This window comes from Bacteroides bouchesdurhonensis (assembly GCF_900155865.1).
GTDB lineage: Bacteria > Bacteroidota > Bacteroidia > Bacteroidales > Bacteroidaceae > Bacteroides > Bacteroides bouchesdurhonensis.
In genome coordinates, this window is sequence record NZ_LT707006.1 from 4,343,143 (window position 1) to 4,400,813 (window position 57,671).

At 38.9% G+C, this 57,671-nt stretch carries 47 protein-coding genes (2 of these 47 only partly in view); 35 read left to right on the plus strand and 12 right to left on the minus strand.

Translation table 11 applies throughout. From position 1 onward, the window contains the following. Both CZ225_RS19040 and dnaA read left to right on the plus strand, forming a co-directional pair. On the plus strand, positions 1-814 hold the 3' portion of the coding sequence (locus tag CZ225_RS19040) for an MlaD family protein (RefSeq protein WP_077155894.1). 80 nt of this gene lie to the left of the window's left edge; the window shows 814 of its 894 coding nt (coding positions 81-894); its start codon lies off the left edge, out of view; it ends in the stop codon at positions 812-814. A gap of 351 nt (positions 815-1,165) precedes the next feature. Continuing rightward, on the plus strand, positions 1,166-2,584 hold the full coding sequence (dnaA, locus tag CZ225_RS19045) for a chromosomal replication initiator protein DnaA (protein ID WP_077155051.1): 1,419 nt from the start codon (positions 1,166-1,168) through the stop codon (positions 2,582-2,584). An 81-nt stretch (positions 2,585-2,665) separates the two neighbouring features. Here dnaA and CZ225_RS19050 read toward each other — a convergent pair whose 3' ends face one another. Further along, positions 2,666-3,409 (minus strand): NADPH-dependent oxidoreductase, encoded by a 744-nt coding sequence (locus CZ225_RS19050; RefSeq protein WP_077155052.1) that lies wholly within the window; start codon positions 3,407-3,409, stop codon positions 2,666-2,668. Between the two features lie 284 nt (positions 3,410-3,693). Here CZ225_RS19050 and CZ225_RS19055 point away from each other — a divergent pair, with 284 nt between their 5' ends. The 3 genes from CZ225_RS19055 to CZ225_RS19065 all read left to right on the plus strand — a co-directional run bounded on the left by CZ225_RS19055 (position 3,694) and on the right by CZ225_RS19065 (position 10,430). Then, positions 3,694-6,237 (plus strand): adenosylcobalamin-dependent ribonucleoside-diphosphate reductase, encoded by a 2,544-nt coding sequence (locus CZ225_RS19055; RefSeq protein WP_077155895.1) that lies wholly within the window; start codon positions 3,694-3,696, stop codon positions 6,235-6,237. Positions 6,238-6,368: 131 nt separating this feature from the next. Continuing rightward, entirely contained in the window at positions 6,369-9,050 is a 2,682-nt protein-coding gene (locus tag CZ225_RS19060; protein WP_077155053.1) for a 4-alpha-glucanotransferase, read from the plus strand. A 345-nt stretch (positions 9,051-9,395) separates the two neighbouring features. Next, entirely contained in the window at positions 9,396-10,430 is a 1,035-nt protein-coding gene (locus tag CZ225_RS19065) for an acyltransferase family protein (RefSeq protein WP_077155054.1), read from the plus strand. Here the strand turns inward: CZ225_RS19065 and CZ225_RS19070 are convergent. Beyond that, positions 10,395-11,378: an O-fucosyltransferase family protein gene (locus tag CZ225_RS19070; RefSeq protein ID WP_077155055.1), complete on the minus strand. Its 984-nt coding sequence runs from the start codon at positions 11,376-11,378 to the stop codon at positions 10,395-10,397. The genes CZ225_RS19065 and CZ225_RS19070 overlap by 36 nt on opposite strands. An 87-nt stretch (positions 11,379-11,465) precedes the next feature. Between CZ225_RS19070 and folB the strand changes: the two genes are divergently transcribed. Then, positions 11,466-11,834 (plus strand): dihydroneopterin aldolase, encoded by a 369-nt coding sequence (folB, locus tag CZ225_RS19075; RefSeq protein WP_077155056.1) that lies wholly within the window; start codon positions 11,466-11,468, stop codon positions 11,832-11,834. A 509-nt stretch (positions 11,835-12,343) separates the two neighbouring features. Here the strand turns inward: folB and trxB are convergent. From trxB to CZ225_RS19090, 3 genes are read right to left on the minus strand one after another with little or no spacing between them, the layout of a single operon-like run. After that, entirely contained in the window at positions 12,344-13,291 is a 948-nt protein-coding gene (gene trxB / locus CZ225_RS19080) for a thioredoxin-disulfide reductase (protein WP_077155057.1), read from the minus strand. A 13-nt stretch (positions 13,292-13,304) separates the two neighbouring features. Then, positions 13,305-13,946, minus strand: a complete 642-nt coding sequence (locus CZ225_RS19085; protein ID WP_077155058.1) for an outer membrane lipoprotein periplasmic chaperone LolA1 — start codon at positions 13,944-13,946, stop codon at positions 13,305-13,307. A 19-nt stretch (positions 13,947-13,965) separates the two neighbouring features. Continuing rightward, entirely contained in the window at positions 13,966-16,452 is a 2,487-nt protein-coding gene (locus CZ225_RS19090; protein WP_077155059.1) for a DNA translocase FtsK, read from the minus strand. 122 nt (positions 16,453-16,574) lie between these two features. On the opposite strand from CZ225_RS19090, the gene CZ225_RS19095 reads away from it, so the two are divergent. The 23 genes from CZ225_RS19095 to CZ225_RS19205 all read left to right on the plus strand — a co-directional run bounded on the left by CZ225_RS19095 (position 16,575) and on the right by CZ225_RS19205 (position 41,002). Further along, the gene (locus CZ225_RS19095) at positions 16,575-17,255 is read left to right on the plus strand and encodes a DUF5063 domain-containing protein (protein ID WP_077155060.1); all 681 of its coding nucleotides are present in this window, start codon (positions 16,575-16,577) and stop codon (positions 17,253-17,255) included. Positions 17,256-17,260: 5 nt separating this feature from the next. After that, the gene (locus CZ225_RS19100; RefSeq protein ID WP_077155061.1) at positions 17,261-17,920 is read left to right on the plus strand and encodes a 3'-5' exonuclease; all 660 of its coding nucleotides are present in this window, start codon (positions 17,261-17,263) and stop codon (positions 17,918-17,920) included. Positions 17,921-17,965: 45 nt separating this feature from the next. Continuing rightward, on the plus strand, positions 17,966-19,144 hold the full coding sequence (locus CZ225_RS19105) for a class I SAM-dependent rRNA methyltransferase (protein WP_077155062.1): 1,179 nt from the start codon (positions 17,966-17,968) through the stop codon (positions 19,142-19,144). A gap of 334 nt (positions 19,145-19,478) precedes the next feature. Further along, positions 19,479-20,729, plus strand: coding sequence for a nucleoside permease (locus CZ225_RS19110; RefSeq protein ID WP_077155063.1), 1,251 nt, complete (start codon positions 19,479-19,481; stop codon positions 20,727-20,729). A gap of 11 nt (positions 20,730-20,740) precedes the next feature. Next, entirely contained in the window at positions 20,741-21,334 is a 594-nt protein-coding gene (locus CZ225_RS19115) for a bifunctional nuclease family protein (RefSeq protein WP_077155064.1), read from the plus strand. Between the two features lie 6 nt (positions 21,335-21,340). Next, the gene (locus CZ225_RS19120) at positions 21,341-22,039 is read left to right on the plus strand and encodes a 16S rRNA (uracil(1498)-N(3))-methyltransferase (protein ID WP_077155065.1); all 699 of its coding nucleotides are present in this window, start codon (positions 21,341-21,343) and stop codon (positions 22,037-22,039) included. A gap of 26 nt (positions 22,040-22,065) precedes the next feature. Continuing rightward, a complete protein-coding gene (locus CZ225_RS19125) occupies positions 22,066-23,613 on the plus strand; it encodes a DUF4836 family protein (protein WP_077155066.1) in 1,548 nt (515 codons plus the stop codon). 16 nt (positions 23,614-23,629) lie between these two features. Next, positions 23,630-24,274: an ATP-binding cassette domain-containing protein gene (locus CZ225_RS19130; RefSeq protein ID WP_077155896.1), complete on the plus strand. Its 645-nt coding sequence runs from the start codon at positions 23,630-23,632 to the stop codon at positions 24,272-24,274. Positions 24,275-24,340: 66 nt separating this feature from the next. Continuing rightward, positions 24,341-25,546 carry a hypothetical protein gene (locus CZ225_RS19135; RefSeq protein WP_077155067.1) on the plus strand — a complete coding sequence of 402 codons (1,206 nt, stop codon included), beginning with the start codon at positions 24,341-24,343 and terminating at the stop codon, positions 25,544-25,546. Between the two features lie 14 nt (positions 25,547-25,560). Then, positions 25,561-28,209, plus strand: a complete 2,649-nt coding sequence (locus CZ225_RS19140; protein ID WP_077155068.1) for a TonB-dependent receptor plug domain-containing protein — start codon at positions 25,561-25,563, stop codon at positions 28,207-28,209. Between the two features lie 77 nt (positions 28,210-28,286). Next, the gene (miaA, locus tag CZ225_RS19145) at positions 28,287-29,207 is read left to right on the plus strand and encodes a tRNA (adenosine(37)-N6)-dimethylallyltransferase MiaA (RefSeq protein ID WP_077155069.1); all 921 of its coding nucleotides are present in this window, start codon (positions 28,287-28,289) and stop codon (positions 29,205-29,207) included. Between the two features lie 29 nt (positions 29,208-29,236). Further along, a complete protein-coding gene (locus CZ225_RS19150; RefSeq protein ID WP_077155070.1) occupies positions 29,237-30,163 on the plus strand; it encodes a diacylglycerol/lipid kinase family protein in 927 nt (308 codons plus the stop codon). An 89-nt stretch (positions 30,164-30,252) separates the two neighbouring features. Beyond that, positions 30,253-31,053 carry a 3-deoxy-8-phosphooctulonate synthase gene (kdsA, locus tag CZ225_RS19155; RefSeq protein WP_077155071.1) on the plus strand — a complete coding sequence of 267 codons (801 nt, stop codon included), beginning with the start codon at positions 30,253-30,255 and terminating at the stop codon, positions 31,051-31,053. Positions 31,054-31,301: 248 nt separating this feature from the next. Beyond that, entirely contained in the window at positions 31,302-34,160 is a 2,859-nt protein-coding gene (locus CZ225_RS19160) for a M16 family metallopeptidase (protein WP_077155072.1), read from the plus strand. 21 nt (positions 34,161-34,181) lie between these two features. Further along, positions 34,182-35,672, plus strand: coding sequence for a DUF5687 family protein (locus tag CZ225_RS19165; protein WP_077155073.1), 1,491 nt, complete (start codon positions 34,182-34,184; stop codon positions 35,670-35,672). A 38-nt stretch (positions 35,673-35,710) separates the two neighbouring features. Next, positions 35,711-36,415, plus strand: coding sequence for an ABC transporter ATP-binding protein (locus tag CZ225_RS19170; RefSeq protein WP_077155074.1), 705 nt, complete (start codon positions 35,711-35,713; stop codon positions 36,413-36,415). Between the two features lie 22 nt (positions 36,416-36,437). Further along, complete coding sequence (locus CZ225_RS19175; RefSeq protein WP_077155075.1) at positions 36,438-36,950, plus strand: C40 family peptidase; 513 nt, start codon at positions 36,438-36,440, stop codon at positions 36,948-36,950. Positions 36,951-36,976: 26 nt separating this feature from the next. Continuing rightward, positions 36,977-37,861, plus strand: coding sequence for a TraB/GumN family protein (locus tag CZ225_RS19180; protein WP_077155076.1), 885 nt, complete (start codon positions 36,977-36,979; stop codon positions 37,859-37,861). Positions 37,862-37,898: 37 nt separating this feature from the next. Next, complete coding sequence (locus CZ225_RS19185; RefSeq protein ID WP_077155077.1) at positions 37,899-38,537, plus strand: HAD-IA family hydrolase; 639 nt, start codon at positions 37,899-37,901, stop codon at positions 38,535-38,537. Positions 38,538-38,795: 258 nt separating this feature from the next. Beyond that, positions 38,796-39,113: a 50S ribosomal protein L21 gene (rplU, locus tag CZ225_RS19190; protein WP_077155078.1), complete on the plus strand. Its 318-nt coding sequence runs from the start codon at positions 38,796-38,798 to the stop codon at positions 39,111-39,113. A gap of 21 nt (positions 39,114-39,134) precedes the next feature. Then, positions 39,135-39,398: a 50S ribosomal protein L27 gene (rpmA, locus tag CZ225_RS19195; RefSeq protein ID WP_025074326.1), complete on the plus strand. Its 264-nt coding sequence runs from the start codon at positions 39,135-39,137 to the stop codon at positions 39,396-39,398. Positions 39,399-39,692: 294 nt separating this feature from the next. Next, the gene (locus CZ225_RS19200) at positions 39,693-39,947 is read left to right on the plus strand and encodes an NVEALA domain-containing protein (protein WP_077155079.1); all 255 of its coding nucleotides are present in this window, start codon (positions 39,693-39,695) and stop codon (positions 39,945-39,947) included. Continuing rightward, a complete protein-coding gene (locus CZ225_RS19205; RefSeq protein WP_077155080.1) occupies positions 39,941-41,002 on the plus strand; it encodes a BF3164 family lipoprotein in 1,062 nt (353 codons plus the stop codon). Before CZ225_RS19200 ends, CZ225_RS19205 begins: the two co-directional genes overlap by 7 nt. 158 nt (positions 41,003-41,160) lie before the next feature. On the opposite strand, the gene CZ225_RS19210 is transcribed toward CZ225_RS19205, so the two are convergent. Continuing rightward, a complete protein-coding gene (locus tag CZ225_RS19210) occupies positions 41,161-42,996 on the minus strand; it encodes a glycoside hydrolase family 2 protein (protein WP_077155081.1) in 1,836 nt (611 codons plus the stop codon). 305 nt (positions 42,997-43,301) lie between these two features. On the opposite strand from CZ225_RS19210, the gene serS reads away from it, so the two are divergent. Both serS and CZ225_RS19220 read left to right on the plus strand, forming a co-directional pair. Next, complete coding sequence (serS, locus tag CZ225_RS19215; RefSeq protein WP_077155082.1) at positions 43,302-44,576, plus strand: serine--tRNA ligase; 1,275 nt, start codon at positions 43,302-43,304, stop codon at positions 44,574-44,576. 144 nt (positions 44,577-44,720) lie between these two features. Next, positions 44,721-47,009 (plus strand): bifunctional dihydroorotate dehydrogenase B NAD binding subunit/NADPH-dependent glutamate synthase, encoded by a 2,289-nt coding sequence (locus CZ225_RS19220; protein ID WP_077155083.1) that lies wholly within the window; start codon positions 44,721-44,723, stop codon positions 47,007-47,009. Between the two features lie 154 nt (positions 47,010-47,163). On the opposite strand, the gene panD is transcribed toward CZ225_RS19220, so the two are convergent. Next, complete coding sequence (gene panD, locus CZ225_RS19225) at positions 47,164-47,517, minus strand: aspartate 1-decarboxylase (RefSeq protein ID WP_077155084.1); 354 nt, start codon at positions 47,515-47,517, stop codon at positions 47,164-47,166. Between the two features lie 18 nt (positions 47,518-47,535). Beyond that, positions 47,536-48,384, minus strand: a complete 849-nt coding sequence (gene panC, locus CZ225_RS19230; RefSeq protein ID WP_077155085.1) for a pantoate--beta-alanine ligase — start codon at positions 48,382-48,384, stop codon at positions 47,536-47,538. 142 nt (positions 48,385-48,526) lie between these two features. Between panC and CZ225_RS19235 the strand changes: the two genes are divergently transcribed. Next, positions 48,527-49,363: a glycogen/starch synthase gene (locus tag CZ225_RS19235; RefSeq protein WP_077155086.1), complete on the plus strand. Its 837-nt coding sequence runs from the start codon at positions 48,527-48,529 to the stop codon at positions 49,361-49,363. A 20-nt stretch (positions 49,364-49,383) separates the two neighbouring features. After that, the gene (locus CZ225_RS19240) at positions 49,384-51,039 is read left to right on the plus strand and encodes a BamH family beta-barrel-assembly machinery protein (protein ID WP_077155087.1); all 1,656 of its coding nucleotides are present in this window, start codon (positions 49,384-49,386) and stop codon (positions 51,037-51,039) included. Positions 51,040-51,279: 240 nt separating this feature from the next. Here the strand turns inward: CZ225_RS19240 and CZ225_RS19245 are convergent, their stop codons facing one another. Genes CZ225_RS19245 through CZ225_RS19255 form a run of 3 tightly spaced genes read right to left on the minus strand, consistent with a single transcriptional unit; the run spans position 51,280 to position 55,923 of the window. Beyond that, positions 51,280-52,680: a glycoside hydrolase family 57 protein gene (locus CZ225_RS19245; RefSeq protein WP_077155088.1), complete on the minus strand. Its 1,401-nt coding sequence runs from the start codon at positions 52,678-52,680 to the stop codon at positions 51,280-51,282. A gap of 13 nt (positions 52,681-52,693) precedes the next feature. Beyond that, positions 52,694-53,968: a glycosyltransferase gene (locus CZ225_RS19250; protein ID WP_077155089.1), complete on the minus strand. Its 1,275-nt coding sequence runs from the start codon at positions 53,966-53,968 to the stop codon at positions 52,694-52,696. A gap of 17 nt (positions 53,969-53,985) precedes the next feature. After that, positions 53,986-55,923: a glycogen debranching enzyme N-terminal domain-containing protein gene (locus CZ225_RS19255; RefSeq protein ID WP_077155090.1), complete on the minus strand. Its 1,938-nt coding sequence runs from the start codon at positions 55,921-55,923 to the stop codon at positions 53,986-53,988. Between the two features lie 189 nt (positions 55,924-56,112). Between CZ225_RS19255 and CZ225_RS19260 the strand changes: the two genes are divergently transcribed. After that, a complete protein-coding gene (locus CZ225_RS19260; protein ID WP_077155091.1) occupies positions 56,113-56,739 on the plus strand; it encodes a rhomboid family intramembrane serine protease in 627 nt (208 codons plus the stop codon). Between the two features lie 25 nt (positions 56,740-56,764). Here CZ225_RS19260 and CZ225_RS19265 read toward each other — a convergent pair whose 3' ends face one another. Beyond that, positions 56,765-57,364 carry a MarC family protein gene (locus tag CZ225_RS19265; RefSeq protein WP_073349455.1) on the minus strand — a complete coding sequence of 200 codons (600 nt, stop codon included), beginning with the start codon at positions 57,362-57,364 and terminating at the stop codon, positions 56,765-56,767. Positions 57,365-57,501: 137 nt separating this feature from the next. On the opposite strand from CZ225_RS19265, the gene CZ225_RS19270 reads away from it, so the two are divergent. Continuing rightward, a protein-coding gene (locus tag CZ225_RS19270; RefSeq protein WP_077155092.1) for a Crp/Fnr family transcriptional regulator crosses the window boundary here: on the plus strand, positions 57,502-57,671 show its 5' end (the start). 511 nt of this gene lie beyond the right edge of the window; 170 of the gene's 681 nt are visible here — the first part of the coding sequence; it begins with the start codon at positions 57,502-57,504; the stop codon falls past the right edge of the window.

Below are 57,671 nucleotides of genomic sequence, written 5' to 3' on the forward strand. Positions count from 1 at the left end.
GTTAAAAGGAATCCATATGTTCCAGCCTTCAAGCTATTTCTATGCTAAGTTTCAAAATGTAAATGGATTGACTAAGTCGAGTCCTGTATTTGCAGATGGTGTTCGTGTAGGCATCGTACGCGAGATTTTTTATGATTATTCCAACCCGGGAAACGTAATTGTGGAAGTCGAACTGGATACTGAGTTACGTATTCCTAAAGGAAGCTCTGCAGAACTTGTTTCTGAACTGATGGGAGGTGTCCGCATGAATATTCTCCTGGCAAACAATCCGAGGGAAAAATATGCTGTAGGCGATACCATACCCGGAACGCTGAATGACGGTATGATGGAAAATGTAGCCAAACTTATGCCCAAGGTCGAGCAACTGCTACCCAAATTAGATTCGATCCTTACCTCTCTCAATAATACTTTAAATGACAAGAGTATTCCTGCAACTTTGCACTCAATGGAAACCCTCACTGCCAATCTTGCTGTAGTAAGCTCACAAATGAGAGGATTTATGAGCAAAGATATTCCACAGCTCACAGGGAAGCTAAATACTATTGGAGATAATTTCATCACTATTAGCAATAACCTGAAGGATATAAACTATGCCGCCACTATCAAACAGATAGACGAGACATTGGCTAACGTAAAAATACTTACAGAAAAGCTAAATAGCAAAGACAATACGTTAGGTTTACTTTTCAATGATCCATCTTTGTATAATAACTTAAACGCAACCTCTGAAAATGCGGCAAGTTTATTGGAAGATCTGAAAGCGCACCCTAAACGCTATGTCCATTTCTCATTATTCGGCAAAAAAGATAAATAAGAGAATCTTCCTAATATAGAATTACTCTAAATAAAGAAAGACTCTATAAAAAAAGACTAATAGCCTGAAATGTCTATCGATAAACCGAAACAATATTCTTGAACATGTATGAAGAAGTAAATAAAACAAATATAAGCAAGCATATAATCACATAATAATCAAGCACTTATAATAACGCAAGACTTATTACATTTAGGGTATTACTAAACTATTATATAAGTCACTGAAAGTAAACGCATTATTATTTGTTCATTAAAAACAAGAAAAAACAGATTTGTTTTTTTCGAATAAGATTCCCAATTTTGCAAACGTAGAAGTTTTGCTTAATTAATAAAATGTATTAAAGTCACTATGATTGAATCAAATCATGTCGAGCTTTGGAACCGCTGTTTAGATATCATAAAAGACAATGTTCCTGAAACGACATATAATACTTGGTTTGCCCCCATCATTCCATTAAAATATGAGGACAAAACATTGATCGTACAGATCCCGAGCCAGTTTTTTTATGAAATACTGGAAGAAAAGTTCGTGGATTTGTTACGGAAAACATTATATAAAGCTATTGGCGAAGGTACTAAGTTGATGTATAATGTCATGGTAGATAAAACTTCGATTCCAAATCAGACTGTGAATCTCGAAGCGAGCAACCGTTCTACAGCTATCACTCCTAAAAACATCACTGATGCCAATAAAGCACCTAACTTCCTGAAAGCTCCTGTTATTCAGGAATTAGATCCACATTTGAACCCTAACTATAATTTTGAGAACTTCATTGAAGGATATAGCAATAAACTTTCTAGAAGCGTAGCAGAAGCTGTGGCACAAAAACCTGCGGGTACAGCTTTTAATCCATTATTCCTTTATGGTGCATCCGGAGTAGGAAAAACTCATTTGGCAAACGCCATCGGAACTAAAATTAAAGAATTATATCCCGAGAAAAGAGTATTGTATGTTTCAGCACATCTGTTTCAGGTTCAATATACAGACTCGGTACGAAACAATACTACCAACGACTTTATCAACTTCTACCAAACAATTGATGTATTGATCATTGACGATATTCAGGAATTTGCCGGAATGACCAGAACGCAAAATACGTTTTTTCATATCTTCAATCACTTGCATCAGAACGGAAAACAGTTGATATTAACTTCCGACCGTGCTCCTATCCTATTGCAGGGTATGGAGGACCGTTTGCTGACTCGTTTTAAATGGGGAATGGTTGCGGAACTTGAAAAACCAACCGTAGAACTTCGTAAAAACATCTTACGAAATAAAATTCATCGTGACGGATTGCAGTTCCCAGAGGAAGTTATTGATTACATTGCAGAGAATGTGAACGAAAGTGTCCGCGATCTGGAAGGTATCGTCATAGCTATTATGGCACGTTCTACTATTTTCAACAAGGAAATAGATTTAGATTTGGCACAACACATTGTGCATGGTGTGGTTCACAACGAAGCTAAAGCAATTACAATTGATGATATCTTAAAGGTAGTATGCAAGCACTTCGATCTAGAGCCATCAGCCATCCACACTAAATCCAGAAAAAGAGAAGTAGTTCAAGCTCGTCAGATTGCTATGTATCTGGCTAAAAATCACACAGATTTCTCTACTTCAAAGATTGGCAAGTTCATCGGAAACAAAGATCACGCAACAGTGCTCCACGCTTGCAAAACTGTAAAAGGGCAGTTGGAAGTAGATAAGAACTTCCACGCAGAAGTAGGGGAAATAGAATCACTGTTGAAGAAAAGAAATAAGGAATAAACCAACATAAAAACCTCAGGTGCAAATGATATAGTGATTATATTATTTGCCCCCGATGTTTAAAATACCCCTTATTGATATTTATTCTATAAAACCTTGTTTACGAAGTACTTTCAACAGATTCTCAGACATAAACTCATTATCCTTCTTTGTATAACGGACATCAGTAAACACTTGTGCGAGAGTCTCTTTTCTATTTTCTTCTATAAATTGCTTATTTTCAGGCAATGATTCTTTATAAGAATAGATACGATCGATATCCTCCGGAGTGTAGTCGTGAAACACCTCTTGATGCACAGCAGCATCCAATGGCAAACGGTCCACTTGTGCAGGAATACCGTCAGGATAGCCTACAGTTACGGTAGTTATGGGAAACACCAGTTCCGGCAACTGGAGAGCATCAATAATCATTTGAGGATTATAAGTAGTAGTTCCCAAATAACAAATACCGAGTCCCGCTTCCTCTGCCAATGTACAAAAAGTCTGAGCCACGAGCAAAGTATCCATAGAAGCATTCATAAAAGACATTAAATTATTATATCCCGGCACAGCATTCCGTTGTTCGCACCACTTGCTAAAACGCCGGAAATCAGCACAAAAAGTAAGCACTACCGGTGCATTTTTCACCATTGGTTGATTAAAATGAGCAGGAGAAAGTTTCTCTTTCATTTCAGCGTTACGAGTAACGATTACACTATAAAGTTGCATCCCTCCCATCGTAGAAGCACGGAAAGAGGTTTCAAGCAAATCATTTAACATTTCAGGAGCAATATCTTTAAGAAGATATTTCCGAATTGTTCTTCTGTTCTTTACGGTATCAAACATATCTTTTTTTTGCAAAGATATAAAAAGAAAATATCATTTCATTACACTAATAAAAAAGAATAATTTTCTTTTTGGAGAACTTTAACTATTAAACAAAAGCACAACTTCATTGTTAATCAATCACTTAACTCATACAAATAGAAAACTTGCAGCCTGTTAATAAAATATTTCATTTTTATTTTGATAGATGAAAAAACATTCTTAGCTTTGCAACGCATTTGTTAATGATAAGTAAACTTCTACACATTACTTATTAAATAATGAAATCTAAGACACATTGCATCGTGGAAAAACAAATTTATTCTTATGACGAAGCCTTCGAAGAATCTTTACGATACTTTCAAGGTGATGAGCTGGCTGCTAGGGTATGGGTGAATAAATACGCAGTCAAAGATTCTTTCGGAAATATTTATGAGAAATCTCCGGAAGATATGCATTGGAGAATTGCCAATGAAGTAGCACGAATCGAAGCGAAGTACTCAAATGCTTTAAGTGCACAGGAACTTTATGATCTATTGGATCATTTCAAGTACATCGTTCCCCAGGGTAGTCCGATGACAGGTATCGGTAACGATTATCAAGTAGCTTCGTTATCTAATTGTTTTGTAATCGGCGTAGATGGTTCCGCCGACTCTTACGGTGCAATTATCAAAATTGACGAAGAGCAGGTTCAACTGATGAAAAGACGTGGAGGTGTAGGACATGACTTGTCACACATCCGCCCGAAAGGCTCTCCCGTTAAAAACTCAGCATTAACTTCTACCGGTCTCGTTCCTTTTATGGAACGTTATTCCAATTCTACACGTGAAGTAGCTCAGGATGGACGTCGTGGAGCATTAATGTTAAGTGTATCCATTAAGCATCCGGATTCAGAGGCATTTATTGATGCGAAAATGACTGAAGGCAAAGTAACAGGAGCCAATGTTTCCGTAAAACTGGATGACGCTTTCATGCAGGCTGCTGTTGAAGGGAAAACTTATACGCAACAATATCCGATTGATGCAGTCAATCCCACTTCAACCAAAGAGATAGACGCTTCTACTTTATGGAAAAAAATTGTGCACAATGCTTGGAAATCGGCAGAACCGGGTGTGCTATTCTGGGACACGATCATCCGTGAATCAGTGCCCGATTGCTATGCAGATTTAGGATATAAAACTGTATCCACCAATCCATGCGGTGAAATTCCATTATGCCCTTACGATTCTTGTCGTTTGCTGGCTATCAACCTATATTCTTATGTAGTGAATCCGTTTAAGCCGGATGCTTATTTCGATTTCGAACTTTTCAAGAAGCACGTTGCTTTGGCTCAACGTATCATGGATGATATTATTGACCTCGAATTGGAGAAGATCGAACGTATCATGCACAAGATAGAAACAGATCCGGAAACAGAAGAAGTAAAACGTGCCGAGCTTATATTGTGGAAAAAGATCTATGAAAAGAGTGCCCAGGGACGCCGTACCGGTGTAGGTATCACAGCAGAAGGTGATATGCTTGCTGCTTTAGGACTACGATATGGAACGGAAGAAGCTACAGAGTTCTCCGAAAAAGTACATAAGACTGTTGCTCTCGGTGCTTACCGTTCATCAGTCGAAATGGCGAAAGAGCGTGGTGCTTTTGAGGTTTATGACAGCGAACGTGAAAAAAACAATCCGTTCATCCAGCGACTGGCTGAAGCAGATCCGGAATTGTATGAGAATATGAAAAAGTATGGACGTCGTAACATTGCATGCTTGACGATCGCTCCTACAGGTACTACCAGTCTCATGACACAGACTACTTCGGGCATTGAACCGGTCTTTCTACCTGTTTACAAACGTAGAAGAAAAGTAAATCCTAATGATACAAACGTACGCGTGGATTTCGTTGATGAAACAGGCGATGCATTTGAAGAATATATTGTATTCCATCACAAGTTTGTTACATGGATGGAAGCTAACGGATATGATCCTTCCAAACGCTATACTCAAGAAGAGATTGACGAACTTGTAGCGAAGTCTCCATATTACAAAGCTACTTCAAATGATGTAGACTGGTTGATGAAAGTGAAGATGCAAGGAAGAATCCAAAAATGGGTGGATCACTCAATTAGTGTAACTATCAATCTTCCCAATGACGTAGACGAAGATTTAGTCAATCGGTTGTATGTAGAAGCTTGGAAATCCGGTTGCAAGGGATGTACTGTTTATCGTGACGGTTCCCGATCAGGGGTATTGATCTCTACGAAATCAGACAAAGACCAGAAAAAAGAGCTTCCTCCTTGCAAACCTCCTACAGTAGTAGAAGTACGTCCAAGAATATTGGAAGCAGATGTAGTACGTTTCCAAAACAATAAAGAAAAGTGGGTAGCATTTGTCGGATTATTAGATGGTCATCCGTATGAGATCTTCACTGGTTTACAAGATGATGACGAAGGTATCTTACTACCGAAGAGCGTAACTTCAGGACGCATCATCAAAAATGTGGACGAGGATGGAAACAAACGTTATGACTTCCAGTTTGAGAACAAGCGTGGCTACAAAACAACAATTGAAGGACTGTCAGAGAAGTTCAACAAAGAATATTGGAACTATGCAAAATTGATTTCAGGTGTGCTTCGTTATCGGATGCCTATTGAACAAGTGATTAAGTTAGTCGGTTCATTACAGTTGAATAGCGAAAATATCAACACATGGAAAAATGGTGTTGAACGAGCACTGAAAAAATACATTCAAGATGGAACAGAAGCCAAAGGCAAAAAATGTCCGAATTGTGGCAATGAAACTTTGGTTTATCAAGAAGGTTGCCTGATTTGTACCACTTGCGGTGCTTCCAGATGTGGATGATCCACTGATGTATGTTAATTAATATATAAACAAAAGGTTAAAGGGGCCCTTCGGGGCTCCTTTAATTTTTTATTCAAAAAGAAAATCTTATACTTGCACCTTCATAAAGAAATCTAATCAAAATCTAAATTATGAATCTATCGTTTAACATCGAATACCGCACCAATTGGGGGGAAGAAGTAAAGATAGCGGACCTGTTTCATGAATCTGTCCCCATGCATACAACGGATGGCATATATTGGACAGCGGACATCGAACTCGATGTCCCCAAGGAAGGTATGACTATCAATTATAGTTACCAAATAGAGCAGAATGGGGTAGTAACCCGTAAAGAGTGGAATAGTTTTCCTCGGCAACTGCATCTGTCGGGTGTAACTAAAAAGAAATACATAGTAAATGATTGTTGGAAAAACATTCCCGAACAGCTCTATTTTTATAGTTCAGCTTTTACAGAAGTATTATTAGCACATCCTGAGAAAGCAGAAACTCCCACCAGCTATAAAAAGGGATTGATGATCAAAGCCTATGCTCCTCGTATAAACAATGACTATTGCCTGGCTATCTGTGGTAATCAAAAAACATTAGGAAATTGGAACCCAGAGCAAGCTGTTCTTATGAGCGATGCAAACTTTCCCGAATGGCAAATAGAGTTAGATGCAAGCAAACTAAAGTTTCCTCTCGAATACAAATTCATCCTTTATAATAAAAAAGAAAAGAAAGCCGACTGTTGGGAAAACAATCCCAACCGCTATCTTGCCGATCCAGAATTAAAAACCAATGAAACATTGGTCATTTCCGACCGGTACGTCTATTTCGACACTCCGATATGGAAGGGGGCAGGTGTAGCCATCCCTATCTTTTCTTTGAAATCAGAAAAGAGTTTTGGTGTCGGAGATTTTGGTGATTTAAAAGGTATGATTGACTGGGCTGTCAGTACAAACCAGAAGGTAATACAGATTCTACCGATCAATGATACGACCATGACTCATAAATGGACCGATTCCTATCCTTACAATAGTATTTCCATTTATGCTTTCCACCCGATGTATGTGGACATTACGCAAATGGGATCACTAAAGGATAAAGCAGCGATGTCCCAATTCAGCAAACGCCAAAAGGAGTTGAACAACTTACCGGTTATTGATTATGAGGCTGTCAATCAGATAAAATGGGATTATTTCCACCTGATTTTCCAACAGGAAGGAGAAAAAGTTCTCGCATCCAACGATTTTAAAAAGTTCTTCAATGCCAACAAAGAATGGTTACAACCTTACGCTGTATTCAGTTATCTACGAGATATTTACAAGACTCCAAATTTCCGCGAATGGCCCCAATATACGGTTTATAACCAGCAAGAAATAGAGAAGCTATGCCAACCCGAATCGACTGATTACCCACATATTGCTCTCTATTATTACATTCAATATCACCTTCATCTGCAATTGCGGTCAGCAACCCAATATGCCCGTAAACATGGAATTGTATTAAAAGGCGATATTCCAATCGGTATTAGCCGCAACAGCGTTGAAGCTTGGACTGAACCTCATTATTTTAATCTTAACGGACAGGCAGGAGCACCTCCTGACGACTTCTCCATAAACGGACAGAATTGGGGATTTCCAACATACAATTGGGATGTCATGGAAAAAGATGGCTATCGTTGGTGGATGAAACGATTCCAGAAGATGGCAGAGTATTTTGATGCTTACCGCATTGACCACATCCTCGGTTTCTTCCGCATTTGGGAAATTCCCATGCATGCTGTACATGGATTATTAGGTCAATTTGTTCCTTCCCTACCTATGAGTAAGGAGGAAATTGAAAGTTACGGGCTCCCCTTCCGTAAAGAATATCTGACACCTTATATTCACGAATCATTCCTCGGACAGTTATTTGGACCACATACTGAATATGTAAAGCAAACTTTCATCCAACCTACAGATAGTCCGGATATCTATTGTATGAGACCGGGATTTCGGACACAAAGGGAAGTCGAGACCTTCTTCATGGGAAAGAATGATGAAGACAGTGTATGGATACGCGAGGGGCTTTACACATTAATTAGTGATGTATTGTTTGTTCCGGACAATAAAGAAGAAGGCAAGTACCACCCACGAATCAGCGTACAACGTGATTTTATTTATCGTTCACTGAATGAAGAAGAAAGAAATGCCTTCAACATACTTTATAACCAATATTACTACCATCGTCACAATGAATTCTGGCAACAACAAGCCATGAAAAAGTTACCCCAACTTACACAATCCACCCGTATGTTGGTTTGTGGAGAAGATCTTGGAATGATTCCCGCTTGTGTTGCTTCAGTCATGAATGATCTCCGTATTCTTAGTCTTGAAATCCAGCGAATGCCGAAGAATCCAATGTATGAATTCGATCATCTGAACGAATATCCATACCGCTCGGTTTGTACTATTTCTACACATGACATGTCTACTCTACGTGGGTGGTGGGAAGAAGATTATCAACAAACACAACGTTATTACAACCTAATGCTTGGACATTACGGCACAGCTCCCACCGTTGCACCTCCCGGAATATGCGAAGAAGTGGTTCGTAACCATCTGAATAGCAGTTCTATTCTTTGCATTCTGTCTTTACAGGATTGGCTATCTATTGATGGAAAATGGAGAAATCCCAATGTAGAAGAAGAACGGATTAATGTACCCTCCAATCCACGGAATTATTGGCGTTATCGAATGCATTTAACTTTGGAACAATTGATGAAAGCCGATGAACTTAATAAAAAAATATGCGAACTGATAAAATACACCGGAAGAAACCCTAAGAAGTAGGAATAACAAAGTGTTTAATATAATAAGCTCATAGAAAGAATTTCCAGATTCGTTTTAGAATTCTCTTTCAAGTGCAGATTTTGTATGATTCATGTGTCCTAAGGTCCATGTTATTTTACAAAATTTGCACTTTATATAATTCTATATTCGGTTGTTTTTCAACTTGACACAATCTTTTATCGACACTGCGTCATTTCATTGATCTTCAGAACGAGAAAAAAGTTCAAACATAGTCACAAAACACAAATTAATACAGACAATTTGCTCATTTATTTTCTTCCAATTCCTATTTATTCCCGATTAATCAAGTATCTTTGTAGCGAAAACAAAACAAAAAGAAGCTTAATGGAGGACAACAAGCACGAACGCATTGATTTTGTGGATTTAACGAAAGGAATTTGTATCATACTAGTAGTTATGTCACATATTGGGGGAGCTTTCGACCAGCTCGACTATAATTCCATGTTGTCCTGTTTCCGTATGCCTCTTTACTTTTTCATTTCAGGAATATTTTTTAAGTCCTACGAAGGATTGTTTGGCTTTGTTATTCGAAAAATAAACAAACTGATTATTCCTTTTCTCTTTTTCTATATCAGTTCGTTTTTGCTAAAATATATTGTATGGAAAATAGCTCCGGGAGTTTTCCATCTTCCAGTGTCGTGGAAAGAATTACTGATTGTTTTTGAAGGACATGATCTCATCAGGTTCAATCCCCCACTCTGGTTTTTGATAGCTTTGTTCAATTGTAATATACTATTTTACTTTGTACATTTTCTACGCGACAAACATTTATCCGCAATGTTTATAGTGACTCTGTTGATAGGAAGTGCCGGATTCTACCTGGGAAAACAGCAAATCGTGCTTCCTGTATATTTAGATGTTGCCATGACAGCACTCCCCTTCTATGTTGCAGGATTCTGGATTCGCCGATACAACTTTTTTCTTTTTCCCCACCATCGTTTCGATAAGATTATCCCTGCCTTTATATCTATAGCGTTAGTCGTGATGTATTTTACTGCTACTCCCTTAGGAATGCGCACCAACAATTACCCAGGAAATATTTTCCAAGTGTACATTGCCGCATTTGCCGGAATATTCACAATTATGGTCTTATGCAAAAAAATAAAAAAGCTAGCTATTGTTTCATACTTAGGACGATATTCAATTATCACCCTCAGTATCCATGCTCCTATCTTGCACTTTGCCAGTCCTTTATTAGACCACTATATTCATAATAGTTGGTTACAAGCCATCGTGTTACTATTATTGACACTGACTATCTGCCTTTTGCTGACCCCTCTTCTTCTAAAAATAATTCCGCAACTGGTAGCGCAAAAAGATTTGCTAAAAATCAACTTCCGCAAAAGGAACTCCCTGTAATTTTGCAGCTCTTTTAGCAAAACCACTCTTGTACATTTTTCCGGTAACTAGTAAATAGATCTTTCGGGAATGTGACAGTACAAAGAAATCAAGAAATGTTTTCATGTGTACGTTAATATCTTGTTCCGAACGATGATCCATATGTCCCACTTTACCGGGCAGTACATATACAAAATCCAATTTCGATATTTGTTTCAGGAAACATTCACTATCGGCAGTTATCAAAACTTTATTCGCTTCGGGATGTGCTTCATGCAAAGATTGTATCTTTGCTATGCATTTATCAAGTAATTCCTTCTGTTCTTCCGGCGAATAAACTGTAGTTCCATCAGGAAAGTCACCAAACAAATTCTGGAAACGGAAACTTAGAGAAATATAATTATCCCCCAGTTTTGACAAATTCTCATCAATCCATGCTTGTAAGGCAGGTGCCGGTTTAAACAACTGATTGAACAAAGGTCCGAATTCATCATCAGCAAAATACATATTAGTATACACATGAATTTGCTTATAATCTTTGCTAAACATCTTCTCCGTCATTTTACGCTGGAAGGCTCTATCAGCTTCCGGATAATGACTGGAATCAATATATACAGGGAGTGAAAAGGAGGAATTATAAGAAATCTCATCATTACGGATCCGCCAATCATATTGATTGGGAATAAGCAAATCTTCTAACTCAAAAGGAGATGTGAAATGAATACGAAACTCTAAATTATGCTCCTGACAATATTTAAAGGTTGAGATCATACCACGGAGACGGTCTGCCAATCCACCATGTTTTTTTCGCCCGTCCGCCATAAAAACAATTATTTTCTTTTCATTCTTCCCAACGGGCTCTTGTTCGTTGTAGTAAGGAGATAAATACCTCTTCACTTTCCGATTTAATCGATATTCACGATATAACAGATTATTCAAATCCGATTTTATAAAGTCTTTCAGTCCCATAAAATTATATTTAGCGAACAAAAATAGTGAAAATGTTCTATAAAAAGAAATAAAGCTTTACCTTTACTTCCACAGAAATAAAAAGATATGAGAATAAATAGCAGTTACATCTTCTTAGAAAACATTCGTTGCTATGCTTATCATGGTGTAGCACCACAGGAGAATCTTATCGGTAATGAATATATCATCCATATAAAACTAAAAGTAGATATTAGCCTTGCCACCGCAACGGACGAGGTAACGGACACTGTCAATTATGCTGAAATACATAAAGTCATTAAGAATGAAATGTCCATTCCTGCCAAACTTTTAGAACATGTGGGCGGGCGAATAGTATCTAAACTTTTTATTGAATTTCCTTCCGTTGAAGAGATTGAAATCAGCCTTTCCAAAAGAAATCCGCCCATGGGAGCTGATATAGATGCAGCTGGTATCACATTACATTGTAGTAGGTAACTTTCTTCCTATTCATACAATACTTTGCTAGTTTCATTGGGGGAAACCTTTAGTTTCTCTTAGTGAAACAGTTTGTTTCAAAGAGTGAAACTAAAGGTTTCAAGCAATGGAAACTATAGTACCAAACTAGTCAAGAAATAGATTACAATAAAAACAAAGAAATAACGAGAGAGCAAAAGAGACTTTCCTGGTACTCATTACTATAAAAAGAGATTTATTACCCCTCAAAAGAAGGATATCAGAAAAGAGGGAGAAAAAAAGGAAATAGGTATTTTCACATTGACAATCAAGCAGATACGCCCATATTATAGAACTAAAAAGTGACAATAGATTTTGCTTTAAAACCTATTGTCACTCATTTATCACCATGCTATTGTCACTTTTAGGCTTCTGGGTATTAGCCAGTTAGCTTCAAAAAGTGACGAATGACAATAAAACATGCTTTTTATATCACTGAGAAGTTGAATTAGATTCTCGTCCCTATGTGATCAATTCTCTTGGAGTAAGCGTCAAATAATTCCTTTTTCCGAAAGGTAACGTTCGGCCTCAATTGCAGCCTTACAACCACTTCCTGCGGCCGTAATAGCCTGACGATAATGCGGATCAGCCACATCTCCGGCAGCAAATACTCCCGGAACTTTCGTGCGAGGACTATCACCTTCAGTAATAATATATCCCACTTCATCCGTATCAATGTAATCCTTAAATATATCAGAGTTCGGTTTATGGCCGATAGCCAAGAAGAAACCATCTATAGGCAAACTATAACGTTCTTCATCAGGTTCTCCCCAACGTTTCACCAGATTCACGCCTTCCACACCGTTGTCACCAAACAATCCCACAGCGTTGTGTTCGTAAAGCACTTCAATTTTCTCATGCTTCATCACACGTTCCTGCATGATCTTTGATGCACGCAAATAAGGCTTACGGACAATCAAGTATACTTTTGATGCCAGACCAGCCAAATAAATAGCTTCTTCACAAGCAGTATCACCACCACCAACTACAGCTACAACTTTCTTACGGTAGAAAAAGCCGTCGCAAGTAGCACAAGCACTTACACCCATACCAGCATATTTCTTTTCGTCATCCAATCCCAGATACTTAGCTGTAGCTCCGGTAGAAATAATCAAGCTTTCCGTTTCAATTACTTTTTCTCCGTCAATCGTTATTTTATAGGGGGCTTTACTTAAATCGGCTGCTGTAGCTATCCCAAAACGGATATCTGTTCCAAAGCGGGAAGCTTGGTTACGTAAATCCTCCATCAACTGCGGACCACTGATTCCTTCGGGATATCCCGGGAAGTTCTCTACATCCGTTGTTGTAGTCAGCTGACCGCCGGGTTGCAATCCTTCATAAAGTACAGGGCACAAATTGGCGCGACCTGCATAAATAGCTGCCGTATATCCGGCAGGTCCTGACCCGATGATCAGGCATTTTACTTTTTCTGTTTCCATCTTCTGATCTCTTTTATCTTAAATCTATAATTTCTGCATTCGGATATTGTTTCCGGTCGAAAACAAATTCAGTATCAGGATAGTTTAATCCTGTTTTATAGCCGGTAATCGTGATTTCACTACGATTTCTTGCACCACGCTGTTGGAGCATTATGAAAACAGGCTGATACGTACCCGAAGTAACATAAAGAGTGACAGACTCCCAATCCTGTTTCTTGCTAGTTGCCGTCAGAATCACTTCCGTTACCGGTTTTCCTTCGAAGCTCTTAACAGAACCCAGCTTATAGGAAAACCCCTTCTGATACATATATAATAAGGTATATGGATTGATAGATTGCAATTCCTCTTGAGTAGGAGTAGTGATGTTCACTTCTTCACTATTTTCCAGATAACTCCACTGTGTTTTCCCATCAAACCATGTAGCCGCTTCAGGAGTTTTCAGTTGAAACCTCTCTCCTTTCAAACGAATCACCCCACTGGAAGTTCCTGCAAACTGCCCGTTATTATAATATTTCACACTAAACTCTGCCTGTATTCCTCCTGCCTTCCGGAAAGCTTCGGCAGCCTTGTCTAAAACAGCTTTAGCCTGCGATTGCTGAGCAATCACAGGCCATGACAGTAAAGCTATTAAAACACTAAAAATGTATTTCATCATTTACTTATATAACGCGCTTTTATTGCAAATTGTTCAAACGCATTTCAAGATCATTCTCGTCCATACAAAGTACGTCACGCGCTTTGCTGCCTTGGGTAGGTCCTACGATTCCAGCCTTTTCAAGCTGGTCCATGATGCGTCCGGCACGATTGTAACCGATTGCAAATTTACGTTGAATTAATGAAGTAGATCCCTGCTGGTGAATCACAATCAAGCGGGCAGCATCTTCAAACAGCGGATCAAGACGTCCCATATCTATATCACCCACATCATTACCACTATCTTCACTGACAAATTCGGGCAGGAAGAACGGAGTAGGATAACTTTGCTGACGGGCAATAAACTTCGTAATTTCTTCTACTTCCGGCGTATCGATAAAGGCACATTGCACACGTACCGGATCAGCTCCCTGCAAGAAAAGCATATCCCCTTTACCTATCAGTCGATTGGCTCCCGGACGGTCAAGAATAGTACGAGAGTCCATCATAGCAGAAACGCGGAATGCAATACGAGCCGGGAAGTTGGCTTTAATCGTACCGGTAATAATATTTGTAGTCGGTCTCTGTGTAGCAATAATCATATGAATACCCACTGCACGTGCCAACTGAGCTATACGGGCGATAGGAAGTTCAACCTCCTTACCAGCAGTCATAATCAAATCTCCAAACTCATCGATCACCACCACTATATAAGGCATAAACTTATGCCCTTTTTCAGGATTCAGACGACGATTGATAAATTTATCATTATATTCTTTCACATTACGCACATGAGCCATTTTCAACAGGTCGTAACGCGTATCCATTTCCACACAAACCGAATTCAATGTCTGAACTACTTTTGTCACATCGGTAATAATTGGCTCTCCTCCATCAGGAAGCTTCGCCAGGAAGTGATTTTCAATAACCGAATAGATACTGAACTCAACCTTCTTGGGATCGACCAATACAAACTTCAACTCAGCCGGATGTTTCTTATATAATAAAGAAGTAATGATAGCATTCAATCCTACAGACTTACCCTGACCGGTCGCACCTGCCACCAGCACGTGTGGCATCTTGCAAAGGTCGAACATAAATACCTCGTTGGTAATGGTTTTACCCAGTACAATCGGCAAGTCAAACTTAGATTCTTGGAATTTCTTGCTACCGATCACGCTTTGACCGGATACTATCTTCGGATTCTTATTCGGAACTTCAATACCGATCGTACCTTTACCCGGTATCGGAGCAATGATACGAATGCCGTCAGCAGACAAACTCAATGCAATATCATCTTCCAGACCGCGGATTTTAGAGATTCGTACTCCTTGTTCAGGAGTAATCTCATACAGAGTAACCGTAGGTCCTACCGTTGCTTTAATCGTACTAATCTCAATACCAAAACTACGCAATGTATTGATGATACGGTCCTTATTTGCATTTTGCTCATCCATATCAATAGTAGGGTCATCATTCTCAAAATGCTTCATCAGGTCGATAGTCGGGAATCGGTAATTCTCCAGATCTTTAGTCGGGTTATAAGGTTCTACTTCAGGACCTTGGTATTCTTCTTCTTCAGGAGCCGGTTCTACATCAAATCCCGGTTCCATTCCATTGCCGGAATCTTCTGTTGATACAACTGTTGTATTGGGAGCCGCCGGTTCAAAAACCATTGTTACTTCATCTTCATTCGTTTCTTTAGAAGCAGCCTCCGATTCAGAATGGTATACGAATGAATCATCCTGCGGTTCTTCTACTGGTACATCTTTTATCGGTGCAGGAGGATTCTGTTTATAAATTCTCTTCAGGTTAAATTCCACTTCCTGTGGCTGAGAGGTAGTAAACTCCTGTGTTTCTCCCGCCGGTGGCACCTGAGATTCTTCTTTTTGCTTCCGTTTCAAGAAATTCAACGCAAATAATTTGCGCAACCAAATCACAGTTCGTGCACTCATATATATAAAGAAGCAAATCGCTGTGACCAACAAAAGCATCCATACACCAGGCACACCTATTTGAGATATCAGCCAACGACTCACATTATAACCGTGCATACCTCCCCAATAGAGAAAAGAATCCTGATAATGGTTCATAAAAGCAAATCCGAAAAAGACGGAGAACCAAACCAGTAAGAGAGTACAGCCAATAAACCACTTCCATAAACGGACAATGCGTACTCGCATCAACTTCAATCCTGCCACTGCCAGAAAGACAAGGATAAAGAAAGAAGAGACTCCGAAACAATCATTAATTAAATAGCTTGCCAACTGCGCTCCACGCGAACCGGCATAGTTCTTCACATGGTTATCTACTGCTGCCAGATCGGCGGGATTACCGCTATCAATAATACTCTGGTCAGCCGCTCCCGTAGCAAAGAAGGAGGAAAATGCCAACAATAAATAAACAGAAAAGATAACTAACATCAATCCAATTACAAAATGGATCGTCTCATTCTTAAAAAACGCAGCAATCTTACCTGGGGAAGACGGAGTCTTACCTGCCTCCTTATCTAATTTCTTTTTTGCCATGAACTTTATATCTTTATAATAAATTGGAATCCGAATCTAAGCTGCAAAAATAATAAAAAAATAACGAGCACTACGCTCATTCAATCCTTTTTCTTACCTTTGCGTTTCAAATCAAGCTGATTATGGAAAAAGAAAGCCAAACGATATTTGAAAAGAATGTAATTGAATTTGTAACGGTAGCCGCCGAGTTCTGTGGATTTCTCGAACGTGCCGAGAGTATGAAACGTAGTACTTTCGTTGATACGTCACTCAAAATATTGCCTCTACTCTATCTGAAAGCTTCCATGCTTCCCAAATGCGAAACTATTGGAGACGAGGCTCCTGAAACGTATGTCACTGAAGAAATCTATGAAATTCTGCGTATAAACCTAGCAGGTTTAATGGGAGAAAAGGATGATTATCTGGATGTATTCGTACAGGACATGGCTTATAGCGATCAGCCCATCAAGAAATCTATTTCGGAAGATCTGGCCGATATCTACCAGGACATTAAAGATTTTATTTTCGTCTTCCAACTCGGATTGAATGAAACGATGAACGATTCATTGGCCATCTGCCAGGAAAACTTCGGAATGCTCTGGGGACAGAAACTGGTGAATACACTACGGGCACTTCACGATGTGAAATACAACCAGAATGACGAAGAGGATGAGAATAACGAAGAAGAATATAACGAACCAGACAATGACGATTATTGTTGTGGAGAAGATGATTGCCATTGCCACGACCATGATAAATGCCATTGCGATGATCATGATTGTCACTGCCACGAAGACGGCTGCCATTGTCATGATGACGAATAAACAAAATGATATTAAAAAGAACTATAAATAAAGACGAAATAAAAGATCTCCCGAAAACTGTTTTTCCGGGACGAATTCATGTTATCCAGTCGGAAATGGAAACAATCAAGGCGGTTGCATATCTCCAATCCCAGCCCATATTGGGTATTGACAGCGAGACACGTCCTTCTTTTACCAAAGGACAATCTCACAAAGTAGCTCTCCTCCAGATTGCTTCCGATGAATGCTGTTTTCTGTTCCGCCTCAACATGATGGGACTCATACAGCCGCTCATTGATTTATTAGAAAATCCGAATATTATCAAAGTGGGACTTTCGTTGAAAGATGATTTCATGATGTTGCATAAGCGGGCTCCTTTTAATCAAAAGAATTGTGTCGAGTTACAGGATTATGTGCACCAATTTGGAATACAAGACAAGAGCTTACAGAAAATATATGGTATCTTGTTTAAAGAAAAAATCTCCAAATCACAACGGCTATCCAACTGGGAAGCCGATGTATTAAGTGACGGACAAAAACAATATGCAGCTACTGACGCTTGGGCATGCCTTAACATTTACAATCTCTTGGAGGAACTGAAACGTACAGGGGATTATGAAGTTGAGAATCTTCCTTCACCCGAGGAAGCAGCAATTACCAATTCACCGGCAATAGCTAACAAATAATTGACAAATAGTAGTTCATTTCTATTCTATCTAAAATAAACGACCATGCATAAAGTATATCTCAAACCCGGCAAAGAAGAGTCTCTCAAAAGATTTCACCCCTGGATTTTCTCCGGAGCTATTTCCCGTATCGACGGAGAACCCGAAGAAGGTGAAGTAGTAGAAGTATATACCTCGAAAAAAGAGTTTATAGCCGAAGGTCATTTCCAGATTGGAAGTATAGCCGTACGAGTGCTTTCTTTCCAACAAGAACCTATTAATCCGGACTTCTGGAAACATAAACTGGCTATCGCCTACGATATGCGCCGCAGCATTGGCATCGCTGACAATCCGACAAACAACACTTACCGTCTGGTACATGGAGAAGGTGACAATTTACCCGGATTAGTCATTGACATTTATGCGAAAACCGCTGTCATGCAAGCACACTCTGCCGGAATGCACATAGACCGTATGGTTATTGCGGAAGCACTGTCCGAAGTAATGGGGGATAAAATCGAAAACATCTATTATAAATCCGAAACAACTCTTCCTTTCAAAGCCGACCTCTTCCCTGAAAACGGTTTCCTGAAAGGAGGAAGCAGTGATAACGTGGCTCAGGAATACGGTCTGAAATTTCATGTAGATTGGTTGAAAGGACAGAAAACCGGTTTTTTTGTAGACCAACGAGAGAATCGCTCATTGCTGGAACGTTACGCAAAAGACCGTTCTGTATTAAATATGTTTTGCTATACCGGCGGTTTTTCGTTTTATGCTATGCGTGGAGGAGCTAAACTTGTTCATTCTGTAGATAGTTCTGCAAAAGCAATTGACTTGACGAATAAAAACGTGGAGTTGAATTTCCCCGGTGATCCGCGTCACGAGGCTTTTGCTGAAGATGCCTTCAAGTATCTCGACCGCATGGGAGACCAATACGATTTGATCATTCTTGATCCGCCGGCTTTTGCCAAACACAAGGATGCACTGAGAAATGCACTGCAAGGCTACCGGAAGTTGAATGCAAAAGCTTTCGAGAAAATAAAACCGGGAGGTATCCTGTTTACATTCTCTTGTTCGCAAGTAGTTACCAAAGATAATTTCCGAACAGCAGTATTCACAGCAGCAGCTATGTCAGGCCGTAGCGTCCGTATCCTTCATCAGCTGACTCAACCTGCAGACCATCCGGTTAATATTTATCATCCGGAAGGTGAATACCTAAAAGGATTGGTACTATACGTTGAGTAATCTTTGATACTATTTGGGACTCCATAACAGAATAAAAGCACCAACAAAGTTAATTAGAGTTAATAAACATGCGATTTTCAACAAAACATTATGTTCTATAACATAAAACGCAGTATATTTGCACTGTGTTTTTCATGGTATTAGATTTAAGGTTAACAAAGATTGGCTGTCTGGGATAGATAGCCTTCTTTTTTTATATACCTTATTCTATACGATTCTACCTCTTTTATCCCATTATATTACCTTTTTATCGATTTACTTAACCATTCAATCAACGAAAATATTATATTTGCATCTATTATTCAATAAAAGAGAAACACAAATTAGAAAAGTTATGAGTGTAAAAGTTCGTTTGATCATTATGAATTTCCTGCAATTCTTTGTATGGGGGTCATGGTTAATTTCATTAGGCGGGTATATGGGCAGAGAACTTCATTTTGAAGGAGGACAAATTGGAGCCATTTTCGCCACTATGGGAATTGCTTCCCTGATCATGCCCGGCCTTATTGGTATTATTGCCGATAAATGGTTCAATGCCGAACGATTATACGGACTTTGCCACATAGCAGGTGCTGCATGTCTTTTCTATGCCTCTACAGCTACCGGATACAACCAAATGTATTGGGCTATGCTACTCAACCTACTGGTATATATGCCTACTTTATCACTCGCGAATACCGTCTCGTACAATGCATTGGAACAATATAAATGCGATCTGATCAAAGATTTCCCCCCAATCCGCGTATGGGGAACTATCGGTTTTATCTGCGCCATGTGGGCGGTAGACCTTACCGGTTTTAAAAATTCAAGTGCCCAACTTTATGTGGGTGGTGCATCTGCTTTATTGTTAGGATTGTATTCTTTCACTCTCCCAGCCTGCCCTCCTGCCAAGACTGAGAAAAAATCACTTCTTTCCTCCTTTGGGCTGGATGCACTGGTATTATTCAAAAGAAAGAAAATGGCTATTTTCTTCTTATTCTCCATGCTTTTGGGAGCGGCACTACAGATTACAAATACTTATGGGGACCTCTTCCTCGGCAGCTTTGCCAATATTCCGGAATTCGCAGATTCATTTGGTGTGAAACACTCGGTGATCCTGTTGTCTATATCACAGATGTCTGAGACATTATTCATTCTTGCCATCCCCTTCTTTCTGAAACATTTCGGAATCAAGCAGGTAATGCTTATCAGCATGTTTGCGTGGGTATTCCGTTTTGGGCTGTTCGGTTTCGGAGATCCGGGAAGTGGCTTATGGATGCTTATTCTTTCTATGATTGTCTATGGCATGGCTTTTGATTTTTTCAACATTTCAGGTTCGTTATTTGTTGAACAGGAGACAAATTCTTCCATCCGTGCTAGTGCACAAGGATTATTTTTCATGATGACCAACGGATTAGGTGCGATTATAGGAGGATATGCCAGTGGTGCTGTAGTAGACGCTTTCTCTGTATATGCTAATGGTCAATTAGTTAGCCGCGAATGGGTTGATATATGGCTTATTTTTGCAGCTTACGCCTTAGTTATAGGCATTTTATTTGCGTTAGTATTCAAATACAAGCACCAACGAGGAAAGCTAGAAAATTAAATAAAAGAGCAATGGATAAAAAGATAGAATTACAAGTTATAAATATCACAAATAGCCAGGCACAAGTAGGTGCTTTTGCCATGTTGCTGGGTGAAGTAAACGGTGAACGGCAGTTGCCCGTCATCATTGGTCCCGCCGAAGCCCAAGCTACAGCTTTGTATCTGAAAGGAATCAAAACCCCTCGTCCTCTAACTCACGACTTGTTCATGACGAGTCTTACTGTAATGGGTGCAAGTCTCCTCCGAGTATTAATCTACAAAGCCAAAGAAGGTATCTTTTATTCTTATATTTACCTTAAAAAAGACGACGAAATTACCCGTATTGATGCACGTACTTCAGATGCTATCGCATTAGCTGTGCGTGCAGACTGTCCGATTCTTATATATAACTCGCTCCTTGAACGGGAATGTCTCCATTTGTCGGATGAAGAAAGCCCCCGTAGTGAAGATTCCGGCAATGACGAAGTGGAACAGGAAAACCCAGTACCTTCCAATGTCACTTCCATTTCACTTGAAGAAGAATTAGAAAAAGCGATCAAGACCGAAAATTATGAACTGGCGGCTAAAATACGGGATCAAATCAATGTAAGAAATCAAAACCAATAAATTATCATGCACGTATTTTATACTCCCAATATACAGACCAGCAATGAACTTCCGGAGGAGGAAGCTCAACATTGTACACGTGTTTTGCGCCTGAATATTGGGAATGAGATAACTCTGACAGACGGAAAAGGATCTTTCTATAAAGCAGAGATTACGGCGGCAACGAACAAACGTTGTTTCGTCACCATAAAAGAAACTATTTTTCAGGAACCACTCTGGTCCTGCCATTTACATATTGCTATGGCACCCACCAAAAATATGGATCGTAACGAATGGTTTGTAGAAAAAGCGACAGAAATAGGATTTGATGAGCTGACTTTTCTTAATTGCCGGTTTTCAGAACGGAAAGTTATTAAGACTGAGCGCATTGAAAAGATTCTGGTTTCCGCCATCAAGCAATCTCTAAAAGCTCGTCTGCCCAAACTCAATGAAATGATTGACTTTGATAAGTTTATTGCTCAGGAGTTTCAAGGACAGAAGTTTATTGCCCATTGTTATGAAGGAGAAAAACCGTTTTTGAAAAATGTATTGACCCCCGGAGAGGATGCACTTGTTCTGATTGGTCCGGAGGGAGACTTTAGTGAAGAGGAAGTCAGGAAAGCTATTGAACATGGCTTTATCCCAATCAGCCTCGGGAAATCCCGACTTCGAACAGAAACAGCCGCACTGGTAGCTTGCCACACACTGAATCTGATGAATCAATAATTGCTTAACATTAAAAAAAATATAATATGGTAAAGAAAATGATTTCACAACTCTCAGCACTGGCAGTACTGATTGTTTTTCTCGCAGCATGTTCCAAACAATCGGAATATACAAACGTAATACCTTCTGATGCTTCGGCCGTAGCAGCTATCGATTTGAAATCGTTAATTGACAAAGCCGGATTAAATGATAAAGAAAATGAAGCAGCTAAACAAAAAGTACTGGACGCATTGAAAAGCGGAATGAATGCAGCTACCTTCCAGCAACTGGAAAAAGTGATAAAGACTCCCAGTGAATCGGGAATCGATGTGGAATCGCCATTCTATATATTTACCTCTCCTACTTTTCCTTATCCTACAGTGGTAGCCAAAATAAATAACGAAGACGACCTGAATTCTTCTTTAGACATAATGCTTAAAGAACAACTTATTCAACCCATTACAGAAACTGAAGATTATAGGTTTACTACCATGAACGGTAGCTTAATTGCTTTCAACAATTCTGCAATCATGATCGTTGCAGTAAATGGACATACACAGGCAGAAGAAGCTAAGAAAGCAATTGGCAACTTGATGAAACAAACGCCCGATAGCAGCATTGTTAAATCCGGTGCATTCCAGAAAGTAATGAAAGCAAAGAACGATGTCAATTTCTTCGTTTCTATGATGGCTACTCCCAAAAAATACAGAGAACCAGCCAGTTTAGCACTTCCTCCTAATATTAAATTAGAAGACATCACGTTGTTAGGTGGACTGAATTTTGAAAAAGGACGCATTGTGCTCAAGACTGAGAATTATATAGAAAATGATGAAGCAAAAGCTCTGATTAAGAAGCAACAGGAAGCTTTTAAAAAATCAAATAACGCATTCACGAAATACTTCCCGGCATCTACATTAATGTTCTTCAATGCAGGAGTCAATGGAGAAGCAATATATAATATAATCAACGAGAATGCAAAATTTCGCGACCAAGTATCTATCGCAAAGGCTGCTGAAATAAAGGATTTATTCAGCTCCTTCAATGGCGATATCTCTGGTGGGCTGATCAATGTAACTATGACCAGCATACCTACTTTTGCAGCTTATGCAGAAATGAAAAATGGCTCTGCACTTGAAGCTCTCTATAAAAACAAACAAAACCTAGGATTAAAAAAGGGAGAAGATATTATTGAATTAGGCAAAAATGAGTATGTTTACAAAACGAAAAATATGAATGTATTCTTCGGAGTAAAAGATAAATTTATGTACGTCACTAATGACGAACTGCTCTATAAGAATATTGGTAAAACAGAAGATAAGTCTATCAAAGATACTCCGTACGCTTCCGACATGAAAGATAAGAATATGTTTATAGCCGTTAATGTAGAAGCTATTCTGGACTTGCCCATTGTAAAAATGGCAACAGGCTTTGGAGGCCAAAAGGCTAAAACATATTTTGATCTAGCTTCTCAGATTTCCTATTTGTCTTCTAGTTCAGAAAGTGAAGTCAGCGAAGTTGCTCTTTGCCTGAAAGATAAAAATGTTAATGCACTTAAACAAATAGTAGATTCTGCCAAACAATTTGCCGGCATGTAATCTGCAAATGAACGGTATGAATAGTATTCACCTCCAGCAAACACTGCCCCAAGTGTTTGCTGACCGCAATTCGGTAGCCTCGGATGTATGGCATCAAGATCTCACCTTTCTGAAAGGTGAGATGTACTTGATAGAGGCCGCTTCCGGTACCGGAAAATCATCGTTGTGTAGCTATATTTATGGCAATCGCAACGACTATCAAGGGATTATCAATTTCGATGATACCAATATCAAAGCATACTCTGTGAATCAATGGGTTCACCTGAGAAAACATTCATTGAGTATGCTTTTTCAAGATTTACGCATCTTTACTGAACTTACTGCTCTTGAAAATGTACAATTAAAAAATAACCTGACGGGATATAAAAAGAAAAAAGAAATTTTATCGCTGTTTGAAAAATTGGGCATTACCGATAAATTGTACGTGAAAGCGGGGAAACTTTCTTTTGGGCAACAACAACGAGTTGCCTTTATACGTGCACTCTGCCAACCTTTCGACTTTATTTTTCTAGATGAGCCTATCAGTCATCTTGATGATGAGAATAGCCGAATAATGGGCGAGCTCATCATTGCTGAAGCTGAGATGCAAAGTGCCGGTGTTATTGTAACCTCTATTGGAAAGCATCTTGAATTACCTTACAATCGGGTGTTGCAACTATAACACACTTTCCCCAATAAAATGCTTGATGAACCCTTTATATGTAAACCATAAATAAGAAGATTGTAAATGAACACTCTTGTCTGGAAACTTCTCCGCCAACATATAAGTATCGGTCAATTAGCCGGTTTCTTTTTAGCCAATCTGTTCGGTATGATGATCGTATTGCTCAGCGTGCAATTCTACAAAGATGTCATTCCGGTATTCACAAAAGGAGATAGTTTTATGAAAAAAGATTTCATTATTGCTACAAAGAAAGTGAGTACGCTTGGCACTTTTACCAATAAAAATAATGCTTTCTCCCCTGAAGAAATTGCCGACCTGAAGAAACAACCGTTCACTAAAACGATAGGTGCTTTCACTCCTTCACAATTCAAAGTCTCGGCAGGTTTAGGAATGCAAGATACAGGTATCAACCTCTCAACTGAAATGTTCTTTGAATCAGTACCCGACGAATTTGTAGACATCAATCTCGACAAATGGCACTTCGACAAAGAAGCACAAGAAATACCGATTATTATTCCCCGCAATTATCTGAATCTATATAATTTCGGATTTGCCCAAAGTCGTAGCTTACCCAAAATTTCGGAAGGATTGATGAGCCTCATCCAAATGAACATCCTTTTACGTGGCAACGGGCAAGTAGAACAATTCAAAGGAAATATTGTCGGTTTCTCAAACCGCCTAAATACCATTTTAGTTCCTCAATCATTTATGGATTGGGCAAATAAAAAATTTGCACCGAACATAGAAGCACAACCGGCACGTTTGATTATCGAAGTAAATAATCCTGCCGACTCGGCCATCGCCAACTATTTCCAACAAAAAGGCTATGAGACAGAAGACGGAAAACTGGATGCAGGAAAAACAACTTATTTCCTTCGCTTGGTCGTTGGTATTGTATTAGGAGTAGGATTATTTATCAGTGTTCTGTCATTCTATATTCTGATGTTAAGCATCTTCCTATTACTTCAAAAGAACACCACCAAACTGGAAAGTTTGTTGTTAATCGGATACAGTCCTGCCAGGGTTGCTTTACCATACCAGATATTGACAGTAGGGCTAAACGTCATTGTACTCTTATTATCTATCGGCATTGTATCCTGGATACGTACCTATTATATAGACAGTATCCGTTTGCTCTTTCCTCAATTGGAAACAGGTTCATTATGGGTAGCAATCAGCATGGGAATTTTCTTATTTCTTATTGTCTCCATGATTAATATATTAGCAGTCAGACGAAAAGTTATCTCAATCTGGATGCATAAAAATTAAAATACAAATACACTATGACAAGCAAAATCATCTCTTTGCCCAAAAGAAGCAGTATAAAGATAGCTCTTGGAATGTTGCTATGCTTCTCATCGTTATCAGCACAAGAAATGCAAGATACGATTATCGCTAACTTCAATATCCGGGAAAAAATACCCAATGAAAAGTTATATCTGCATTTGGACAAACCTTATTATGGAGCAGGTGAAAAGATATGGTTTAAAGGATATCTTGTCAATGCCACGACTCATCAAGATAACTCTCAAAGCAACTTCATCATTACTGAACTAATCAATCGTTCTGACTCAGTTCTGGAACGTAGGAAGGTTCGACGTGACTCCTTGGGATTTCATAATGCTTTTACGTTACCCGCTACTCTCCCAGCCGGAGATTATTATCTGAGGGGATATAGCAGTTGGATGTTGAATGAGGATCCTGACTTCATCTATTCATGTAATCTGAAAATCGGAAATTCCATCGACAATACGATTATTTCAACCATAGAATACCAAAAGGAGGATGAAACGCATTATACTGCAAAAATAAAATTCAGCAGTAATACACAAGAACCTTTCATTAACACCAATATCCGTTATCGTTACATTGAAAACGGAAAAGTAAAAGATAAAGGGAAAAGACAAACAGACTCAAAAGGTCTGATATCTATTTCACTTCCCGACTTGAAACCAACTGCTAACCGTAGTATTGAAGTAGTATTTGATGATCCGGAATACATTTATAAAAAAGTTTTCTATCTACCTGTTTTTGGGAAGGATTTCGATGTTACATTCTTCCCGGAGGGTGGTGCTTTGCTTGCCATTTCTCATCAAAATGTAGCTTTTAAAGCACAAGGATCAGATGGTTTCTCCAAAGAAGTGGAGGGTACTCTCTTTAATTCCAAAGGAGACACCTTAAGTTCTTTTCGTTCAGAACATGACGGAATGGGAGTTTTCACATTGAGTACGATTGTTCCGGACGCTTATTATGCCATGATCAAGAGCAGTGACGGAATCACGAAACGTTTTAATCTCCCCACTGTAGAAGAAAAAGGTATTGCTCTTTCTATGACACATCGCCGCGATGACATACGTTTTGAAATTCAAAAAACAGAAACTACCGAATGGCCTCAAAAACTATTTTTAGTTGCCCATACCCGGGAGAAACTTACGATCTTACAACCGATCAATCCACCCAGTACTTTCGGAAAAATGAATGATAGTTTGTTTCAGGAAGGAATTACTCATTTTTTATTAATCGACGGAAGAGGAAACACTCTTAGTGAACGGTTAATATTCGTCCCCGACAGAAAATCCGGTCAATGGCAGATTGTAGCCGACAAACCTTCTTATGGCAAAAAAGAAAAAGTATCTCTGCAAATTTCAGGAAAAGACTATCATAACAACCCTATTGCCGGTAGTTTTTCTATTAGTATTACAGACCGACAGAAAGTTCAACCCGATTCTCTTGCCGACAATATTTTATCAAATCTCCTGCTAACTTCTGATTTGAAAGGATACATAGAAAATCCCGGATATTATTTCCTTAACCAAGATTTTAAAACACTTCGTGCATTAGACTTCTTGATGATGACACATGGATGGAGAAGGCATATTCTAAAGAATCTCGTTATCCCTCCTTCATTAAACTTCAAGAATTATATAGAACAGGGACAAACAATTAGTGGCCGAATCAGGGGGTTCTTTGGCAATAATGTAAAAAAGGGACCTATTTACGCTTTAGCACCCAAAGAAAACATATTTGAAACGACCATTACTGACGAAAAGGGAGAGTTTGTTATCAACACTTCATTCAAAGACAGTACTACGTTTGTTGTCCAAGCACGTACCCAAAAAGGATTTCCCGGAGTTGAAATCGAAATGGATACACTCCAATATCCAAAGATATATCATAAGAGTCCGTTCTACAACGGAATGCCTACTTTAATGCAGGATTATCTGCTCAACACTCGTGACCAATATTACATGGAGGGAGGTATGCGCGTATATAACCTCAAAGAAGTTCTTGTAACTGCCAGGCGTGAAAAAGCCAGTTCCAAAAGTATTTATACAGGCGGCATCAATACCTATACTCTTGAAGGAGACAGGCTAAAACAATATGCAGGACGAACGGCTTACGATATTGCCATCAATCTTCCGGGAGTTACCGTTTCAAATGGAAGTGAATTACATATCCGCAATAATGCCGATCAACCGGCAATCGTTATTAATGATATCATTTATGACAATGATGATTATTTATTAAAAGATATTTTTGCAGATAACATATCGAGCATAAGCCTTCTTCGTGAGACAGATACAATGATCCTGGGTCCTCGTGCTGCAGCAGGTGCCATCGTCATTACATTAAAAGACCCGAAAGACATTCCAAGGAAACCAGTACCAGGCATTGCAACCTATACCCCATTAGGATATTGTGATACTGTAGAATTCTACCATCCGACTTACGCTTTTCCTGAAAAAGCGGACCTCGCGAAATCAGATTTACGAACCACTATTTACTGGAATCCATCCTTACAATTTGATAACGAAGGGAAAGCCACGATAGAATACTATACCGCAGATAGTAAAGCTCCTCAGACTATCATCATTGAAGGAGTGGATAAAAATGGAAAAGTTTACCGTGTACAACAAACGATTAATAAATAACCTAAAAACATAGATACAGGAACGCCTCTATATCAGATAATTTCGTAATTTTGCCCGACATTTTAAAGAATGAAACTATGCCGGACTATGATTTAATTGCCATACTCGGGCCCACTGCTTCAGGCAAGACACCATTTGCCACCGCTTTGGCTCACAAATTAAATACAGAAATTATCAGTGCCGACTCCCGTCAAATTTATCGGGGTATGGACCTTGGTACCGGAAAGGACTTGGCCGATTATACGATTAACGGACATACTATTCCGTATCACCTGATCGACATTGCAGATCCCGGATATAAATACAATGTATTCGAATATCAACGGGATTTCCTGATTTCTTACGATTCTATCAAACAAAAAGGCTGTCTCCCCGTTTTATGTGGAGGAACAGGAATGTATCTTGAAGCTGTACTGAAAGGTTATAAGCTACTGCCTGTACCTGAAGATCCGGAATTACGTGCCCGCCTGGCTAATTATTCCCTTGAAGAATTGACCAGTATGTTAAGCCAATATAAGACTCTGCACAACTCTACGGATGTAGATACCGTAAAACGTGCGATACGCGCCATAGAAATTGAAGAGTATTATATAGCTCATCCAGTCCCTGAACGGGAATTTCCAAAGCTGAACAGCCTTATTATTGGGGTAGATATTGATCGGGAACTAAGACGCGAGAAGATTACCCGCCGTTTAAAGCAACGATTGGATGAAGGAATGGTGGATGAAGTACGGCATTTAATCGCGCATGGAATCGCTCCGGACGACCTGATTTATTACGGTTTGGAATATAAATACCTGACATTATATGTCATAGGAAAACTAACTTATGAAGAGATGTTCACAGGCTTGGAAACAGCTATTCATCAGTTTGCCAAGCGTCAGATGACCTGGTTTCGTGGCATGGAACGGAGAGGATTTACCATCCATTGGGTTAGTGCAGAATTACCTATGGAAGAAAAGATAGCATTTGTATTAGATAAACTGCAAGAGTTTTAGTATCTTTGTCGCATATTTATTAGTTTTATATGAGTGTAGAACCAGGAAAATGGGGAGTTATTTACAACCCTAAAGCCGGTACCCGCAAGGTACAGAAACGATGGAAAGAGATCAAGGAGTATATGGACGGCAAAGGTGTCGATTATGACTATGTACAATCCGAAGGTTTCGGTTCTGTGGAACGCCTATCCAAAATTCTTGCTAATAATGGTTATCGTACAATTGTTATTGTAGGTGGTGATGGTGCGCTGAATGATGCTATCAATGGGATTATGCTCTCTGATGCTGAAGATAAGGATAATATCGCTCTGGGTATTATTCCGAATGGTATTGGAAATGACTTTGCCAAATACTGGGGGCTTACTACCGAATATAAAACAGCTGTAGATTGTATTATCAATCACCGTCTCAAAAAAATAGATGTAGGTTATTGTTCCTACTATGATGGGCAAGATCATCAACGTCGCTATTTCCTCAATGCTGTCAATATCGGTCTAGGTGCACGAATCGTAAAAATCACCGATCAGACCAAACGTTTCTGGGGGGTTAAATTTTTATCATACTTAGCTGCATTATTTTCATTGATATTTGAACGGAAACTCTATCGCATGCATCTCCGGATCAATGACGAACATATCCGCGGACGTATCATGACAGTCTGTGTAGGTAGTGCATGGGGTTGGGGACAAACACCGAGTGCTGTACCCTATAATGGTTGGCTGGATGTATCTATCATCTATCGCCCGGAATTTCTGCAAATCATTTCCGGACTATGGATGTTGATTCAAGGAAGAATTTTGAATCATAAGACGGTGAAAAGTTACCGGACACGGAAAGTTAAAGTGCTACGTGCACAAAATGCTTCCGTAGATTTAGACGGACGCCTTTTACCGAAGCATTTCCCGTTGGAAATAGGAGTACTTTCAGAGAAGACAACACTGATTATTCCTAAATAAGCGGTAAATAGAGTGAAATGAATCTATCTGTTTAATCCTATTAATTAGAAAGGCTGTAATTTTGTAACTCGTAATTTGTAAATACTAAAATGATAGAACTTAAAAACAATTCTGCTAATAACTTCTTTTTGCTGGCAGGTCCATGTGTGATAGAAGGCGAAGATATGGCAATGCGTATTGCAGAACGTGCAGTCAAAATCACTGAATCTCTGAAGATTCCTTACGTTTTCAAAGGTTCTTACCGCAAAGCAAACCGTTCACGTATGGATTCTTTTATGGGTATCGGTGATGAGAAAGCACTCAAAATATTGAAAAAGGTGCATGATACTTTCGGTGTTCCTACCGTAACAGACATTCATGCAGCCGACGAAGCAGAAATGGCTGCAGAATATGTAGACATACTACAGATTCCAGCATTTCTTTGCCGTCAAACCGATCTTCTGATTGCAGCTGCAAAAACCGGGAAAATTATAAATATCAAAAAAGGACAGTTTCTCTCTCCTATCGCTATGCAATTTGCAGCAGATAAAGTGGTGGAAGCAGGAAACAAAAATGTGATGTTGACTGAGCGTGGTACGACTTTCGGTTATCAGGATTTAGTAATTGATTATCGTGGTATTCCTGAAATGCAATCATTCGGTTATCCTGTGATATTGGACGTTACTCACTCATTGCAACAACCGAATCAGACCAGTGGAGTGACAGGCGGAATGCCACAACTGATTGAAACAGTTGCAAAAGCAGGTATTGCCGTAGGTGCTGACGGATTATTCATTGAAACTCACGAAAACCCGGCAGTAGCCAAAAGTGATGGAGCCAATATGCTGAAACTGGACTTATTAGAAGGGTTATTGACTAAACTAGTAAGAATACGGGAAGCTGTCAAATAATCTATATCAAACGATGAAACATTTACGATCAGTCTTAACATTCATAACCTGTTGAAAATATAATGGCAAGGATGTTGCAAATTTTGGTCGAAGTTTGAAATCAATTAGAGTTTTTAATGATCAGCCCGGAATAAGATAAACCTGAATAAAATAAGTTATCACAACGAATAATACATTATGAGTGATTTAACATTTATGACTAGCGAAACTAATAGAACAAGAATATTTTTTTAAACTAAATATAAAATATGAAACATTTATTACGTGGATTATTTATTGCAGTCTTAACGATATGCTGCAATTTCCAATTTGTGTTTGCACAGCCCATGCAAACGCTACCTGTGGACAAAGATGTCCGCATTGGTAAACTGGACAACGGGCTCACTTATTACATTCGTCACAATGCACTTCCGGAAAAACGTGCAGAGTTCTACATCGCACAAAAAGTAGGTTCTATTCTTGAAGAACCACAGCAACGTGGTTTGGCACACTTTCTGGAACATATGGCTTTTAACGGAACTAAAAATTTCCCGGGTGATGAAAATGGTTTAGGTATCATCCCTTGGTGTGAAACCAAAGGTATCAAATTCGGCACTAACCTGAATGCATACACCAGCGTTGATCAAACAGTTTACAACATCAGCAATGTTCCTACTGAAAATATAAATGTAGTAGACTCTTGTCTGCTTATTCTGCACGACTGGTCAAGTGCTATCAAATTGCTCGACAAAGAAATCGACAAAGAACGTGGTGTGATTCGTGAAGAATGGAGAAGCCGTAACAGTGGAATGCAACGTATCATGACTGATGCTTTGCCTACCTTGTTCCCGGATTCTAAATATTCAGATTGTATGCCTATCGGAAGCATCGATGTTATCAATAACTTCCCTTATCAGGACATCCGCGAATATTACGCAAAATGGTATCGTCCGGATTTGCAAGGAATCGTAATTGTAGGTGATATTAATGTAGACGATATCGAAGCCAAATTGAAGAAGGTGTTCGCTGATGTAAAAGCTCCGACAAGCCCGGCAGAACGCATCTACTATCCGGTACCTGACAACCAAGAACCTCTGATCTATATTGGTACGGATAAAGAAGTAAAAACTCCTTCTTTCAACATCTTCTACAAACATGAAGCCACTCCGGATTCAATAAAGAATACGGTCAATTATTATGCAACTCAGTATATGTTGAATATGGCAATCACCATGTTGAACAATCGTCTAGCAGAACTGATCCAGACAGCTGAACCTCCTTTCACAAGCGCAAATGCCGGTTATGGAAACTTTTTCCTTGCCAAAACCAAAGAAGCCTTCACATTGAGTGGTAGCAGCAAATTAGACGGTATTGAACTGGCTATGAAGACTGTACTACAGGAAGCTGAACGCGCACGTCGTTTCGGATTTACTGCAACAGAGTACGAACGTGCACGCGCCAATTACCTGCAAGCTATCGAAACTGCTTATAATGAACGTGATAAAAGAAAGAGTGGCGGTTTTGTAGACGAATACGTCAACAGTTTCCTCGACAATGAACCAATTCCGGGTCTTGAAGCTGAATGTGCGATCATCAAACAATTAGCTCCGCAAATTACAGTCGAATATATCAACCAAATCATGGGCCAACTGCTCACTGATAACAATCAGGTAGTTATGATGGCAGGTCCTGAAAAAGAAGGTATGAAATATCCAACTAAAGAAGAAATTGCTTCATGGTTGAAAGAGACTAAAACACTCGACGTTAAAGCGTATGAAGATAAAGTTTCTACTGAGCCTTTGCTTTCAGAAGAGCCAAAAGGTGGAACAATTGTTTCTGAAAATAGTGGAGAAATCTATGGATCAACTAAATTAGTACTTTCTAATGGTGTGACTGTATATATCAAACCGACAGATTTCAAAGCTGATCAAATCTTAATGCAAGGTATAAGCTTCGGTGGTACCAGCTTATTCCCGGACAATGAAATTCTGAATATCTCTCAAATTAACAGCGTAGCAACAGTAGGTGGTCTCGGCAATTTCAATAAAGTTGAATTGAGCAAAGCTCTTGCAGGTAAACGCGCTTCTGTAGGCACATCGGTAAGTTCATTGACAGAATCTGTTTCAGGAAGCTGCCCTCCAAGAGACTTTGAAACAATGATGCAACTGACTTATTTGTCTTTCACTGCTCCACGCAAGGATAACGAAGCATTCGAATCATACAAGAATCGTCTGAAAGCTGCTTTACAAAATAAAGATGCTAATCCGATGAAAGCATTCCAGGATACTGTATCTCATATTCTATATGGCAACCATCCTCGTATGTTGGATCTGAAAGAAGAAATGGTTGATAATATCGATTACGATCGTATCATCGAAATGTATATGGATCGCTTCAAAGATGCAAGCGACTTCAATTTCTATTTTGTAGGTAATATCAATATCGAAGAAGTTAAACCTTTAATTGCTAAATACCTGGGAGGTCTGCCTGCTATCAATCGTAAAGAGACTTTCAAAGATACGAAGATGAATATCCGTAAAGGAAACTACCAGAAAGAGTTTGCTAAGAAACAGGAAACTCCAATGGCAACTATTATGTTCCTATTCAGCGGAAAATGCAAATATGACTTGCGTAACAACATAACTCTCAGCTTCCTTGAGCAAGCACTGGATATGGTTTATACAGCCGAAATCCGTGAAAAAGAGGGTGGTACATACGGTGTAAATTGTGACGGTAGTCTGAGCCAGTATCCGAAAGAAGAACTTACTTTGCAAATCGTTTTCCAGACTGATCCTGATCCGGTTAAGAAAGCCAAATTGGCAGGTATCGTAACCGAACAGCTTCAAAAAATGGCTAAAGAAGGTCCTTCTGAAGAACACATGCAGAAGATCAAAGAATATATGCTGAAGAATTACAAAGATGCACAAAAAGAAAACAGCTATTGGCTAAGTAACTTGAATGCATATTTCTACACTGGCATTGATTCAACAAAAGGGTATGAAGAACTGATTAACAACATGACAGCAAAAGACGTAAAGGAATTCCTTGATAAGTTGCTGAAACAGAAAAATGAAATTCAAGTTACTATGACTGTACCTGAAGAAGATATTAAGAAAACAGATAAATAATATTCTTCAACAATCAACTGTATGATGATATTTAACGAATTACGCAGGCATGGACGGCTTGCTGCCAGACGGCATCCGATGTATGAGGAGAATTTAGCGGGTAAAATTATCAGCTATGTAATGGCAGCCGGTTGGGCCGGTTACTTGATACTCTTCGGTACAATACTTGCCTCTTCGTTTACAAATATGGTTCCCAATTGGGAACCATATCATGTAATGAACGGCATCGCCCTGATTTTTATTCTGGCACTGGATTTCCTGTTGCGTATTCCGTTTCAAAAAACACCGACTCAGGAGGTAAAACCTTACCTCCTGTTGCCGGTTAAAAAAAAACGTATCATCGATTTTTTACTTTTACGCTCCGGACTAAGCCTATTCAATCTATTCTGGTTGTTTCTCTTTGTCCCTTTTTCCTTCCTCACAATTACAAAATTCTTTGGCGTTTTAGGCGTTATCAGCTATCTTATAGGTATCTGGCTCATTATTCTTATTAACAACTACTGGTATTTGCTTTGCCGCACACTTATCAATGAACGTATTTGGTGGATATTGCTTCCTGTCGTTTTTTATGGCGGGATCACTTTTCTACTTATTATTCCCGATAGTCCCATATCTTCTTTCCTGATAGACTTGGGAGATGGATATATGGAAGGGAATATCCTTTATTTTCTGGGTACGATACTTATTATAGCTATTTTATGGTGGATTAACCGCAGAGTCATTTCCGGTCTAATCTATGCTGAACTGGCAAAAACAAACGATTCAAAAATCAAACATGTCTCCGACTATAAGTTCTTCGAGCGTTATGGGGAAGTGGGAGAATATATGCGACTGGAATTAAAAATGCTTTTACGCAATCGCAGCTGCAAAGGTTTGTTACGCAACACTTTCGTTTTAATTATTATGTTTAGCTGCGTATTAAGCTTTTCAAATCTTTATGATGGAGGGTTTATGCCCACCTTCATTGTCATATACAATTTCAGTGTATTTGGAATGATCATTCTTATACGAACGATGTCATTTGAAGGAAACTATCTGGATGGAATGATGTCCCGTAAAGGATCTATCCTAAGTCTATTGAGAGCTAAATATTATGTGTACAGCATAGGAGAAATTATACCATTCACATTGATGATTCCAGCTATCATAATGAACAAATTGACTTTACTGGGAGCTTTCTCCTGGTTTTTCTACACAATAGGATTTATCTATTTTTGTAACCTACAGTTAGTTGTTTACAACAAACAAACAATTCCACTGAACGAAAAAGTAACAACTCGACAAAGCAACGGCGGTATTCAGATAATCATAAGTTTATGTGCTTATGGAGTCCCCTTACTTTTATATAGTGTATTGAATGCATTGTTTGGAGAAACAATAGCTTATATCACACTTTTAATAATTGGACTGGGATTCATTCTGGCTTCACCATACTGGATAAGAAACATATATCAGCGTTTTATGAAACGCCGTTATGAAAATATGGAAGGTTTCAGAGACAGCCGCCAATAAATATACATGAAACAATAACCACTAAAATACTGAAAACCGTGATTAACATTGATAATCTTAAAAAGAACTTTGGTTCAAAGGTAGCTATCGACATAGAACATTACGAGCTTAATCAAGGTGATATGCTTGGTCTGGTAGGAAATAATGGTGCTGGTAAAACAACTCTTTTCAGGTTAATGCTGGATTTATTGAAAGCAGACAAAGGAAAAGTAATCATCAATGGTATTGAAGTCAGTCAAAGCGAAGGCTGGAAAAACTTCACCGGAGCTTTTATCGATTATAGTTTCCTGATTGATTATCTTACTCCGGAAGAATATTTTTACTTTATCGGCAAGGTATATGGATTGAACAAAGAAGAAGTAAATGAGCGACTCCTCCCCTTCGAGCGTTTCATGAGTGGAGAAATAATCGGGCAGAAAAAGTATATTCGTAACTATTCGGCCGGTAATAAACAAAAAATCGGAATTATTGCCGCCATGCTTCATCACCCGCAATTGCTGATTTTGGACGAACCATTCAATTTCCTCGATCCTAGTTCGCAATCTGTCATCAAGCATTTACTCAAAAGATATAATGAGGAGCATCAAGCTACTGTCATTATCTCCAGCCATAATCTAAATCACATTATAGACGTATGTCCACGCATTGCTTTACAGGAAAATGGTATTATTATAAAAGATATCATTAATGAGAATAGTTCTGCCGAAAAAGAGTTAGAAGATTATTTCAACATAAAAGAATAACCCCAATTAACAGCGAAAGCCCATGAAAAGACTCTTTTTACAATCCATTTTACTACTAGGACTGATCATAAGTTTCAGTTCTTGCCGTACTTCCGCCCCTCGTCTGGATTATAAAGCATTAGCAAAGGCTTCTATCCGTTTAGGAGTTGATATTAATCTTGAAGATAATCATAAACTTTATATGGAATCGGCCGACTGGATAGGTGTTCCCTATCGTGGCGGCGGAGATTCAAAAAGAGGGACAGATTGTTCAGGACTTACTTATCAAGTCTACCGGAAAGTCTACCGCACCCAACTTCCACGAAATACGGAAGATCTGAAAAAGAAAAGTAATAAAGTCAGCAAACGGAATCTCAGAGAAGGTGATCTCGTATTCTTTACCAGCAGAAACTCCGGAAAAAAAGTAGCTCACGTGGGAATATATCTAAAAAACGGGAAATTCATCCACGCCAGTACCAGTAAAGGAGTTATTGTCAGTAATCTAAACGAAGATTACTATACCAAACATTGGATATCCGGTGGAAGGATACAATAATCATCAGTTTTTAAACAGTAAGAGTCATGAAATCATTCATTGCAGCAGTTATCTTGACAGGCATATCACTTAGCGCAAATGCACAACTGTTATGGAAAATATCAGGAAACGACCTTGAAAAGCCTTCCTATATAATAGGTACACACCATTTAGCTCCACTCAGTATCAAAGATAGTATTGCCGGTCTACAAAAAGCATTCGACGAAACGCTGCAAGTATACGGAGAATTGAAAATATCAGATACACAAACACCTGCAGCTATGCAAAGAATGCAAAAGATGATGATGACCGAAAGCGATACGACATTAATGTCGCTTCTTTCAGCTGCTGACTTCGAAACAGCTAACAAAATTTGTAAGGAATACCTGAGGATGGACTTGACACTGGTACCTAAATTAAAGCCATCCGCTATACAAAATAATATAATAGTAATAGCCTATATAAAACACATCCAGAACTTTAAACCACAAGAACAACTCGATACCTATTTTCAGAACCTGGCTATTCAAAAGGGTAAAAAAGTAGAAGGCTTAGAAACAGTAGACTTCCAATTCAACTTGCTATTTAATGGTACTTCATTAAAACGCCAGGCACAGTTATTAATGTGTGTACTTAATAATATGGATGAATCAATCGATATCATGAAAAAGGTGACAGATGCCTATTCAAAACAAGATCTGGCTTCTATGCTCAGCCTCAGCGAAGAGCGCAAAGGAGATCAATGTGATCCACTCCCCGGTGAAGACGATGCTATGATTTACAACCGCAACCAGGCATGGGCAGAGAAATTACCCAGTATTATGAAAACAGCTCCAACTTTCGTAGCTGTCGGTGCTTTGCATCTTCCGGGTGAAAAAGGAGTGCTAAACTTACTGAAAAAACAAGGATATACGGTTGAACCTGTAAAATAGAAATAGGATTTTAGTACTTTTGCAGAAAAGTTTCCCAATGGACTATAAAACCTATTTATTCGACTTTGACTATACGTTAGCCGATTCATCACGCGGCATTGTTACCTGTTTCAGAATAGTACTTACCCGTCATCAGTACACTGATGTAACTGACGAAGCCATCAAACGGACCATCGGTAAAACGTTGGAAGAGTCTTTTAATATCCTCACTGGCATTACAGATCCCGAACAACTAACTGCTTTCCGACTGGAATATAGAAAAGAAGCGGATATACATATGAATGCCAATACGATTCTTTTTCCCGAGACATTGCCTACTCTGAAAGAACTTAAAAAACGGGGAGCACGTATCGGGATCATTTCTACTAAATATCGTTTCCGAATACTGGATTATCTGAATAATTACCTTCCGGAAGATTTTTTTGATATTGTTGTCGGTGGAGAAGATGTAAAAACAGCAAAACCATCAGCCGAAGGAGTACAGTTTGCATTAAAACATCTAAAAAGTACTCAAAAAGAGACTTTATATGTGGGAGACAGCACTGTAGATGCCGAAACAGCCCAAAATGCCGGAGTAGATTTTGCCGGAGTTCTTAATGGAATGACTACCGCCAACGAACTTAAAGCATACCCTCATCGAATCATTATGAACTCTTTGGCAGAGTTACTAGACTAGTATCTCTGCCACCGTAGTGGCAGAACCTTGCCAATGTAGTGGCACGACAGTGCCAAGCCTCTGGCACAACTGTGCCAATAAATTGGTAAAGAGTGTACAAAGGTTAGAAAGATTACAAATAAAAAAGCAACGAAATATTTGTCACAAACAAATAAAAATAGTACTTTTGTGCCCGATTATTCCGCAACGGGTTTAACCAAGAGTTCCTTAAGAGATTAAAGACCACCCGCCGGAGCTAACTTATACATTTATTATAAGATGTACGCAATTGTAGAAATTAACGGTCAGCAATTTAAAGCAGAAGCTGGTCAGAAGTTGTTCGTTCACCACATCGAAGGTGCAGAAAACGGTTCAACTGTAGAGTTTGAAAAAGTTCTTTTGGTAGACAAAGACGGAAATGTTACTGTAGGTGCCCCTGTAGTAGAAGGTGCTAAAGTTGTTTGCCAAGTCATTTCCAACTTGGTTAAAGGTGACAAAGTTCTTGTTTTCCACAAAAAAAGAAGAAAAGGTCATAGAAAACTGAACGGTCACCGTCAGCAGTTCACAGAGTTAACAATCACAGAAGTAGTAGCTTAATCAATTTAAAAGTAAGAAGAAATGGCACATAAAAAAGGTGTCGGTAGTTCTAAGAACGGCCGCGAATCACATAGCAAAAGATTAGGCGTTAAGATATTTGGTGGCGAAGCTTGCAAAGCAGGTAACATCATCGTTCGTCAAAGAGGTACTGAATTCCATCCGGGTGAAAACATCGGTATGGGTAAAGACCACACTCTTTTCGCTTTAGTAGATGGTACAGTAAGTTTCAAGGTAGGTAAGGAAGATAGAAGATATGTTTCTATCGTTCCTGTATCTGAGGCATAATCGTACAACTGAAAATAGTTTTAAGAAAGGAGATGTAATCGTTCGGATTACATCTCCTTTCTTTTTCTCATCCGAGAAACATGATGCTATCCTAAACCAAAATTACAATAGGTCAGAAATAGTCAGCAAAATAGTAGATTTTCCCACTTTTATTTCCCATTTTTGTCTAATAACATATTTTAAATAGTTCAGAAAACATGCATCATTCATCAATATTATAGCTATAATAGAAAGGAGGATAACAAAAAATATTGCATGAAAGTAACCATTTAATAACTCAAAATCATAAAAAAGATGAAGAAGATTATCAAAGTAACATTTTTATCAGTAATTACGTTAATAGTGGGATATAATGTTTATCGCACACAACTGGTAAAACCAATATCAAAGCTAATATTAGCGAATATAGAGTCATTAGCCCAAGAAGAACACTTCAGATGCGACAATTCAAACGGATACCGCAGAATATTGAGTGGAGAAGAAAGAATCTATGATTGTTGCTACAAAGAACAAACCGGAAAAGAAAAAGATGATTGTAAAAGATGGTAAATAAAGCATTCTACCTAAAAACATCAAAGCTAGTGTATACACTTGCCTTGATGATAGTTTTCTTCTCTAGTTGTACGCAATCACAAAAATCAAAAGAAAAAATTCCCGTAATTGCGAAAAACCTAAAAGATAAATTATCAATCGAAGTTGATTCCTTAAAATTACCATTTATATTCTATCCAGAAAGATGGTTTTTAAACAATAATCAGCTTTATGTACTTAACAACAAAGATTCTTCCTTTCTTTCCATCTTCGACCTATATACACAGAAGCTCATACAATGGGGAAAAATCGGTAATGGACCAAATGAGTATATTATCCCATCTTTATGCCGTATGAAAAAAAATGGAAATGTAGGCATTTATTCAAATGCTCTGAATATAATGAACATCTACCAAACAAAGGCAGATTCACTCATTCACACACATACATTCCACTTCCCTATTTGGAGTAAAGAACATGGAATTCCCAAATCATATACCCGAATGCAACAATATGATGACAGCTTGTTTATAGGAACAAGTTTTATGCCTAAGGAGATTGCAGTAGAACTATTAAACTTGAAAACAGAAAAAGTAGTAGATGCAGTAGATTTCTCATTAAAACCTTCAGAAAATGATTATTCTGGTCCTTATGAATGCAAGATCTCAGTAAGTGATAACTATATGGCTATCGCTTATAGATATATTAATCGTTTGGAAGTTTATCAAATTTCCTCTCTTGGTTTTAATCTAAAATTTATTATTGGAGACGACAAACTCCAAAACGATTTATACAATAAAGATCGGGATGATGAAATGATTTACTATTATTCAGATGTGATTTGTGGAAAAAATACGATATATGCAATCTATCAAGGAACGCAAGTACAAAATTTATCAAATGTTCGGAGTTCATTAGAAATCTACAATTTAGAAGGTGAAAATCTAAATACAATCAATTTAGGAAGATACATCAGCGACATTGTCATTGACGAAACAAGCAATATTGTATATGCTTGCGATAAAAATATAGAAGATGATTATCTATATTACTACCAACTTCCTCCCTCTTAATAACAATTTAGTGGAATGAAAATATCTGAATCTTAGAACTGGCACATTGATTATCGAACAAAAAAATGAGATGTAATTCAGGCAATTACATCTCATTTTATCCTATATAACAGCAAAAGAGATTCCCATACAAGATTCTTGAGCAACAAGGCACATTTCTATTTCTTTTTTCGCGTACTCTTTATTACATCTTGATTTATCTGTTTCACCTTATCAAGATCCATCTTTTCCACTTTTCGATCATAAGTAACCAGACCGTTTATCTCATGTTCCACATCCGTAGTTTGTGTGTAGATAGCTGTACTCAATCCAAAATATTTAATCATCTGCTCTAATTCAGTAGCCATCAACACATAAGTATCCGTTAAATGGTCCTTATTCAACATCATCTCATAAGCATCATTACGTACAGGCCACATATGTCCACGCACAAATAAACCTTTTCCTCCGAATTCTCCAAGGGAAGCCCCCCTTTTATCAGTTGGCCGAGGCATTGCCTGAGGTTCTATCTTACCATAATGGTGCATATCTACAAAATCACCATTACCGGGATCTCCGTATGCCTTACGATATCCGGGAGCATAGTTGTATCCGGACATTCCATTTACCAGACGGCTGGAATCATATTTCTTCACCCAATCAGTAATGTCAGTTGCTTCAAAAGCTCCCCAGTTCTCATTAAACGGAACCCACATTACAATAGATGGTGAACTAACATGCTGGTCAATCATCACTTTCAATTCATCACGAAACTGTTTGCGAACAGCCACAGAATCTGCATCATCAGGCTCCCAAAGGTTAGGCATATCTTGCCAAACCATCAACCCAAGTCGGTCACAGTGATAATACCAACGTTGAGGTTCAACCTTAATATGTTTACGAATCACGTTAAATCCTGCACGTTTAGCTAACTCAATATCATACAACAAAGCCTGTTCCGTAGGAGCAGTAAATGCACCGTCAGGCCAATAACCTTGATCCAAAAGGCCGATGTGAAAAACAAATTCTCCATTCAACAAAGGACGAAGCACCCCATCTACCTTACCCATAGTAACCGAGCGCATACCAAAATAAGAAGATATTTCGTCTATTATCTTTCCTTTCCGGTCTTTCAACTGCAATTTCAATTCGTATAAAAAAGGATCATCCGGACTCCACAAACGAGGATTCTGAATAGGCAGATAAAAAGTGGTATTGGAACTTCCATTTGATTTTGCAACTTCCGAATTTCCGTTACTGGCAATTGCAGTCACTGTCAATCCCGGATTATCACTATAGGCTACTACTTCCAGACGGTTATTCTTCACATCAGGCACAAGCTTTATATGAGAAATATATTGTTTCTCTACCGGTTCAAGCCAAACTGTCTGCCAAATACCCGAAGTATAAACATAATCACCACGAGGTCCGTTCTTTCCCGAAGCAGCCCGACCATCATTCGGGTCGTAGGCACCTACCACGAGAACGTTTTCGCCCGATTTCAAGTAATCAGTGATATCAAAGCTAAAAGCATCATAACCTCCCGTATGAGTCCCAACTTTCTTACCATTTACAAACACTGACGAGATACGGTCCACCGCACCAAAATTCAGTAGTACATTCTTGCCTTTCCATTCTTTCGGAACAACAAAATTACGTCTATACCACAAGCAAGTATCCCCTTTACGAGCTATACCGGATAATTCTGCTTCAGGAGGAAATGGTACACGTATTTTTTCTGTGTTAGCAGGAAAGACAGGAGGGGTAGTAGCAGTAACGGGATCAGATAATTTTTTACCACCCATATAGTCCCACATTCCATTCAAATTCAACCACTTGTAACGCACCATCTGTGGACGAGGATATTCTGGAAAAGGAACTTTAGTAGCTAATGCTTCCGCTGTCCAAGGTGTAGGCAATGTAAACTTTTCCAAGTTTTGTGCCTTTACATTGAAAACGCCTCCAGATAAAAGCAAGAGGCAAAAGATAAACCAAGTAATGACATTTTTTCTCATAATAATAGTTTTATAATGTATTTGATGAATACGTTGATAACAAGATCATTCCCTAAAGAACGTCATAGCATTTTCATTAATCAAGTCCCAAAGATAGTATTTTGTAAGTAATATATCACTTTTATCAAAAGATATATTTAGATGTCAGAGGAAGACAAATATACACTTTATGGATAAAAAAGCATATATTCTTAGATTTTACGGCAATTATTATACGTAAAATGTATAATAACTATGCCTACATATCTTTTTTTGCTCTATCTTTGTAACTTGAAACAAAGAAAGTTCAAAAAAAGTATATAGATATGCTTACTATTAAACAAATTACAGAAAACACAGAGGCGGTGCTCCGCGGACTGGAAAAAAAGCATTTCAAGAATGCAAAAGAAACGATCGATCAGGTTATCGCTTTCAATGACAAGAGACGTAACACACAAAATCAATTAGATAAGAATCTGGCAGAGGTTAATTCCCTTTCACGTACTATCGGACAACTAATGAAAGAAGGTAAGAAAGAAGAAGCCGAAACAGCCCGCGCCCGTGTTGCCGAATTGAAAGACATCAATAAAGAGCTGGATGCTACAATGACAGAAGCTGCCACTGATATGCAGAACTTACTTTATACCATTCCTAACATACCTTATGATAGTGTACCTGAAGGTGTAGGTGCCGAAGACAACGTTGTGGAGAAAATGGGTGGAATGGAAACTGAACTTCCTAAAGACGCACTTCCTCATTGGGAATTAGCAAAAAAATATGATTTGATTGATTTTGATTTGGGTGTTAAAATCACTGGTGCCGGTTTTCCTGTATATAAAGGTAAAGGTGCCCAACTTCAACGTGCACTTATTAATTTCTTTTTGGATGAAGCCCGTAAATCAGGATATACTGAAATTATGCCGCCGACTGTGGTTAATGCAGCTTCCGGTTATGGTACAGGACAGCTTCCTGACAAAGAAGGACAAATGTATCATTGCGAAGTAGATGATTTATATCTGATTCCTACAGCAGAAGTTCCTGTTACCAACATTTACCGTGATGTAATTTTAGAAGAGAAACAATTGCCAATCATGAACTGTGCCTATACTCAATGTTTCCGTCGCGAAGCCGGGTCTTATGGCAAGGATGTACGCGGCTTAAACCGTCTGCACGAATTCTCTAAAGTGGAACTGGTCCGCATCGACAAACCGGAACACTCCAAACAATCTCATCAAGAGATGCTGGACCATGTAGAAGGTTTATTGCAGAAACTAGAACTTCCCTACCGTATCCTTCGTCTTTGCGGTGGTGATATGAGTTTTACAGCTGCTCTCTGTTTTGACTTCGAAGTATATTCTGAAGCACAAAAACGTTGGCTGGAAGTTAGTTCCGTATCCAACTTCGATACGTATCAGGCTAACCGCCTAAAATGCCGTTACCGTAGTGCAGAAAAGAAAACAGAACTTTGTCATACATTGAACGGCTCGGCACTAGCATTACCCCGCATCGTTGCTGCTTTACTAGAAAATAATCAGACTCCGGAAGGCATCAAGATTCCGAAAGCATTGGTTCCGTACTGTGGTTTCGATATAATTGACTAATATCTTTTCATATTCAATATCAAAAAGCCACTCATCAAAAGAGTGGCTTTTCTTTTTTATATTTCAGAAATAAGATGTATCTTTGTCGAAATTTACATCATTCTGATAGCAGTTACGTAACAATTCCAACAAAAATATTAGATAATGAACAAAATCATTAGCAAAGAACGTTTTTCAGAAAAAGTTTTTAAACTTGTAATTGAAGCTCCTTTGATTGCCAAATCCCGCAAGGCCGGGCACTTCGTGATTGTGCGTGTGGGTGAAAAAGGAGAACGTATGCCTTTAACTATTGCCGGTTCTGATATAAAAAAGGGTACTATCACTTTGGTAGTCCAGGAAGTCGGCCTCTCCTCTACCCGCCTTTGTGAATTAAACGAAGGTGATTATATAACAGATGTAGTAGGTCCGCTAGGGCAAGCTACCCATATTGAAAACTTCGGAACTGTAGTTTGTGCCGGTGGTGGTGTAGGTGTTGCTCCTATGCTTCCTATCGTGCAAGCCTTGAAAGCTGCCGGAAATAGGGTAATTACTGTATTGGCAGGTCGCAATAAAGACCTCATCATCTTGGAAAAAGAAATGCGCGAAAGTTCAGACGAAGTTATTATCATGACTGATGACGGTTCTTACGGTCGTAAAGGTCTGGTTACAGAAGGCGTGGAAGAAGTGATCAAACGCGAAAAAGTAGATAAATGTTTCGCTATCGGTCCCGCCATCATGATGAAATTCGTTTGTTTACTTACTAAGAAATATGAAATCCCAACTGAAGTATCATTGAATACAATCATGGTAGACGGTACGGGAATGTGTGGTGCTTGCCGTATCACTGTTGGAGGAAAAACTAAGTTTGTTTGTGTAGATGGTCCTGAGTTCGACGGTCACCAAGTTAACTTTGATGAAATGCTGAAACGTATGGGCGCGTTCAAAAACATTGAACGTGAAGAAATGCACAAACTGGAACCCGAATGTGAAGCCACCAAAGAAATAGATGAAAAAAGCCGTAACGCTGCATGGCGACAGGAATTGCGTAAATCAATGAAAGCGAAAGAACGCACTGCTATTCCTCGCGTTGAAATGAATGAGCTTGATCCCGAATATCGTTCACATAGTCGTAAAGAAGAGGTGAATCAAGGATTAACTGCTGAGCAAGCAGTCACCGAAGCTAAGCGTTGCCTTGACTGTGCCAATCCGGGATGTATGGAAGGATGTCCTGTAGGTATTGACATTCCTCGTTTCATCAAGAATATCGAGCGTGGTGAATTCCTCGAAGCGGCAAAGACATTGAAAGAAACAAGTGCACTTCCGGCTGTTTGTGGTCGTGTTTGTCCACAGGAAAAACAATGTGAATCCAAATGTATTCATTTGAAAATGAACGAAAAACCGGTAGCAGTCGGTTATCTGGAACGTTTTGCTGCAGATTATGAACGCGAAAGCGGTCAAATCTCCGTTCCCGTCATTGCAGACAAGAATGGTATCAAAGTAGCTGTGATAGGTTCTGGACCTGCCGGACTGTCATTTGCAGGAGATATGGCTAAATACGGTTATGATGTAACCGTATTCGAAGCACTGCATGAAATCGGTGGTGTCTTGAAATATGGTATTCCAGAATTCCGCTTGCCCAATAAGATCGTTGATGTTGAAATTGAGAATCTCTCTAAGATGGGAGTCAAATTTATCAAGGACTGTATTGTAGGAAAGACAATCAGTGTAGAAAATTTGCAAGAAGAAGGATTCAAAGGAATATTTGTGGCTTCCGGAGCCGGGTTACCTAACTTTATGAATATACCGGGCGAAAATTCCATTAATATCATGTCTTCCAATGAATACCTGACTCGTGTTAATCTGATGGATGCAGCCAGTGAAGATTCCGATACTCCGGTAGCTTTTGGTAAAAACGTAGCAGTTATTGGTGGTGGAAATACAGCAATGGATTCTGTACGTACTGCCAAACGCCTGGGTGCTGAACGTGCCATGATCATTTATCGTCGTTCGGAAGAAGAAATGCCGGCACGTATTGAAGAAGTAAAACATGCCAAAGAAGAAGGCATTGAATTCCTCACCTTACATAATCCGATCGAATATATTCCGGATGAACAAGGCCGGGTAAAACAAGTTGTTCTTCAAAAGATGGAGCTAGGAGAACCGGATGCTTCGGGACGCCGTAGCCCTGTAGCTATTCCGGGAGCAACAGAAACAATTGATATTGACCTGGCTATTGTTAGTGTCGGTGTATCGCCAAACCCAATTGTTCCAAGTTCTATTAAAGGTCTGGAAGTTGGCCGTAAAGGTACTATTGCTGTCAATGATAATATGGAGTCTTCCATTCCGATGATTTTTGCAGGTGGTGACATCGTACGTGGCGGTGCGACAGTAATCCTAGCAATGGGTGATGGCCGCAAAGCTGCTGCCGCTATGAATGAGCAATTACAAAAATAAAAGCTAGGCATTATCAAAATTGATAATCGCTAATATTAATGATAGAGTGATATGCTATATTTAAATATAGCATATCCAATATATACTCATAAAAAATCCTTGACTGCTTATGCAATCAAGGATTTTCTTTTTCATATAAAAGAATTGTTCTCTCTTACTTCACTACTTTGTTCGTTGCCGGATCCGGGAAAATCACAGTCGGTTTAAACGCCTTCGCTTCCTCAAAATCCATTAGTGCATACGACATAATAATCACAATATCATCTGGTTGCACCTTACGGGCAGCAGCACCATTCAGACAAATCTTACCGGAACCTCGCTCACCTTTGATAATGTAGGTTTCAAAGCGTTCGCCGTTATTGTTATCAGCGATATACACCTTTTCTCCCGGGATCATGTTCGCTGCATCCAGTAGGTCTTCATCAATCGTGATACTACCCATATAGTTCAAATTGGCCTCTGTGACACGTGCGCAATGAATTTTAGACTTCAACACTTCAATCATCATAAGGTTTCGTCTTTTAAATTAGAGTTCGTTATATTTAATATTATCAATCAGACGAACTTCACCACAGAACACTGTTATACAGCCAACTGCATATGAAGTATCCTCCCAATTGCTTATCTTTTGCAAAGTGTTTCCATCTACAATTTCGAAATACTCCAAACGTAATCCCGGAGCATCTTCTATCGCATCTTCCACCATTTTTTGCGTCTCACTTACAGTATGCGAGGCTGCAAAGGTACGACTTTTAAAGATTGTCTGAGAAATTTTTAAGGCATTTTCACGTTCTTCAGCTGACAAACGTTTATTCCGGCTACTTAAAGCCAGTCCATCTTGTTCACGAACAATCGGACAGCCTACAATTTCCAATTTATATTTCATCTGACGAACCATCTCACGAATAATCGCCAACTGCTGAAAATCTTTCTCACCAAAATATGCACGATCCGGTGTTACCGCATCAAACAACTTGCTGACAATCTGGCAAACGCCATTAAAATGTCCCGGGCGGAAAGCCCCCTCCATTACCGTATCCAGCGGAGCATAGCTAAACTGACGAGTATCCGGTTGCGGATACATTTCTTCTACAGACGGGGCAAAAACAAATGTCACTCCGCAATCTTCCAACAAGCGGCAATCAGCATCCAACGTACGTGGATATTTTGCTAAATCATTTTTATCATTAAACTGAGTGGGATTTACAAAAACACTCACTACTGTTACGTCATTCTCATTTGCACTACGCTTTACCAGCGATGCGTGTCCTGCGTGTAAAGCACCCATTGTGGGCACCAGTCCTACCTTCTTACCCTGGGCTTTCAGAACTGTCAATTCAGTCTGTAAGTCCTTGATAGTGTGTATTACTTTCATTTTCTTTAATTGGTTTATGTTTGGGTCTTTTGCAAAAACTCTGCAAAATAAACTAATATTTGCCACATAAAGAAAGAATATGCTATTTAAAGTTCCTTTTTTTTGCTATCTTTGCAAAATATTATAGTGAACTATTGTTATTATGACAAAGGCGAATAAAGTTTTATTTATTACACAAGAGATTACACCTTACATTTCAGCATCCGAAATGGCCAACATAGGTAGGAACCTGCCACAGGCAATCCAGGAAAAAGGCCGTGAAATCAGAACCTTTATGCCCAAATGGGGAAATATCAATGAACGCAGAAACCAATTGCATGAAGTGATTAGACTCTCGGGGATGAATCTGATTATTGACGATACTGACCATCCACTTATCATAAAAGTTGCTTCTATCCAATCTGCTCGTATGCAGGTGTATTTCATCGATAATGATGACTATTTCCAGAATCGTCTGCAAACGGCGGATGAAAATGGTGTGGAATATGATGATAACGACAGCCGTGCAATTTTCTATGCACGAGGAGTGTTGGAAACAGTGAAGAAACTTCGTTGGTGTCCGGACGTTATTCATTGTCACGGTTGGATGACAGCATTAGCACCTCTTTATATAAAGAGAGCTTATAAGGATGAACCTTCCTTCCGCGATGCAAAAATAGTATTTTCTGTATACGAAGATGATTTCAAGAATACATTTAGTGAAGACTTTGCCAACAAACTAATGTTGAAAGGTATTGCTAAGAAAGATTTGGCTTCTCTGAAAGAGCCAGTAGACTATACAACTCTTTGTAAACTAGCAGTCGATTATTCTGACGGAGTAATCCAGAACAGCGAGAAAGTAGATCAATCCATTATCGAATACGCCCGTCAATCAGGCAAATTGGTACTCGATTACCAGAATCCGGATAACTATGCAGATGCTTGTAACGAATTCTATGATCAGGTATGGGAAGCTACAGCAAACCAAATAGAAGAATAAAAAATCAAGAAACGACGATCATGAAAGCAAAATATGCCTTGATAACCTTACTAGCAATCACATTTTGGGGATGTGATGATAGCACTGCCGGACTGGGATTAGGAATATTTCCGGAAAGCGATCAAAATATAAGCGGAAGATTAACAACATTTGATGTGACAACAAACTCCGTTCCCACTGGTCAGATCTACGCAAAAACCAATATCGGTTATGTAGGTAAATTTACTGATGATTATTTTGGAGCTTATCAGGCCGGTTTTCTAGCGTCCATAAACTGTCCGGAGAAATTAACTTTTCCGGGAGTTTATAAAAATAACGCTTTAAATGATAAAGGTGAACCATATAATTATATGGTAATAGAGCCGAGCGATGATATCCAATTAATTTATGACAATGATGAGAACAAGCCAATCGGAGAACCCATCGGTAACATCCATACTGTTGAACTTTATTTATGGTATAACAGCTATTTCGGAGATTCATTGACGGCTTGCCGTTTAAGTGTTTATGAATTAAACAAAAAATTGGAACTCAAAGACAATCCCTATTATACTGATATTGATCCGAATAATTATTATGATAAGGCAGATCTATTAGGAAGCAAGGCTTATTCAGCCGTTGATCTGTCTGTAAAGGATTCTATTCGTAACCTAGATAGTTATACGCCCTACGTCTACCTCAATCTCGACAAAGACATTTCCTATAAAGTCGGTGGAGAAATCTTAAGAGCTTCAAGGCAAGCAGATAAAGCAGGTGCAATTTTTGATTACAATAAATTCAGTGATGTTTTCAAAGGTGTCTATGTGAAAAGTGATTATGGGGACGGAACAATACTCTATGTATTCCAAGTTGAAATGAATGTGGTTTACAAATGTTATGCAGTAGACGAAACAACTGGTAAAAAACTTAAAAAGTCAGGTAGTACGGCAGATTCTACCTATTATTATAAACGCAGTTTCATATCTACCCGTGAGGTAATCCAAGCAAATCAATTAAGCAATGATCCGGTAAAAATACAAGAATTAATTGATCAGGATAATAATACCTATATTAAATCTCCGGCCGGTATCTTTACTCAAGCCACACTTCCTATCAATGAGATCAATGAGAAACTGCAATTAGATACTTTAAATGCTGTAAAACTAACATTCTCTAATTATAATCAATCAAGTGAGAATAAGTTTGGAATGACTTATCCATCTACCGTAATGCTGATACGTAAGAAATATAAAGACTCATTCTTCGAAAAAAATCAGCTGGCAGATAATAAATCATCTTACTTAACTACCCATTCCAGCACAAGCAATCAATATGTTTTTAATAATATTACAAATTTAATAAATGATTGTCTGGACGATGGAGAGAGAGAAGAAGCGGAAAAGAAGTTTAAGAATCATGAAACAATAACACTCAGCTTCACTAATTCTAAAGGTGAGACAGAAACTGTAACTGTTGATAACATAACCGATTGGGAGAAATATAGCGACTGGAATAAAGTGTTACTCATTCCTGTTCTTATTACTTATGATAATGCGACCTCACAAAATAGACAAATTATCAGTGTACAGCATGACTTAAAGCCCAGCTATGTACGTCTGAAAGGTGGCAGCAAAGGTATTGATGATCCAAACTATAGATTAAAGCTTGAAGTCGTTTCCACTAACTTTGGAGACTAATATATAAAAAACTATCATTTCCCTATAAAGAACAGCTCAAATCCTAAAAGAGAGCTATTCTTTATAGGGATTTTTATTGAAAGTAATCCTGCAATCAGGCAATTGACATATCAAAAGGGAAGAAGAATCAATTATAACCTTGACTCATCTCTATATAATTATTTGACTTACCTATATAAATAAAAAAGTCGCCTCTTTTTCTATACAGAGGCGACCATTCTCTAAATTCTATTATTATATCTATTCTTCATTTTTCGCAGTTTTCTTAGGACGCGTAGTTGCCTTCTTAACCGGCTTCTTTGTTGCCGGCTCCTTTTTCGCTGCAACCATTTTAGCAGCTTTCACAGCTTCCTTCTCTGCTTTATTCTGCCATTTAGCAACTTCTTTTTGCAGATCGGCAATCTCTTCTCCCTGATTCTTAATAGTAGTCAGCAGAGAATTAAGCTCCTCATTATCCACATCAATAGGATACAACGAATCTACTCGCTTAATAAAGTCACCCAAGATATTCATGTAGTTCGTAAAAGCATCATAAGGAGAATCATAAATACCCCGATTCAACCAGATACCCGTATTCTTAGTCGTCATGAAACGGAAATTATTACTAGCTTGCAAATAATCCCAGTCCTGTTTGATACGACGGTCATCACAGAGATGAACACGTTCTGCCACACTATACAACTTATTGAAAGCCTCACGTTGCAGGATATTACCCAGCCAACTACTAGTATCTCTTTCTTCATCCACCCATGACATTGGATAAGGAACATCCAATTGTGAAACAGACTTTAATTTCGTAACAATCTCAGTCGGAGTAGAGAATGTGATACCTTTAGCTTTTGCACATTCCGGCAAAGCCTTCAGGAATTCAAGAATATTAGAAGACAAAGGCTGAGCCATGCCTAATGCAGCCAGTTCCATAAAGATATTAATCACTTGTTCTTCTTGCGGCAATGCGTCAATCCAACTAATATATTTATCAGCAAACAATGGATATTCCGCCCACTCCGAGTTAGAGAAACGCAAACTAATATCATCAGATAATTTGAAATCCCTCAATAACAATTTTAAGCTGGGAGCCTGATTACAATGATATACATAGTGAGGGCTCTTCCATCCCAAAACAGGTTTAGCACCTTCCGTCAGCATTCCTTTAAAGCCCATAGAAGCTACCATACCACCAATCTCATCCGAGTAAATCAAACTAGAGTTACGGAACACCTTCGGCTCCTTACCGAACATTTGTTTCATCTTATCACGCTGGCGAAGCACCTCTTCGCGGAAGCAATCTTCATTAGCCAATGATGACAAGCCATGCGAGTAAGGTTCGCAAAGGAATTCACAACAGCCCGTATCATTCAATTGATGAAGCAAGTCGATCACAGCCGGAGCATGGATTTCAAGCTGTTCCAAAGCGACTCCCGAAATGGACAATGCGACTTTAAAAGCACCTTCCGATTTCTTAGCCATCTCAATCAAAGTATTGAGCGCAGGAATGTAAGAACGTTCGGCAACTTCATTCATACCGGTTTCATTCGCATAGTCATCATAATAATAATGATCAGTACCAATATCGAAGAAACGATAACGTTTCAAATGTATAATCTGATGTATTTCGAAATAAAGACAGATAGTTCTCATAGTCTATAATCTTTTATTGTTTACCATAATTTTTTATAACCTCATCATAGATACCACGTACCTTGTATCCGACATTCTCCCATTTAATCTCGTCTACTTCCCGTTTACCCTCTTCTTTCAGGTAATTGTACATTGCCGGATAAGTACAAATAGAGTAAATGGCATCCGCCATCGCATGAATATCCCAATAATCCGTTTTGATACAGTTTTCCAGAATCTCGGCACAACCGGATTGTTTGGAAATAATAGTAGGTACACTACACTGCATGGCTTCCAGCGGAGAAATACCAAATGGTTCGGAAACAGAAGGCATGATATATACATCACTTGCTTTGAGAACTTCATATACCTGTTTTCCCTTCATGAATCCCGGAAAATGGAAACGATCAGCAATACCACGTTCAGCTACCAGACGAATCATCTGATCCATCATATCACCGCTACCAGCCATTACAAAACGGACGTTGCGCGTACGATGTAATACCATAGCAGCAGCTTCTACGAAATATTCCGGTCCCTTTTGCATAGTGATACGCCCCAAGAAAGTCACCACTTTTTCATTCGGTTTCTTTAGCGGAACAATATTCTGGATCTCCTGTGATAGTGGAGAAACAGCATTGTGTACGGTAGATACCTTCCTAGGATCCTGATAATACTTATGAATCACCGTTTGACGAGTTAGTTCGCTCACACACATAATGTGGTCAGCATGATCCATTCCATTCTTCTCAATGGCATACACTGTCGGATTCACATTGCCACGACTACGGTCAAAGTCGGTTGCATGCACATGAATCACTAAAGGTTTGCCGGACACTTGTTTGGCATGAATGCCTGCCGGATAAGTCAGCCAGTCATGAGAGTGAATAATATCAAACTCTTGTTGACGGGCTACCACACCTGCCACAATAGAGTAATTATTAATCTCCTCATGCAAATTGTCCGGATAGCGTCCGGAGAACTCGATACACCCTAAATCATTAGTATGAAGATAATTGAAATCAGCATAAATATGATCACGCAAATCATAGTATAATTGCGGATCCATATAACTGCCCACACGGCTTTTCACATAATCCCAATCGACATTTCTCCAGACTATAGGCGTACTGTTCATACCGATAATTCTCAAAAAACTTTGGTCCTCGTCTCCCCATGGTTTAGGGATACAGAAAGTGATTTCCAGATCATTCTGCAGAGACATTCCTTTCGTCAGACCATAACTGGCAGTTCCTAAACCTCCTAAGATATGCGGGGGGAACTCCCATCCAAACATTAAAACTTTCATCTTCGTTCCTCCTCCTTTTAATAATACTTAGACAACAGCTTCAGAATACGCAGCACTTCGGCAACATTCATAGCAAACGAAACGGCTCCACGACCTTTGAAAGGCGGGTTACCATCAAACAATTCGGGTAATGAACTAATACAATGAATGGTCAGTTCATCTTCCAGTCCGATAAGCTGACGCTCTACGAACGATAAACCACTCATTTTATAAATACGAAGATAGGCTTCCATATAAAATCCCATCAACCATGGCCAAGCCGTACCCTGATGGTAAGCATAATCACGCTGTATCTGAGGACCAACATAATTCGGGCTATATCCCCCACTTTTCGGACTCAATGTACGGAGCCCTTTCGGAGTCAGTAACTCTTTGGTTACAATATCAAGCACTTGTTTCTTTTGTGCCCTATCCAGAGGAGAATAATCAAATGCGACGGTAAAAATCATATTGGGACGTACGCTCCAATCCATCATATTCCCGTCTACATAATCAAGTAAGTAACCGTATTCGTTACGGAATACTTCAATAAAAGATTGAGCTGTTACTTCTGCTTGTGCATCGAGCGAATCAGCCAAATGAACATTGCCTCCTTCGCGAACCAGATCGGCAATGAAGCGCAGCGCATTATACCACAAAGCATTAAACTCAACAATATATCCTGTACGGGGAATTACCGGACGCCCGTTTACCGTAGAGTTCATCCACGTAATTGCCTTATCCACGCCGTTAGCAAAAAGCAAGCCATTCTCATGCAGGAATAGATTCTCATGTTTCCGCTGACGGATAAATTCCATGATATCAACCAGCAATTCACCATACTTCCGGCGGCATTGTTCGCGGGAAGTCTCCTTAGCATATTGCTGCAAAGCCCAAACCGCCCACAATAAAACGTCGGGATGATCCATTTCGTAGATCTTGTATCCTACCGGTTCCTCATTGATAAAGTTACGAATCGCCTTTTCAGCAGTTTTCATCACATCTTCAAATTGGTCCACCTCGTCAATGGCAAGTGTCAATCCCGGCAGAGAAATAAACAAATCGCGGGCACGACACTTAAACCAAGGGTAACCGGCAAGAATATAATGTTCATCTCCCTGTTGATTATGGAATTGGTGAGCCGAATTCTTCAAGCAATGATAGAAACTATCACGCGGAGTACGGTCGGCAACCTCCGCATCAAATATTTGTTTCAACTTACGGGGAGTGATCTCGGATGTTCCGGCAGAAAAGACAATACTTTCACCTTTCTTGATATCTACCTCAAAATACCCAGGCACGTAGAGATCTTCATTAAAATCGTATCCACGTTCCTGCTCTTTCGGATACTCGATTCCCCGATACCAGTCAGGCTGAAAAACAAATTCACATTTCTTATTCAACTGCATAAACAGCTCCGGATAACCGGGATACATACAAGTCTTGATACCATTCTCTACAATCTGATAATCGCGGCTCGCCTGCGAGTTCTCATGCGTATATTCACGCACACTGCGGAAAGCCAGAAAAGGTCTGAAACGCAAGGTGGTAGCCGAATGCGCGTCAAGCAATGTATAACGAATCAGAATTCTATTCTCATGGTGTACAAAGATTTTTTCTTTTCGTAGAACCACACCTCCAACACGGTAAGTTGTCGCCGGGATATGTTCACAATCAAACTCACGAATATACTTATGTCCATTCGGACTAAAGTGGTTTCCTTGATATTTATGTAAACCCAAGTTAAACTCCGCACCGTGTTGAATTACCGTTTCATCAAGAGAAGATAGCAGCACATGATTTTCATCGTCGAGGTTTGGCACAGGAATCACCAACAGCCCGTGATATTTGCGTGTGTTACAATCAACAATCGTTGTACAATGATAAGCTCCTGCTTTGTTCGTCCGGAGAATTTCCCGTTGCAGGGATTCTTCCAGATTCGTCATGAGGGTCTTGTCAAATCGTAAATAACTCATAGTTGTGCATTATTTAAAGGTTAATTATTTGGTCCATAGCATATAAACACCGCTCAGAGCACTGTCTACATAGGTATAATGCCCAAATGTACAAATTATAGATAAAAACAAAAATAAAAAGGCTTTTTATTTTCAGATTTTGTGTAAATATTCGTAGTATTGCGTAAAATATCTAAAGAAAAGAATGTAATGAAGCAGGACATTCAGCGCATCATGCTAGCTGCAGCCAGGTCTTTGTTCCTTATTTTTATCCTTTACTTACTTAAAACGATTGAAGTAGGAATGGGCTGGGACTTCTCTCATCTGGGAGTTTATCCTATGGAGAAAAGGGGGATAATAGGTATTCTGACTCATCCATTGATACACAGTGGTTTTAGTCATTTATTTGCAAATACCCTCCCCTTATTCTTTTTATCATGGTGTTTATTTTACTTTTACCGGGGAATATCCGGTAGGATTTTCGTACTTATCTGGCTTGGTTGCGGAATACTCACGTTCTTCATTGGCAAACCGGGCTGGCATATTGGTGCGAGCGGACTGGTTTACGGCCTTGCCTTCTTTCTCTTTTTCAGCGGCATTCTTCGCAAATATGTTCCACTGATTGCCATATCTTTATTAGTCACCTTTCTATACGGAGGAATTGTGTGGCATATGTTTCCTTATTTTTCTCCTGCCCATATGTCGTGGGAAGGGCATCTCAGTGGTGGTATTATGGGAATCCTCTGTGCATTTGCTTTTGTAAACCATGGTCCCCAACGTCCGGATCCTTTTGCAGATGAAAATGAAATAGAGGAAGAGGATATTAATGCCCTATAGACTTACCTGATATTCAATATTTCAATCAGTGTTTTTGCAACGCTTCTATTAATAAGGTAATATTTGCAGTAAATAGCCTTACAGCAATAGCTAAAAGAATAATCCCGAAAAACTTACGAATAATATAAATACCGCCCTTACCCAAAAAGCGTTCTACCCGCCCGGTCATACTTACCACAAAATAAACCCAGATCATATTTAGTATCAAGGCTATAATTATGTTGATATCAGCATATTCTGCCCGAAGGGAAAGTAACATAGTAAACGCGCCTGCACCTGCCAATAAAGGAAAAACAAGTGGCACCAAAGTAGCTTCCTTAATAGGTCCTTGATTCTTAAAAATCTCAATGTCCAGAATCATCTCCAAAGATAAAAGGAAAATAACAAACGCACCCGCCACCGCAAATGATTCAATATCTACCCGGAAGAGCTTCAGCAACATATCTCCTGCATAAAAAAAACCTATCAATAAGACAAAAGAGATTATAGTAGCCTTCATTGCATTCACTCCCTTGCCTTTCTCTTTCAAGTTTATGATAATAGGTATAGAACCAATAATATCTATTACAGCAAAAAGTGCAATAAATGCACTGAACATTTGCTGCCAATTAAAGCCTGCAAACATGATATCCTCCTTTTTTATTGCAAATATACTCTATTTTTAGGCTTTCAAACAATAAAAAAAACAAAAAGTAAGGTCAGATGAGATTAGTAATATCGTATTATGAGTAAATTTGTGAAATTAACAAAAGATTTTAGCTCATGGAAACAATGTTCGACACTTTACTCCAATTACCTTTATTTCAAGGTCTTTGCCATGAAGATTTTACCAGTATATTGGATAAGGTCAAATTGCTTTTTATCAAACATAAAGCAGGGGAAACAATTATAGAAAGCGGTAGTCCATGCAAACAACTCTGTTTTCTGCTAAA

Bases quoted from the DNA above. Each gene is read 5' to 3' on its own strand.
- dnaA (WP_077155051.1), top strand. From the start codon at position 1,166: ATGATTGAATCAAATCATGTCGAGCTTTGGAACCGCTGTTTAGATATC.
- CZ225_RS19050 (WP_077155052.1), bottom strand. From the start codon at position 3,409: ATGTTTGATACCGTAAAGAACAGAAGAACAATTCGGAAATATCTTCTT.
- CZ225_RS19060 (WP_077155053.1), top strand. From the start codon at position 6,369: ATGAATCTATCGTTTAACATCGAATACCGCACCAATTGGGGGGAAGAA.
- CZ225_RS19065 (WP_077155054.1), top strand. From the start codon at position 9,396: ATGGAGGACAACAAGCACGAACGCATTGATTTTGTGGATTTAACGAAA.
- CZ225_RS19070 (WP_077155055.1), bottom strand. From the start codon at position 11,378: ATGGGACTGAAAGACTTTATAAAATCGGATTTGAATAATCTGTTATAT.
- folB (WP_077155056.1), top strand. From the start codon at position 11,466: ATGAGAATAAATAGCAGTTACATCTTCTTAGAAAACATTCGTTGCTAT.
- trxB (WP_077155057.1), bottom strand. From the start codon at position 13,291: ATGGAAACAGAAAAAGTAAAATGCCTGATCATCGGGTCAGGACCTGCC.
- CZ225_RS19085 (WP_077155058.1), bottom strand. From the start codon at position 13,946: ATGATGAAATACATTTTTAGTGTTTTAATAGCTTTACTGTCATGGCCT.
- CZ225_RS19090 (WP_077155059.1), bottom strand. From the start codon at position 16,452: ATGGCAAAAAAGAAATTAGATAAGGAGGCAGGTAAGACTCCGTCTTCC.
- CZ225_RS19095 (WP_077155060.1), top strand. From the start codon at position 16,575: ATGGAAAAAGAAAGCCAAACGATATTTGAAAAGAATGTAATTGAATTT.
- CZ225_RS19100 (WP_077155061.1), top strand. From the start codon at position 17,261: ATGATATTAAAAAGAACTATAAATAAAGACGAAATAAAAGATCTCCCG.
- CZ225_RS19105 (WP_077155062.1), top strand. From the start codon at position 17,966: ATGCATAAAGTATATCTCAAACCCGGCAAAGAAGAGTCTCTCAAAAGA.
- CZ225_RS19110 (WP_077155063.1), top strand. From the start codon at position 19,479: ATGAGTGTAAAAGTTCGTTTGATCATTATGAATTTCCTGCAATTCTTT.
- CZ225_RS19115 (WP_077155064.1), top strand. From the start codon at position 20,741: ATGGATAAAAAGATAGAATTACAAGTTATAAATATCACAAATAGCCAG.
- CZ225_RS19120 (WP_077155065.1), top strand. From the start codon at position 21,341: ATGCACGTATTTTATACTCCCAATATACAGACCAGCAATGAACTTCCG.
- CZ225_RS19125 (WP_077155066.1), top strand. From the start codon at position 22,066: ATGGTAAAGAAAATGATTTCACAACTCTCAGCACTGGCAGTACTGATT.
- CZ225_RS19130 (WP_077155896.1), top strand. From the start codon at position 23,630: ATGAATAGTATTCACCTCCAGCAAACACTGCCCCAAGTGTTTGCTGAC.
- CZ225_RS19135 (WP_077155067.1), top strand. From the start codon at position 24,341: ATGAACACTCTTGTCTGGAAACTTCTCCGCCAACATATAAGTATCGGT.
- CZ225_RS19140 (WP_077155068.1), top strand. From the start codon at position 25,561: ATGACAAGCAAAATCATCTCTTTGCCCAAAAGAAGCAGTATAAAGATA.
- miaA (WP_077155069.1), top strand. From the start codon at position 28,287: ATGCCGGACTATGATTTAATTGCCATACTCGGGCCCACTGCTTCAGGC.
- CZ225_RS19150 (WP_077155070.1), top strand. From the start codon at position 29,237: ATGAGTGTAGAACCAGGAAAATGGGGAGTTATTTACAACCCTAAAGCC.
- kdsA (WP_077155071.1), top strand. From the start codon at position 30,253: ATGATAGAACTTAAAAACAATTCTGCTAATAACTTCTTTTTGCTGGCA.
- CZ225_RS19160 (WP_077155072.1), top strand. From the start codon at position 31,302: ATGAAACATTTATTACGTGGATTATTTATTGCAGTCTTAACGATATGC.
- CZ225_RS19165 (WP_077155073.1), top strand. From the start codon at position 34,182: ATGATGATATTTAACGAATTACGCAGGCATGGACGGCTTGCTGCCAGA.
- CZ225_RS19175 (WP_077155075.1), top strand. From the start codon at position 36,438: ATGAAAAGACTCTTTTTACAATCCATTTTACTACTAGGACTGATCATA.
- CZ225_RS19180 (WP_077155076.1), top strand. From the start codon at position 36,977: ATGAAATCATTCATTGCAGCAGTTATCTTGACAGGCATATCACTTAGC.
- CZ225_RS19185 (WP_077155077.1), top strand. From the start codon at position 37,899: ATGGACTATAAAACCTATTTATTCGACTTTGACTATACGTTAGCCGAT.
- rplU (WP_077155078.1), top strand. From the start codon at position 38,796: ATGTACGCAATTGTAGAAATTAACGGTCAGCAATTTAAAGCAGAAGCT.
- rpmA (WP_025074326.1), top strand. From the start codon at position 39,135: ATGGCACATAAAAAAGGTGTCGGTAGTTCTAAGAACGGCCGCGAATCA.
- CZ225_RS19200 (WP_077155079.1), top strand. From the start codon at position 39,693: ATGAAGAAGATTATCAAAGTAACATTTTTATCAGTAATTACGTTAATA.
- CZ225_RS19205 (WP_077155080.1), top strand. From the start codon at position 39,941: ATGGTAAATAAAGCATTCTACCTAAAAACATCAAAGCTAGTGTATACA.
- CZ225_RS19210 (WP_077155081.1), bottom strand. From the start codon at position 42,996: ATGAGAAAAAATGTCATTACTTGGTTTATCTTTTGCCTCTTGCTTTTA.
- serS (WP_077155082.1), top strand. From the start codon at position 43,302: ATGCTTACTATTAAACAAATTACAGAAAACACAGAGGCGGTGCTCCGC.
- CZ225_RS19220 (WP_077155083.1), top strand. From the start codon at position 44,721: ATGAACAAAATCATTAGCAAAGAACGTTTTTCAGAAAAAGTTTTTAAA.
- panD (WP_077155084.1), bottom strand. From the start codon at position 47,517: ATGATGATTGAAGTGTTGAAGTCTAAAATTCATTGCGCACGTGTCACA.
- panC (WP_077155085.1), bottom strand. From the start codon at position 48,384: ATGAAAGTAATACACACTATCAAGGACTTACAGACTGAATTGACAGTT.
- CZ225_RS19235 (WP_077155086.1), top strand. From the start codon at position 48,527: ATGACAAAGGCGAATAAAGTTTTATTTATTACACAAGAGATTACACCT.
- CZ225_RS19240 (WP_077155087.1), top strand. From the start codon at position 49,384: ATGAAAGCAAAATATGCCTTGATAACCTTACTAGCAATCACATTTTGG.
- CZ225_RS19245 (WP_077155088.1), bottom strand. From the start codon at position 52,680: ATGAGAACTATCTGTCTTTATTTCGAAATACATCAGATTATACATTTG.
- CZ225_RS19250 (WP_077155089.1), bottom strand. From the start codon at position 53,968: ATGAAAGTTTTAATGTTTGGATGGGAGTTCCCCCCGCATATCTTAGGA.
- CZ225_RS19255 (WP_077155090.1), bottom strand. From the start codon at position 55,923: ATGAGTTATTTACGATTTGACAAGACCCTCATGACGAATCTGGAAGAA.
- CZ225_RS19260 (WP_077155091.1), top strand. From the start codon at position 56,113: ATGAAGCAGGACATTCAGCGCATCATGCTAGCTGCAGCCAGGTCTTTG.
- CZ225_RS19265 (WP_073349455.1), bottom strand. From the start codon at position 57,364: ATGTTTGCAGGCTTTAATTGGCAGCAAATGTTCAGTGCATTTATTGCA.